The organism is Nonomuraea sp. NPDC050478 (assembly GCF_044458265.1).
In the GTDB taxonomy this organism is placed as follows: domain Bacteria; phylum Actinomycetota; class Actinomycetes; order Streptosporangiales; family Streptosporangiaceae; genus Nonomuraea; species Nonomuraea ferruginea.
The window spans coordinates 1-57671 of the sequence record NZ_JBITHT010000015.1 but is presented as its reverse complement, the minus strand read 5'-3'; the positions used below and the strand labels follow the sequence as shown (position 1 = coordinate 57671).

Annotated in this window: 50 protein-coding genes and 4 pseudogenes; 36 read left to right on the top strand and 18 right to left on the bottom strand. The window is 67.6% G+C overall.

Features of this window, described 5'->3' with window-relative positions:
• Positions 1-515: 515 nt before the first annotated feature.
• The 3 genes from ACIBF7_RS44015 (at position 516) to ACIBF7_RS44005 (ending at position 8894) form a co-directional block, all read left to right on the top strand.
• A complete protein-coding gene (locus tag ACIBF7_RS44015; RefSeq protein WP_271277478.1) occupies positions 516-1280 on the top strand; it encodes a hypothetical protein in 765 nt (254 codons plus the stop codon).
• A gap of 1036 nt (positions 1281-2316) precedes the next feature.
• A complete protein-coding gene (locus ACIBF7_RS44010; RefSeq protein ID WP_397199803.1) occupies positions 2317-7977 on the top strand; it encodes a LamG-like jellyroll fold domain-containing protein in 5661 nt (1886 codons plus the stop codon).
• Positions 7978-8048: 71 nt separating this feature from the next.
• The gene (locus tag ACIBF7_RS44005) at positions 8049-8894 is read left to right on the top strand and encodes a hypothetical protein (RefSeq protein ID WP_397199802.1); all 846 of its coding nucleotides are present in this window, start codon (positions 8049-8051) and stop codon (positions 8892-8894) included.
• Positions 8895-8942: 48 nt separating this feature from the next.
• On the opposite strand, the pseudogene ACIBF7_RS44000 reads toward ACIBF7_RS44005, so the two are convergent.
• Positions 8943-9754, bottom strand: a pseudogene (locus tag ACIBF7_RS44000) (transposase family protein).
• Positions 9755-10099: 345 nt separating this feature from the next.
• Here ACIBF7_RS44000 and ACIBF7_RS43995 point away from each other — a divergent pair.
• The 6 genes and pseudogenes from ACIBF7_RS43995 to ACIBF7_RS43970 all read left to right on the top strand — a co-directional run.
• Positions 10100-12919: a BTAD domain-containing putative transcriptional regulator gene (locus tag ACIBF7_RS43995; RefSeq protein WP_397199801.1), complete on the top strand. Its 2820-nt coding sequence runs from the start codon at positions 10100-10102 to the stop codon at positions 12917-12919.
• Positions 12920-13235: 316 nt separating this feature from the next.
• Positions 13236-13688, top strand: a complete 453-nt coding sequence (locus ACIBF7_RS43990) for a single-stranded DNA-binding protein (RefSeq protein ID WP_397199800.1) — start codon at positions 13236-13238, stop codon at positions 13686-13688.
• A gap of 158 nt (positions 13689-13846) precedes the next feature.
• Positions 13847-15589: a ParB/RepB/Spo0J family partition protein gene (locus ACIBF7_RS43985; RefSeq protein ID WP_397199799.1), complete on the top strand. Its 1743-nt coding sequence runs from the start codon at positions 13847-13849 to the stop codon at positions 15587-15589.
• A 114-nt stretch (positions 15590-15703) separates the two neighbouring features.
• Positions 15704-16246 (top strand): hypothetical protein, encoded by a 543-nt coding sequence (locus tag ACIBF7_RS43980; RefSeq protein ID WP_397199798.1) that lies wholly within the window; start codon positions 15704-15706, stop codon positions 16244-16246.
• A 97-nt stretch (positions 16247-16343) separates the two neighbouring features.
• Positions 16344-17477, top strand: coding sequence for a DUF932 domain-containing protein (locus ACIBF7_RS43975; protein ID WP_397199797.1), 1134 nt, complete (start codon positions 16344-16346; stop codon positions 17475-17477).
• A 149-nt stretch (positions 17478-17626) separates the two neighbouring features.
• Positions 17627-17806: pseudogene (locus tag ACIBF7_RS43970) on the top strand (ATP-binding protein); the annotation flags it as partial.
• 10 nt (positions 17807-17816) lie between these two features.
• On the opposite strand, the gene ACIBF7_RS43965 reads toward ACIBF7_RS43970, so the two are convergent.
• Positions 17817-18191: a recombinase family protein gene (locus tag ACIBF7_RS43965; protein ID WP_397199808.1), complete on the bottom strand. Its 375-nt coding sequence runs from the start codon at positions 18189-18191 to the stop codon at positions 17817-17819.
• 180 nt (positions 18192-18371) lie between these two features.
• On the opposite strand from ACIBF7_RS43965, the gene ACIBF7_RS43960 reads away from it, so the two are divergent.
• Entirely contained in the window at positions 18372-19601 is a 1230-nt protein-coding gene (locus tag ACIBF7_RS43960) for a PP2C family protein-serine/threonine phosphatase (RefSeq protein ID WP_271279912.1), read from the top strand.
• Between the two features lie 22 nt (positions 19602-19623).
• Here ACIBF7_RS43960 and ACIBF7_RS43955 read toward each other — a convergent pair whose 3' ends face one another.
• Positions 19624-20136: a hypothetical protein gene (locus ACIBF7_RS43955; RefSeq protein ID WP_397199796.1), complete on the bottom strand. Its 513-nt coding sequence runs from the start codon at positions 20134-20136 to the stop codon at positions 19624-19626.
• A complete protein-coding gene (locus ACIBF7_RS43950) occupies positions 20124-21005 on the bottom strand; it encodes a DUF4158 domain-containing protein (protein WP_397199795.1) in 882 nt (293 codons plus the stop codon). The genes ACIBF7_RS43955 and ACIBF7_RS43950 overlap by 13 nt, the downstream gene beginning before the upstream one ends.
• Positions 21006-21022: 17 nt before the next feature.
• On the opposite strand from ACIBF7_RS43950, the gene ACIBF7_RS43945 reads away from it, so the two are divergent.
• Positions 21023-21238, top strand: a complete 216-nt coding sequence (locus ACIBF7_RS43945) for a hypothetical protein (RefSeq protein WP_271279910.1) — start codon at positions 21023-21025, stop codon at positions 21236-21238.
• 151 nt (positions 21239-21389) lie between these two features.
• Here ACIBF7_RS43945 and ACIBF7_RS43940 read toward each other — a convergent pair whose 3' ends face one another.
• From ACIBF7_RS43940 to ACIBF7_RS43925, 4 genes are all read right to left on the bottom strand, one after another.
• Positions 21390-21911: a dihydrofolate reductase family protein gene (locus ACIBF7_RS43940; RefSeq protein ID WP_271279909.1), complete on the bottom strand. Its 522-nt coding sequence runs from the start codon at positions 21909-21911 to the stop codon at positions 21390-21392.
• 218 nt (positions 21912-22129) lie between these two features.
• Positions 22130-22315: a hypothetical protein gene (locus tag ACIBF7_RS43935; protein WP_378525276.1), complete on the bottom strand. Its 186-nt coding sequence runs from the start codon at positions 22313-22315 to the stop codon at positions 22130-22132.
• Between the two features lie 369 nt (positions 22316-22684).
• Positions 22685-23794 carry a hypothetical protein gene (locus ACIBF7_RS43930; protein ID WP_397199794.1) on the bottom strand — a complete coding sequence of 370 codons (1110 nt, stop codon included), beginning with the start codon at positions 23792-23794 and terminating at the stop codon, positions 22685-22687.
• Between the two features lie 238 nt (positions 23795-24032).
• On the bottom strand, positions 24033-24221 hold the full coding sequence (locus ACIBF7_RS43925; protein WP_271279907.1) for a hypothetical protein: 189 nt from the start codon (positions 24219-24221) through the stop codon (positions 24033-24035).
• A gap of 466 nt (positions 24222-24687) precedes the next feature.
• Here ACIBF7_RS43925 and ACIBF7_RS43920 point away from each other — a divergent pair, with 466 nt between their 5' ends.
• The 3 genes from ACIBF7_RS43920 (at position 24688) to ACIBF7_RS43910 (ending at position 26568) form a co-directional block, all read left to right on the top strand.
• Complete coding sequence (locus ACIBF7_RS43920; RefSeq protein ID WP_397199793.1) at positions 24688-25563, top strand: DUF2637 domain-containing protein; 876 nt, start codon at positions 24688-24690, stop codon at positions 25561-25563.
• Positions 25564-25699: 136 nt separating this feature from the next.
• A complete protein-coding gene (locus ACIBF7_RS43915; RefSeq protein ID WP_397199792.1) occupies positions 25700-26230 on the top strand; it encodes a hypothetical protein in 531 nt (176 codons plus the stop codon).
• Positions 26206-26568, top strand: coding sequence for a hypothetical protein (locus ACIBF7_RS43910; protein ID WP_397199791.1), 363 nt, complete (start codon positions 26206-26208; stop codon positions 26566-26568). Before ACIBF7_RS43915 ends, ACIBF7_RS43910 begins: the two co-directional genes overlap by 25 nt.
• Positions 26569-26890: 322 nt before the next feature.
• Here ACIBF7_RS43910 and ACIBF7_RS43905 read toward each other — a convergent pair whose 3' ends face one another.
• On the bottom strand, positions 26891-27532 hold the full coding sequence (locus ACIBF7_RS43905) for a hypothetical protein (RefSeq protein ID WP_397199790.1): 642 nt from the start codon (positions 27530-27532) through the stop codon (positions 26891-26893).
• Between the two features lie 366 nt (positions 27533-27898).
• On the opposite strand from ACIBF7_RS43905, the gene ACIBF7_RS43900 reads away from it, so the two are divergent.
• The 4 genes from ACIBF7_RS43900 (at position 27899) to ACIBF7_RS43885 (ending at position 31718) form a co-directional block, all read left to right on the top strand.
• Complete coding sequence (locus ACIBF7_RS43900; protein ID WP_397199789.1) at positions 27899-28987, top strand: TerC family protein; 1089 nt, start codon at positions 27899-27901, stop codon at positions 28985-28987.
• 831 nt (positions 28988-29818) lie between these two features.
• The gene (locus ACIBF7_RS43895; protein ID WP_397199788.1) at positions 29819-30658 is read left to right on the top strand and encodes a universal stress protein; all 840 of its coding nucleotides are present in this window, start codon (positions 29819-29821) and stop codon (positions 30656-30658) included.
• A 161-nt stretch (positions 30659-30819) separates the two neighbouring features.
• A complete protein-coding gene (locus ACIBF7_RS43890; protein ID WP_397199787.1) occupies positions 30820-31131 on the top strand; it encodes an alcohol dehydrogenase catalytic domain-containing protein in 312 nt (103 codons plus the stop codon).
• A 281-nt stretch (positions 31132-31412) separates the two neighbouring features.
• A complete protein-coding gene (locus ACIBF7_RS43885) occupies positions 31413-31718 on the top strand; it encodes a DJ-1/PfpI family protein (RefSeq protein ID WP_397199786.1) in 306 nt (101 codons plus the stop codon).
• 194 nt (positions 31719-31912) lie between these two features.
• On the opposite strand, the gene ACIBF7_RS43880 is transcribed toward ACIBF7_RS43885, so the two are convergent.
• Positions 31913-32059: a leucine zipper domain-containing protein gene (locus ACIBF7_RS43880; RefSeq protein WP_271279904.1), complete on the bottom strand. Its 147-nt coding sequence runs from the start codon at positions 32057-32059 to the stop codon at positions 31913-31915.
• Positions 32060-32348: 289 nt separating this feature from the next.
• Here ACIBF7_RS43880 and ACIBF7_RS43875 point away from each other — a divergent pair, with 289 nt between their 5' ends.
• Positions 32349-33242: an SRPBCC family protein gene (locus ACIBF7_RS43875; protein ID WP_397199785.1), complete on the top strand. Its 894-nt coding sequence runs from the start codon at positions 32349-32351 to the stop codon at positions 33240-33242.
• Entirely contained in the window at positions 33239-34408 is a 1170-nt protein-coding gene (locus ACIBF7_RS43870) for a zinc-dependent alcohol dehydrogenase (RefSeq protein ID WP_397199784.1), read from the top strand. Before ACIBF7_RS43875 ends, ACIBF7_RS43870 begins: the two co-directional genes overlap by 4 nt.
• Here the strand turns inward: ACIBF7_RS43870 and ACIBF7_RS43865 are convergent.
• The 4 genes and pseudogenes from ACIBF7_RS43865 to ACIBF7_RS43850 form a co-directional block, all read right to left on the bottom strand.
• Complete coding sequence (locus ACIBF7_RS43865) at positions 34398-34652, bottom strand: DDE-type integrase/transposase/recombinase (protein ID WP_397199807.1); 255 nt, start codon at positions 34650-34652, stop codon at positions 34398-34400. The genes ACIBF7_RS43870 and ACIBF7_RS43865 overlap by 11 nt on opposite strands.
• A complete protein-coding gene (locus tag ACIBF7_RS43860; protein ID WP_397199783.1) occupies positions 34595-34993 on the bottom strand; it encodes a hypothetical protein in 399 nt (132 codons plus the stop codon). The genes ACIBF7_RS43865 and ACIBF7_RS43860 overlap by 58 nt, the downstream gene beginning before the upstream one ends.
• A gap of 190 nt (positions 34994-35183) precedes the next feature.
• Positions 35184-35417: pseudogene (locus ACIBF7_RS43855) on the bottom strand (IS3 family transposase); the annotation flags it as partial.
• Complete coding sequence (locus tag ACIBF7_RS43850; RefSeq protein WP_397199782.1) at positions 35311-35763, bottom strand: transposase; 453 nt, start codon at positions 35761-35763, stop codon at positions 35311-35313. The pseudogene ACIBF7_RS43855 and the gene ACIBF7_RS43850, both read right to left, overlap by 107 nt.
• A gap of 293 nt (positions 35764-36056) precedes the next feature.
• Here ACIBF7_RS43850 and ACIBF7_RS43845 point away from each other — a divergent pair, with 293 nt between their 5' ends.
• Complete coding sequence (locus ACIBF7_RS43845; RefSeq protein WP_397199781.1) at positions 36057-36512, top strand: phosphate-starvation-inducible PsiE family protein; 456 nt, start codon at positions 36057-36059, stop codon at positions 36510-36512.
• 20 nt (positions 36513-36532) lie between these two features.
• Here ACIBF7_RS43845 and ligD read toward each other — a convergent pair whose 3' ends face one another.
• Positions 36533-37507, bottom strand: a complete 975-nt coding sequence (gene ligD / locus ACIBF7_RS43840; RefSeq protein WP_271277812.1) for a non-homologous end-joining DNA ligase — start codon at positions 37505-37507, stop codon at positions 36533-36535.
• Between the two features lie 698 nt (positions 37508-38205).
• Between ligD and ACIBF7_RS43835 the strand changes: the two genes are divergently transcribed.
• Entirely contained in the window at positions 38206-38760 is a 555-nt protein-coding gene (locus tag ACIBF7_RS43835; RefSeq protein WP_397199780.1) for a hypothetical protein, read from the top strand.
• Positions 38761-38763: 3 nt separating this feature from the next.
• On the opposite strand, the gene ACIBF7_RS43830 is transcribed toward ACIBF7_RS43835, so the two are convergent.
• Positions 38764-39192, bottom strand: coding sequence for a DUF2267 domain-containing protein (locus ACIBF7_RS43830; protein WP_148034681.1), 429 nt, complete (start codon positions 39190-39192; stop codon positions 38764-38766).
• 159 nt (positions 39193-39351) lie between these two features.
• Here ACIBF7_RS43830 and ACIBF7_RS43825 point away from each other — a divergent pair, with 159 nt between their 5' ends.
• The 14 genes and pseudogenes from ACIBF7_RS43825 to ACIBF7_RS43760 all read left to right on the top strand — a co-directional run bounded on the left by ACIBF7_RS43825 (position 39352) and on the right by ACIBF7_RS43760 (position 54980).
• The gene (locus tag ACIBF7_RS43825; protein ID WP_397199779.1) at positions 39352-41934 is read left to right on the top strand and encodes an AAA family ATPase; all 2583 of its coding nucleotides are present in this window, start codon (positions 39352-39354) and stop codon (positions 41932-41934) included.
• Between the two features lie 100 nt (positions 41935-42034).
• The gene (locus ACIBF7_RS43820) at positions 42035-42484 is read left to right on the top strand and encodes an Hsp20/alpha crystallin family protein (protein ID WP_271277809.1); all 450 of its coding nucleotides are present in this window, start codon (positions 42035-42037) and stop codon (positions 42482-42484) included.
• 19 nt (positions 42485-42503) lie between these two features.
• Positions 42504-42992: a general stress protein gene (locus ACIBF7_RS43815; protein ID WP_271277808.1), complete on the top strand. Its 489-nt coding sequence runs from the start codon at positions 42504-42506 to the stop codon at positions 42990-42992.
• Positions 42977-44875 (top strand): molecular chaperone DnaK, encoded by a 1899-nt coding sequence (dnaK, locus tag ACIBF7_RS43810; RefSeq protein ID WP_271277807.1) that lies wholly within the window; start codon positions 42977-42979, stop codon positions 44873-44875. The genes ACIBF7_RS43815 and dnaK overlap by 16 nt, the downstream gene beginning before the upstream one ends.
• A gap of 1 nt (position 44876) precedes the next feature.
• Positions 44877-45383: a nucleotide exchange factor GrpE gene (locus ACIBF7_RS43805; protein WP_271277806.1), complete on the top strand. Its 507-nt coding sequence runs from the start codon at positions 44877-44879 to the stop codon at positions 45381-45383.
• A complete protein-coding gene (locus ACIBF7_RS43800; RefSeq protein WP_397199778.1) occupies positions 45380-46306 on the top strand; it encodes a DnaJ C-terminal domain-containing protein in 927 nt (308 codons plus the stop codon). The genes ACIBF7_RS43805 and ACIBF7_RS43800 overlap by 4 nt, the downstream gene beginning before the upstream one ends.
• Entirely contained in the window at positions 46303-46596 is a 294-nt protein-coding gene (locus tag ACIBF7_RS43795; RefSeq protein ID WP_271277804.1) for a chaperone modulator CbpM, read from the top strand. The genes ACIBF7_RS43800 and ACIBF7_RS43795 overlap by 4 nt, the downstream gene beginning before the upstream one ends.
• Before the next feature lie 10 nt (positions 46597-46606).
• Positions 46607-49225 carry an ATP-dependent chaperone ClpB gene (gene clpB, locus ACIBF7_RS43790; protein ID WP_271277803.1) on the top strand — a complete coding sequence of 873 codons (2619 nt, stop codon included), beginning with the start codon at positions 46607-46609 and terminating at the stop codon, positions 49223-49225.
• 1 nt (position 49226) lies between these two features.
• The gene (gene trxA, locus ACIBF7_RS43785; protein WP_148032309.1) at positions 49227-49655 is read left to right on the top strand and encodes a thioredoxin; all 429 of its coding nucleotides are present in this window, start codon (positions 49227-49229) and stop codon (positions 49653-49655) included.
• Positions 49652-51304 (top strand): FAD-dependent oxidoreductase, encoded by a 1653-nt coding sequence (locus tag ACIBF7_RS43780; protein ID WP_271277802.1) that lies wholly within the window; start codon positions 49652-49654, stop codon positions 51302-51304. The genes trxA and ACIBF7_RS43780 overlap by 4 nt, the downstream gene beginning before the upstream one ends.
• Before the next feature lie 17 nt (positions 51305-51321).
• Positions 51322-51771 carry a DUF1931 family protein gene (locus tag ACIBF7_RS43775; RefSeq protein WP_271277801.1) on the top strand — a complete coding sequence of 150 codons (450 nt, stop codon included), beginning with the start codon at positions 51322-51324 and terminating at the stop codon, positions 51769-51771.
• 144 nt (positions 51772-51915) lie between these two features.
• Positions 51916-52767: pseudogene (gene htpX, locus ACIBF7_RS43770) on the top strand (zinc metalloprotease HtpX).
• Between the two features lie 191 nt (positions 52768-52958).
• Positions 52959-53558 (top strand): DUF1345 domain-containing protein, encoded by a 600-nt coding sequence (locus ACIBF7_RS43765; RefSeq protein WP_271277800.1) that lies wholly within the window; start codon positions 52959-52961, stop codon positions 53556-53558.
• 201 nt (positions 53559-53759) lie between these two features.
• Complete coding sequence (locus ACIBF7_RS43760) at positions 53760-54980, top strand: NAD(P)/FAD-dependent oxidoreductase (RefSeq protein WP_271277799.1); 1221 nt, start codon at positions 53760-53762, stop codon at positions 54978-54980.
• Positions 54981-55258: 278 nt separating this feature from the next.
• Here the strand turns inward: ACIBF7_RS43760 and ACIBF7_RS43755 are convergent, their stop codons facing one another.
• Both ACIBF7_RS43755 and ACIBF7_RS43750 read right to left on the bottom strand, forming a co-directional pair.
• Positions 55259-56122, bottom strand: coding sequence for an SMP-30/gluconolactonase/LRE family protein (locus tag ACIBF7_RS43755; RefSeq protein WP_271277798.1), 864 nt, complete (start codon positions 56120-56122; stop codon positions 55259-55261).
• A gap of 222 nt (positions 56123-56344) precedes the next feature.
• On the bottom strand, positions 56345-57424 hold the full coding sequence (locus ACIBF7_RS43750) for an IS110 family transposase (protein WP_271277797.1): 1080 nt from the start codon (positions 57422-57424) through the stop codon (positions 56345-56347).
• Positions 57425-57671 lie beyond the last annotated feature (247 nt).

Sequence of the window (57671 nt, the reverse complement as noted above, 5' to 3'; positions counted from 1 at the left end):
TGAGGGTCAGTGGTCCGCATTCCGCCGCGTGCCAGGCACGTTTGGGCGAGGGAAATGCGGAGCGCTGCCAGTTCGTGCTCGGTGGCCAGTGGTGAGGCACAAACCACTGGGCGTCGGTCGTCCCCGGGCCAGGTTGCTTTGAGGTACGCAAGGATCCCGAAGCGAGCTCGATGTCGTCGGCTCGGATCTGGCTGGGGACACCGCGGCCTTCGCCGGTGATGGTGTGGACGCCCGCTCAGTTGGGGGCGTTCCTGGACTATGCGGCCCAGGATCGGCTGTACGCGCTCTATCGCTTGATCTCCTTCCGCGAGGAGGCGGTCCACCTCCCAGAGAACAACCGCCTGCGGCAAGTCCAAGGACCACCGCGACGACCTGCCAGAGATCGTCATCGGCATGGCCGTCACCCGCGACGGCATCCCGGTCCGCATCTGGTCCTGGCCCGGCAACACCACCGACACCACACTGATCCGCCAGGTCAAGGCCGACATGCGAGACTGGACCCTGTCCAAGATCGTGTGGGTCGGGGACCGGGTTTCGCCTCCGCCGACAACCGCCGCTACCTGCGCCAGGGCGATCACTACTACATCATTGGCGAACGGCTGCGCTCGGGCTCGGCCGAGGCCGCCCTGTCGCGCCAGGGCCGCTACCAGGACGTGGCCGATAATCTGGAGGTCAACGAGGTCCGGATCGGCGAGGCCGACCAGTTCGTGATCTGCTTCAACACCCATGGCGCGATGCGCCACGCCGCCATCCGCGAACGCCTCCTTGCCCAACTACAGGAGCTGATCGCCGGCACTGACACGCCCACCGCCACCAAACGCGCCGAACTGCGCGGCGTCATCTCCACCAAACCCGGCCTGAATTGCTACCTGCGCACCACCCCCAAAGGACTGCTGCGCATCGACGCCGCCAAGGTCAAGGCGGAGACGAACCTGGACGGCAAGTACCTGCTGTGCTGCTCCGACCCCAAACTGCCGGCCGAGGACATCGCCCTCGGCTACAAGCAACTGCTCGAGGTCGAGCAGGGCTGGCCCGACATGAAGCAGGTCATCGACCTACGCCCGGTTTATCACCAGCACCACGTGGAGGCGCATCCGCACCGAGTTCGACCCGCTCACAGTCGCCACCTTCACCGGCCCGACCGGCACCTTCCGCCAGCGCGCCGAGCTGACCAAGCCCCAGCGCGACATCCTGGCCAAACTCGACATTCCGACACCGAAGAAGATCGTCGAGGCCATCCCCGCCGCAGACGCCTGACCAGACACACCACTCCCGCCTAGTGACACGCCGCATCAGCGTGCCCGAGCCGTTTCCCCAGTTCAGGCCGCAGATCTGTGTGCTTTCAGCGCTACACATCTGCAGAACGCGGGTGCGGGCGCGGTCGTAAATGCGCACTTCGTCGGTCAGACCGCCGTCCAGTGGGGTCAGGTCGACCTGCTGTCCATGACGAACAACCGCAGGTTGACCCGTCATAAGTGAGCGCCAGGTGGCTCCAGCTGTTCACTGGCAACGGTGTGGTTCCGTCGGCCGTCGAGGGGTCTCAGGATCGGTTTGCCCCAGCCGGACGGAACCGCACTGCCGTCGGTGGCGTACAGGGCGTAGGAGGCCCCCTCGGCGTTTCAGTCCCTTGGTCACCACACTCTCCAGGGGTTCCTGTCACTGTGGTTGGATTAACCCAGGCCGAGAGCGTCATCCCAGTCGTTAGGCGCAGCGACGCGGCGTTCTGGAAGGTGACCCAGCTGGAGGAGCCGTTGAACGACAGGGCCTTGCCGTACCTGCCGTTCTGCCACGAGTGGCGGTGGCCAGCCCGGCGTCATTGCTGCCGGAGGAGTCGGCCACACCGGTGCCGGATCCCTCGCTCATGCCGTAGGCCGCCACCAGCCCCGCCGCAGGCGTAGCGCCACCCGCCGTAGTGAAGTTGGCGGCATAGTCGGTCATCACGTTGCCAGCAGCGTACCTGGCTGCTCGGACTTCGATGCGGTAGCGCTCGGCAAGGCCGCTGGCGGACCCTTCAGCACATCGCCCTCAGCCCCAGCAGCATCGGCGACATCGCCGGCGCAGCACTCGTGCTCACCCATTTCGAGCACGACTACCTGCCGACAATTTGCTGAGATCGCGTCAATGCGCTCTGGATCGGGAAATCCGAATTACCACTAATCGGGAAGATCTTGCCCCTTTTGGGTTTCGCTCGAACCTCCGTGAGATTAACAAAATTTATGTGCAGATTATATGTGATCTATGTCATATTGATCACGGTGATCTTCCGGCTGATGATCAAGGTCGACAAGCCAAACTCACTCCCGATTGAGGTTGTTTGTGAACGAGTTAGGCAACAGACCCCGCATCATCAGCAAACCCAAACGAAGGCTCGCGGCCGCAACGGTGCTCACGGTGGCAGCATCGTTGCTGGTCGCAGGCCCGATCAGGCAGGCCATAGCCGACCCCGAGCCACAGAGCGCGAAGGCAACAGGCCCCGCGGTCACCACGTTCCCGCGTCCCGAGGACCCGGACGCGGCCCTGCGCGCCGCGGTGGAGCAGGCGCGCAAGGACAACAAGCCCGTCGCCGTCGAGGATGCCTTCACCGAGGCCTCCCGGACTTGGGCGTACCCGGACGGTCACCTGACCACCGAGTCCTACTCCGGCCCCACCCAGCTCAGGCAGGGCGACGGCTCGTGGGCGTGGATCGACCCGTCCCTGGTCGAGCAGAACGGCGTGCTCAGGCCCAAGCTGGCCAAGGCCAGAGTGCGCCTGTCCACGGGCGGGTCCGGCCCTTTCGCGACCATGATCCTCAGCAGGGACCGCTCGTTCGGTCTCTCCTGGCCCACGTCACTGCCCAAGCCGACGATCAAGGGCAACGTCGCGACCTATCCGGGCGTCGCAGGCCCGTCGGGGGACCTGGTCGTCACAGCGCTCGGAACCGGATTCCGGCACGACATCGTGCTGCGCGAGCGCCCCACCGATCCGGTGGAGTTCCGCATCCCGGTGCAGACCAAGGGACTCGAGCTCTCGGTGACCAAGGCCGGCGGGCTCAAGCTGAAGGGCGACAACGGCAAGAAGGTCGCCTCGGCCCCGGCGCCGTTGATGTGGGACGCCGCCGCTGACGAGCCCACCGCGGCCAAGCCGGGCCGCCAGAAGAAGATCAAGACCAGCGTGGAGTCCAAGGACGGAGCCACCACGCTGGTGCTGAAGCCGGACGCGGCTTGGCTGGCCGACCCCGCGACGCGGTACCCGGTCACCGTCGACCCCACCACCACCCTGGGGATCACCCAAGAGACCGGCATCGTCTCCCCGAACGGCCAGCGTGTGGCGGGCACGGTGGGCAGGATGCAGTACTCCACCACCGAGCAGGCCACCCGCACCCTGATGGCCTTCGACACCACCCCGATCACTGGGAAGCAGGTCACCAACGCCACCATGCAGCTGCAGCTGCGCGAGGACGTGTACAACTGCAGCGAGTTCCAGGGCATCGCGGCCCAGCGGATCACCGAGTCCTGGGTGGCCGACGACACCTACTGGAGCAACCAGCCCACCAGCACCGAAGAAGGCCGCGCCTCGATCGACCCCTGCGCGCTGCCCGGCACCAGCGGCGCGATCTGGAGCTGGAACCTCACCGCGATGACGCGGCTGTGGGCCACCGGCACACCCAACCACGGCCTGCTGCTCAAACTGACCCAGGAGACCTCGACCCCGCCCAACTACAGCGAGGACTTCCTGTTCTGGCCGCAGTTCTTCAACCAGGGCGTGCTGCCGAAGCTGAGCGTGGACTGGGTGCTGCCGCCGGCGATCCCCACCGTGACCGCCGAGTCCATCGACTCGATGGACGGCAACGACGCGATCGCCCGTAGCACCAACGTCAAGGTCACCTATAAGTCCAGCGTGCCCGAGGCGACGCCGCTGAACTACACGGTGACGGTCAACGACTCCACCATGGCCCCGCCGGCCGCCGAACTGCCCGCGGGTGAGGCCGCGTACTGGAAACTCGACGAGGCTTCCGGCACGGCCGTGACCGACTCCTCCGGCAACAACCGGAACGCGACCCTCAGCGGCGCGCACACGCGCACGCCGGGGCAACTCGGGCAGGCGGTGAAGTTCACCGGTGGCCATGCTGCGACCAGCGGCCCGGTCATCAACACCAACCAGAGCTTCACGGCGAGCGCCTGGGTGCGCCTGGACAACAGCACGCAAGAGCAGAACGTGCTGGCCCAGATGGGGGTGAACCTGCCTGGGTTCACGCTTTCCTATCAGACGTCCACGGCTCCGGAGTACGATCAGCGCTGGGTGCTGTCCATGATCAACCAGGACATCCCGGACAGCATCCACGAGACCGTCATCCAGTCGGAGCACCTTGCCAAGATCGGCGAGTGGACGCACGTGGCCGCCCAGTATGACAAGGACGCAGGCAAGATCCGCCTGTACGTGGACGGTGTGCTGGCCGGCGAGCGGGACCACACCGTCGGCTGGAACGCCCGGGGCGCCTTCGAGATCGGCCGCTCACGCCTTCTCGGCGGAAGCCTCAAGGGGTCGCTGGACGACATCCACGTCTACCAGCGGGCGCTCAGCGCGAACGAGCTCCGCGCCCTGGTCGGCGTGCCCGGCACCACCTCGCACAACAACATCCCGTCCGGGCAGGCGCTGGACAAGGTCTTCACGCTGGACAACCCGGCCAGCTTCAAGTTCGTGGTGAAGGCTTGCCGCGCCGGCATCAACCCGCCGTCGTGCAACGAGAGCCCGGCCTACCGCATCACCAGTGACGCTCCCATATTGCCGTCCGGTACCGAGACCGGCATGGCCGACCCGGAACAACCGATACTGTCCGGCGTAGTTAACCGCCCCTCCGGGGGAGAGGTCACCGCCAAGTATTACCTCTATGACAACGCTGGTCTGCCAGTCGGATCTGTCCCATTGGGAGGCCGTACTGTCAACGGTGGTCAACGTGCCTCTTTACAACTCCCTGCCGATACGGTTCAGCCGGGCAGCATCTACAAGTGGCAGATGACCGCCTGCGTCACCGCCCCCCAAGACGAGGACCCGTCACCCGATCCTGACCCGACACCCACCCCCGATCCAACGCCCGATCCCGATCCCACACCCACGCCCGATCCCACGCCGACTCCAACCCCAACGCCCACACCGTCAGGCCTGGTCGCCGCCTACGGAATGAATGAAGGCAGCGGCGCCACCGTCAACGACGTGACGGGCACCAACCACGGCACCGCCACCGACACCTCGTGGGTGACTGGTAAGTACGGCAAGGGCCTGTCCTTCGACGGTCTCTTCGGCCTCGTCACCGTCGACCACAACGCGTCGCTCCGGCTCGGCTCCAACATGACGCTCTCGGCCTGGGTTAAGCCGTCCAGCGTTGACGACTGGTTCGCGGTGATGGGCAAGGATTACGAGACACTCGACGACCTCTCCTACGCCCTGTACGCCTCCGACGGCTTCACTCCTCTTGGCTGGTTGACAACCCAGGGCCAGTCCAAGGAGGTGGCCGGCACCAGCCCGCTCCGGGTGAACACCTGGAGCCACCTCGCCGTCACCTACAACGGCAGCAGAGCCCGCCTTTACCTCAACGGCAATCAAATCGGTGACGAGCCCGTCTCCGGAACCATTCAGGACGACGGCGGCGACTTCCACATCGGCGGCAACACCATCTACGGCGAGTTCTTCGACGGCGTCATCGACGAAGTCCGCGTCTACAACCGCGCGCAGACAGCCGCCGAAATCACCGCTGATATGAACACGCCGATCGAAGGCACTGGTGTCGCGGCACAGGCGACCACGAGCAGAACCGCCAATACGGCCTCAAGCTCCGGCGGCGAGGTCTGCACCTCCAAGACGGAGCCCCTTGAATTCTCCACACCCGGCACACCGCCGGATGGCCCTCTGCATGAGCTGCGACATGTGACGCTCGGGAAGGATAATATCACTGTCAAGACGGCCAAAACTGATCCTGCTGCATGCGCTGGCTCGCCCTGCACCGTCACCGATGACACCATCATGCGAATCGGTGGTACCGGTACTGACAAAACCGCTGCGGTAATCGGATTGCGGCTTGCAGAACTGCCTGACGGTGCAGGTGTATCAGAAGCGATATTCAAACTCGGCACCCCCACCTGTCTGGCGGGATCCTGCCCGGCCGACGCAGTCATCACTGCTACTCCTTTGAAGAACCCGGTGACTAGCGAAAGCAGGGGTTCAGAACTAGCCGGCGACGCCGACCCGAGCACAACGCCGTATGTGCTTCCCCTGACCGCGCCGGAGGCAGATATCGCGGGCAGCGAGTATCAATGGCTGCTCCTTACTTCCAATAAGGATGAGCTCATCACTTTCAGTGATGACGCCGCAGCCGAGCAGCCATCGGTTGCCGTTACTTATATTCCGGCCGGCCTACCCAGCAAGGTGCTGAACCTCGCTGCGGTCGGCGGCGATGCCAGTGCAACGGCCAGTTGGGGGCTGCCGGAGTCCAACGGCAGCGTGGCACTACTCGACGGTTATGACGTTGAGGTGGTGGCTGACGATGGAAATGTCGCCAAGACACTGGAAGTGAAGGATCCATGGGCGGCCATCAGCGGCCTCGTCAACGACGTCACCTACACCGTCAAGGTACGGGCCAAGACAGTTCACGGCGCCGGTGAGTGGGCAACCGCGAGCGTCGCTACCAAGGCAGTTCCGCCACCCCCCAGCAGTGCCACGGACTGCGTGCTGGAGCCCAACCCTCAAGGGCAACGTGCGGCTACGAGCGAAGAGTCGGGCGCGCAAGCCTACATTGACCGCGTCAAGCACTACTACGAGGCGCAGGATGCGGTTTTGGAGGGTCAAGCGCCTACGATCTGGGACGCGCCCGGGGTTACTCCGAGCGCTGCTAACACCGCAAAACTCTCACTCCTCAATACTAGGCTTCTAATATACAAAGAGGGACTCGATGAAGGGGGGATAACACGTTCTAGCTCCACTGTCGCACTCGATAGTGCCGTGGTTCAGCCATCGGAAAACGGTACGGTTCGGGTCACGGCAGCTGTGCAGCGGGCATGGGCAGAGATCCCTGTCGAGGCGCAGACTGATGAGAATGGGAAGCTGATCAAGAACGCTATCGGCGCTCTCGGGCAAGTGGAGCCGAGCGAACCTTCAATCCTAGTTCATGTCTTCGACCGCTGTGGAGGAATGACAATCATCGAGGTTCCTCTAGAAGTGAGCGAGGATCCCTCCGACTATCTCGACTGTGCAGGGTTCGTTCCCGGAAGCATGGCTCCGGCTCAGGTACGAACCGCAGACGGCCCTGTCGTGGTCAAGTGTTCGGGAGACAAGGACGCCTTTCCAGCGGAATCTACAACTCCAGGTTCTGGTCTCAAGTCCTTTTCCTGCCACTGCGAGTCGGGTCCTGGTGGAGCTCGGACTGGCACCGAGTGCACCATGAGGGCGACTACGATGAGATGGTACGGAATCAAAGGTGTGGGGGTATACGCGACCGGATCACTCGGGTGGACAATCAAGAAGGGCGGCACCTTCAGCAACGAGTGGTTGCATGTCCACACCTTCAACGTCGAAGCCAGAGCTGTCACAGCATCAGCAGCCTCGCAAAACAAACTGCTCTTTACAGATCCTAAGTACAAGGCCGAGCACAAGTACGTACTCAAGAACCTGCAATTGCAGACTGAGTCAGCGGCAGCGACCAGAGCCTATGTCGGTGGCGTCTCATTCTCTTTGCCTCTTGGTGGTAGCATCGAACCCGGCGCAGAAGGCGGTATGATGACCAGCATTTCCCGCTGGGGGCCGAAGGGCCAACGCTCCTGGCGTGATCCAGGTGACGGGAACAACAGCTTCTACGTCGAGTGTACAGGCCTCATCTGCAAGTTCCGGGATGTCAAGCTGACTATCTCCGCGAACCTGTACGTGGACAAGTACGCAACGGGAGTATACAAGAGCACTGGTTGGACACCCTGGAGGCTGGCCGGCCTCACCGAGTTTAGGCACGGCTAGTCCAGCTCCGAGCGGCTCGCGGCCTGGCTGCGAGCCGCTCATTTCAGTTCCCCGACCAGGAAAGGCAGTAGATGTCAAAAAGAAGATTAGTTCCACTTGCTCTGGCCGTTCTGTTGGCGATACTGATGGTGGTCGTGAAGATGCCTCAGTTTGGCATCAAGAATGACTTTGGATTTGCTTGGGGGAATGCTCTTCAGGTCGCCTATCCTGAATATCAGATCCTTCATCGTGGCAACGCCGATGTGGAACGCGAGTTGTTCAGCAGCACGATGGCAGTGGAGGTGGATACGCATACGAACGCGGCGGCCAAACTCAAGCCGCGTCGGATTATGCGGATCTCGCAGAACATCTTCGGGGATGTAACCTTTCCTGGTATCAACGGGACAACGATGACGCCTTATTTATTGAAATTCAAGGGGGGGACGCCGGCTTCTCCGGGGGACAAAGAAGCTGCTGAGGCCCGGGCTCAAGCGGTACCTCGTGATGGGAGATTCATAGTGCTTGTGGAGTTGGCATCTCCGATGGCGGAGGGTGAGCTTCCTGTGCGCTTCGAATATGGCGAATGGAAGCGATACTTCTTGTCAAGTGTCCAGCCGAAGTCTGGAAAGCCGGTCTACTGGTGGCCCGGATGGGGCGGTTGCACCGCCATGGTAATCGAAAGCCCTATACAGAACTGCGGCGCACGACATGTCCTCGATGACTACCGCGAGTGGGTAAGACAATTCACAGATGAGGACCGTCAGGGTCTCGCAGAGATCGGCCTAGATCTACAGTGGTTGAGAATTGCAGCTGACGCAGGAAAAATCTACGGGTTCATCGATACGGTGTCGGGCAGGGATTCCCTGCTTGAGTTGCTTGCTATGCCAGCAGTCCGTACAGTCCACGTGGTCGCCAACGTGCCGGCCATCAACGACTGAGATGATCGGCCTGGCCCTGAGCAAGTCCCAGGCCTCCATGAGCCTTTTTCATCCAGGGTAACGGCCCTCTTCGACGAGCTGCAGCACGAGGATCGCCTGCACGAGCGTGGTCGCGCGATGCGGGCAGCAGCGCAGCTTGGTCAGTACCTTCCATGCCTTCAAGGTCGCGACGGCGCGCTCGCCGATGGCGCGGATACAGGCATGCGAGCGGTTGACCTCTCGCTGCCCGCGTGACAGCCATCGACGGTGGCGATGCCGCTTGAACGGCGTGCGTATGGTGCCGCCCGCGCCTTGATAGCCCTTGTCGGTGAAGGTCTTGACGCCGGCTCTGGTCAGGGCGTCGATCAGGCCGACCGTACGAGCGGCGGTCACGTCGTGAACGGCGCCCGGAAGCGCGGGCGAGGCCCACACTAGCCGGCCCACCGGATCGGCCAGCAGTTGCACGTTCACCCCATGCTGCTTGTGTTTCCCACTGTGGTACGGCCGCTCGTCGGCGAGGCGGTCGATCGGGATGAGAGTGCCGTCCAGGATGGCGTAGGTCAACCGGGCTGGTCGTGCCGTGGCGGCGTGCATGTCATCGGCCAGGACGGCCACAAGGTCGGGGGCTCGCCCCGACGGGCCCTGCCCGTCCACGGCTTCGCGAACGTAGCGCCAGGCGGTGGTGGTGTCGATGGCGAACCCGGCGGCCAGGCGTGTAGGTGTCGCCGTTACGCACGTGGGGCCAGGACCGGCAGCGCTTGCTGGGCCGGGTCTAACCGCCGCCATCGGCAGCCTTGTTCGGCCCGCTGTGTGCGGATGAGCTCGCCCAGGCGGATCAGGGTGTGGTTGGACAGCGGAATCGAGGCACGATAAGACAGCAACGAGGCTCCCGGTTGGGGCATCGGATCTTGGTCGTCTGCTGTCTTACTGAGAACCTCCCCTCATCCGCCACCGCTCTGCACATACCAGCCGTGCCCAACGGCGTCACGTTGGAAAGAGCTCACTCAATGGTGTGCTGACCGAAGTGGCGGCGGACCATCAGGCGTGCGGGGTAGGGGGATGTCAGGACCTGTCAGGCAGTGGTGTTGACCTGGTTGTGATGTGGTTGTCGCCTGGTCATGATCCCCTCTTGGATTTGCGCAGTAATATCCACAATGGTCTGATTTGATCAGGAATCACTGCTATCACATCGCCGATCGCCTTCACGTGGTGAATGGGGGGCTCCTGTGCGGTTCGCCATCTTGGGCCGGCTCCAGGTCGAGTGCGGGGACGAGTCGGTCGAGATCACGCGTACCAGGCGATCGCTGCTGGCGACACTGTTGCTGGCCGGCTCCGACGGGATCGTCGCTGAGACGCTGATGCAGGCGGTCTGGGGTGATACTCACGGCCGAGAGAACTCACTGAAAACTGCCTTGTCGCAGCTTCGTCAACTGCTCCCGGGACGCATTCCGTCCGCACGCAACCATGGGTACCGCATCGTGCTGCGCCCGGAAGACAGTTTCGACCTGACGGAATTCCGGCGGCTGGTCGAGGAGGGCCGAGTCCAGATATCAACTGGTGATCAACATGCCGCAGTCGCCTCATTACGAAGGGCATTGGATTTATGGGGCGATCCTCCCTTGGCCGACGTACCTGAGGACCCGCTCCGATTGGCGACCTGGCGGCAAGAACTGCTGTGGGAGCGCAAGGTCGCGCAGCAGGATCTCCTGAAGGCCCGATTGAACACGGGCGAGCACCATCAGCTCCTCGGCGACCTCCGCCGGGAGCTGGCTGAGGACCAGCTGTCGGAGATGCTCAACGCGTTGCTGATGACCGCCCTGTACCGGGCGGGATACCGGGTGGAGGCGCTACGGCACTACGACGGCCTCGTGACACTGCTGGCGCAGGAGACCGGCGCGGACCCAGGGGCCAGGCTGCGCCGGCTGCGTGACGAGATCGCCAACGACGCCCTCGATCTCCGGACTCTGGACGAAGACGAGCAAGTTACCCCCGTCACCACATGGGGAGCCGGAGGACTGCCTCCGGCGCAGCTGCCACCGGCGGTGAGCGACTTCACCGGTCGCGCGGCGGAAATGGAAGAACTGGCGCGATACCTGCGCACCGCCGGACAGACCGGTCGCGTGCCCATCGCCTCCATCAGCGGCCCTCCAGGGGTGGGCAAGTCCGCCCTGGCCCATCAGGTTGCGCACCTGCTGCGCCCGCACTTCCCGGACGGCCAGGTGTACGTGCATCTCGCCGGCATGTCCGACCAGCCGCGGGAGACCACCGATGTGCTGGGGGAGGTGCTGGCCGCGCTGGGGGTCGAACTCGGCCACGTGCCCGCCACCGTCCCCGGTCGCACCGCGCTCTACCGCTCGGTGCTGGCCGGCCGCCAGGTTTTGGTGGTGCTCGACGACGTGTCCGGCATGCACCAAGTGGATCCGCTGCTGCCCGGTACGCCGGGATGCGCGGTGATGGTGACCAGCCGCGCGCAGCTGGTCGGCGGAGCCGGGATGCGGATGGTGCGGCTGGAACCCTTCTCACCGGAGGAGTCGCTGAGCCTGTTGGGCGAGATCATCGGCGCCAAGCGCATTCAGTCCGACGCGGTCGCCGCCGCCGACATCGTCGACGCCTGCGGCGGGCTCCCGTTAGCCGTGCGGATCGCCGGCGCTCGCTTATCCGGACAGCCGAATTGGCCGCTGGCGACGTTCGTCACTCGGCTGCACAAGCGGCTGCTGAGCATGCTGCAGGCCGACGGCATGGCAGTCGAGGCCGGCATCGCCGACAGCTACGAGTCTTTGCCGGATCCCGAAGCGCGGGTCTTCCGCCTGGCGTCGCTGCTGAGGCCGGGCGGGTTCGCCGGCTGGGAGGCGGCCATGCTGGGAGGCGGGGACGTCGACGACGTCGAGGAAGTCCTGGAGCGCTTGAGCCGCCGCAGCCTGCTGTCCATGGTCGGGGTGGATTCGCTGGGCCAGCCGCGCTACCGACAGCATGACCTGCTGCGCGTCTTCGCCGCCGCGCGCCTGGCCGAGCAGCCCAACGAGCGCGACCGGGCCATCCACCGGCTGATGCTGGGCTGGCTGGAGCTCGCCAGCCTGGCCGACGAGCAGATCGCCCGGGAACCGCATGACCCACCCGTCATGGTGCTGGGGATGGTCATGTTCGCGCCGTCGGATGTCCGCCAGTCGATCGTGGACGACGCCGACGGCTGGCTGGCGACCGAGGTCGCCAACCTCTTGTACGTGGTCCGTATCGCTTGCGAGCACGGGCAGCAGCGCCTGGCGATGGGCCTGGCGTTGCGCGTGACGTCCTACCTGTATCGCGAGAGCCGCCATCGCGAAGCCGCGGACATGTGGCGACTCCTGCTGCAGAGTTTCTCGCCCACAGACGTGCGCTTGACCGCGGAGGTGCGCCATCGTCTGGCCGCGTTGATCATGCATGGCCCGGGCGGGGCACAGCGGGCCTCACCGCTGCTGGATGACTGTGTGCAAGCGCGGGAGAGCAGCGGAGACCTTTTCGGGTTGGCGCGGTCGCTGGCGTTGCGAGCAGTGTGCCGCCGCCAGCTCTCAAGTGGCCCGGATCACTCCGATCTGCTGAGCGAAGCCGAGGCGGACGCCGGCCGAGGGCTGCACATCGCCCGCGACATCGCCAACCCTCACGCGGAGCTGGTCTGCCTGAGAGCGATGGCCACCGTGCTCAGCACCCGCGGCGACCATGAACGCGCGCTCGCCCTGGGCCATGAGGCGGTGGCCGTGGCGGAGCAACTCGCCGAGCGCCCGCAGGATCGGTCCTACCTGCGGCTGGCACTGCAGACACTGGCCATGCTCATGCTCAACGCCGGTCGCGCGGAGCCCGCGTTGCGGTTGAGCGAGCAGACGCGCGAGCTGAGCGCGGAGCTACTACACCGAGCCGGGCAGGCGCGCGCGCAGGAACTGGCCGGTGACGCGCTCGCCGCGCTGGGCCGTCGTCAGGAGGCCGACGAGCGATACAAGGACGCGGTCGCGGTGTTCGAGGCGGACGGGGGAGCGGAGGACGCCAAGCGCTGCCGGGCCAAGCTGGCCGAATAGCGCCGCGACGCAGCATCCGTGATTAGCGCGGGTCAGGGACCGGATGGCGGGCTCGTCCCGGCAGGCTGACTGTGCGCCGCCTTGGCGCGGCGCCGCAAACCGGGTTCTCGCCAAGGCTCGTGCCCGCCACGGCAGAGATCTTTTGCTGGCGCAAAACATCTTGCCGCGGCAGGCAGCACCCGATTTGCGCGCCTCGCCTACGGCGGCGCTGGGTCTGCCTTGCCGGGACGGGCTCCACCACACGGCCAGCTCTAGCCCCGGCAGCCGATCAAGTCCGCCGCGCCCACGGGGCGCCGGCCGAGGAAGGGCCTCCCACATGGACATCCAGGTCAGCATCACCGGCAGGATTGCTTTCCCGCCCCGCTTCTTCCCCGCCAAAGGCGACTCGCCCGCCATGTGGTCGGCCAGGCTGGAGGTCAACGGGCCGCCGACGCCCGGCCGCGACGGCTCTCCCTACGTGCCGACCCGAGCGGTCGAGGTGATCACCTACGGACTGGCGGCCATCCGCGCCAGCGAGTCCTACCGCAAGGGCCACCTGCTGGTGGTCCAGGGCTGCGACATGGTCGCCCGGAGCTTCGAGTCCAAGGACCGCGCCGGGCACAAGACCGTCCGCAGCATCACCAAGATCACTGCCACGGCTATAGGGCTGTGCTCGCGCTACAGCATGGTCAGCGAAAGCACCAGCCCTTCGCAGATCAGCGCCGCCTCCCCGCGCATGGTCCAGGGTGCATCCGCCGCCGACGAGGCCCAGCCCGCCGCCGCGGCCTGACGCCACCCCGAGCCGAAGAGGCGCCGGCCTCCCTCCCGCCGGCGTCTCTTCGTTCCTCCCGCCGCCCGCCCTGCCGGGTCCTCCGCGCACTCGCCTGCGCGGAAGGGCGGGCGGCGGGAGCCCTCTCTTCACTTCATTCCGATGGGAGTCACTGCCCCATGTCCATCACCACCGAAGCCCTCGAGCCATCCGGCTCCGCTTCCGAGACCGTCGAGACCGCTCCGGAGGTGAACCTCGAACCTGATGCCGACCTGGAACTGCCCGAGGACTTCCGCCTGGCGCGGGTTCCGGTGGGTCAGCTCGGCCACTTCCCCGACAACGTGCGGGAGAACTACCACCTCACCCAGGAGTTCTGCGCCTCTCTCAAGGCCCAGCTGCAGGTCCCGGTGACGGTCATTCCCATCCCGGACGATCACCAGCGCGGCGAAGGAGAAGAGGAGCACCGCTGGTGGGTGGTGAAAGGCAACCGCCGTCTGGAAGGCGCCCTCACGGTCGGGCTGCCGAAGCTGCTGTGCCTGATCGACCTGACCAAGGCCGAGGACAAGGCGAGCCTGTTGGTCGACCAGGTCGTGGAGAACGACGACGACTTCCGCCTCGGCCTGACGCCGTTCGAGCAGTCCCGCGCCCTGTTCATGGCCCACCAGCTGGGCGCCACCCGGACCGAGATCCGCAAGCGCACCGGCCGCACCCGTGAGGAGGTCTCCCAGGCGATCGCCGCCGGGAAGCTGTCGGAGCGGACCCGCCGCACCGCTCAGGCCATGCAGTACGCCTGGACGCTGGACGAGCTCGCGCTGCTGGACGAGTTCGACGGCGACCAGGAGGCGCTGGCCCAGATCGATTCGTACATCTCCAGCTGGGGGTACACCGGCCGGCACGCCATCGAGCGGGTACGCACGGACCGGCAGGAGACGGCCGCGCACGCCCGAGCGCTGGCCGACCTGGCGGACGCGGGCGTCCCGGTGACCGAGGACGAACCCGCCGGCGCCGTCCAGCTCGCCCGGCTCGCTGGCCGGGTAGAAGGGTTCGACCCCGAGCAGCACGGCGATTGCCCGGGCCGCGGTGCGTTCTTCCACAGCTGGCGGCAGGGGCAGCCCGAGCTGTACTGCAGCACCCCCGAGCGGCACGGCTACACCCCGCCGCCGGCCATCACGCTCCCGCAGTCCGCTACGACCGAGCCGGACGGCCCTTCTCGCAAGGTCGTCGTGGAAGGCAACCGGGCGTGGATGGCGGCCGCCACGGTCCGCCAAGAGTGGCTGGCCACCCTTCTCGCCCGCAAGAGCGCGCCCAAGCCGGTCGCCCGCTTCATCACCCGGACCCTCAACGACATGCCGGCGCCGGTACGCGACAAGCTCGGGACGGCCTCGCTGGCGACTTTGTACGGCAAGCTCGGCGGGCCCGCTGACCTGGACGCCGCGCTGGCCACCGCGGCTCCCGGCCGGTTGACGATGCTGCAGCTGCTGCCGATCGCGGTGGCGTGGGAGCACCAGATGAGCGAGGCCTCCGCCGAGTGCAAGAACACCTGGCGGCCTGGTCGTCACAGCCCGTGCTCCACCGAAGACGCCGCGACCTGGCTGTGCTTCCTGGTGCACGAGCTGGGGCCGGAGCTGGGGGACAAGGCGTACGCGCCCGCGCCCATCGAGCAGGCCCTGATCGACGGCACCCCCTACCTTGGCAACACGCCCCCCGACACCGCTCCGGATCTCCCCAGCCAGGAAGACGACGACCCGCAAGAGGAAGAAGGCGTGTCCCCCGCTCCGGACGATGCGCCCTCACCCGAGCGCGACCGTGCCACCAGCGCCGACGTTCCCGAGCACCCTACCGCCGGCGCTGAGCTCAGCGCTTCCGAGGCAGCCGATGGCGAGGACGACGTCAACGCCGACGACAGTCTCCAAGCAGCCTGACAACGACCGGCGGCCGCTCTCGCTTGCCCGTTTCCGGCCGAGCTTCGCCCTTCCCGTCAACGACCCAGAAAGGTCCCTCACATGACCTGTACCGACACGAAGGTCCGGTAACCCATGGCCAGCCGTGGATTCGTCGGCTTCGTCACCGACCAGACCGAGAAGATCGCCTACAACCACTACGACTCCGCGCCGGACGGAGTCGGCCTGATCGTGCTGGGGTGGCTGCGCACCGCTTCGAAAGCTCCGGACGTGTTGCGCGAGCGCGTCGTCGCGCTGCAGGTGGTCACCTCCGGCCGGCCCACCAAGGATGACATCGAGCGGTACGGCCAGTACGCCGACCCGTACGTCTCGTCCCATGTGATCACCTGGGTGGAACTGCTCTGGAAGACCCAGGGCGACCCCGAGGCGATGCTGCGAGCAGGCGTCATCGACGACGCCTCGTCCTACCCCGTGGACTACTCCGAGTGCGAGTGGGGCTACATCGTCGACCTCGACACCGGAGTCTTCGAGGTGTACCGGGGCCGGCAGGCCGCCCCGCACAACCGCGGCCGCTTCGCCACCCGGCCGCACCCCGACGATCACTATCCGGCGGCCCTGGTCACGGGGTGGCGGTTCGACCAGTTGCCGAGCGATGAGGAGTTCCTCACCGGCCTGTAATCCCGCCCCCTCTTTCCACTTCATCTGGTCCCGGCCGCGCGTTCAGGCGGCCGGGACTTTTCCCTTTCCACCCACCTCCACGAATGGGGCGACCCCTGTGAGTTCCGCATCCGCACCTACGCTGACCACCCGCAACGCGAACCTGGAAGACCTTGTCGACCTGCTGCGCCATCAGCAGGCGCACAAGGTCGACGTCGTGGCCCACAGCCGGCAGATCCGCGCCGAAGGCACCCGCCTGCGCATCAGCACGGCGCCGTTGCTGTCGGAGCGCGGCGTCACCACCACCGCAGGGCTCTACATGCCGACCGGGGTGTGCGACCAGGGCCTCGCAAGCAAACTCGGCATCCCGCTGCCGTACCTGCGCCGCCTGCGTGAGCACAAGCCCGACCTGTACGACGCGAACATCAACGGCTGGCTGGCCGAGGCCGACCGGCGCTTCCTCGTACGCGGACTGCGCGGCAACGGCGGCCATGGCGTCGCGCGGGCGTTCCTGTCCGACAGCTACCGAATCATCGACAACTTCGACGTCCTCATGGCGGCCCTGGACGGGGTACGCCAGAGCGGAGTGCAGGTCCAGATCGACGGCTGTGACCTGACCGAACGGCGCATGTACGTCCGCGTGGTCTGCGAGCAGGTCCGAGCCCTCGCCCCGGACCTGCTGCGCGACTACCGCAGCCCGTTCACCGGCGAGCGCGGCACCGACAACCCGGTCGTGTTCGCCGGGTTCGTCATCACCAACAGCGAGGTCGGCGAGGGAGCGTTCACCATCGTGCCGCGCCTGCTGGTGCAGGTCTGCCGCAACGGCATGACCATCAACGCCGACGCGGCCCGGCACGTCCACCTCGGCGGCCGGATGGACGAGGGAGTGGTGCGCTGGAGCGCCGACACCCAGGACAAGAACCTGGCCCTGATCACCGCCCAGACCCGGGACGCGATCACCACCTTCCTCGACCTCGACTACGTACGCGCCAAGCTCGATCAGATGGCACGGCTGGCCGGTGCCCGCGTCACCGACCCCGCCGCGACGATCGAGCAGGTGGCCAAGAAGCTCTCCTACTCCGAGGAGCAGCAGCGGCAGATCCTGTCCCACTTCATCCAGGGCGGCGACACCAGCGCCGGCGGCGTCATGCACGCCGTCACCAGCGTCGCCCGGACCCTGCCGGACGCCGACGCGGCGCACGAGATGGAGGGGCACGCGGTGCGCGTGCTGCACCTGGCCGCCGGCGTCTGAACCCCTTGTCTCCGCGGCCTCCGGTCCGTCTTCCCTCTCCGGGACCGGGGGCCGCGGTTCTCCTTTCTTCCGTACTCCTCCTGATTGGAGGCCATCTGATGTGTCTGTCTGATCTGCCAGGCCCGCGCCCTTTGCCGGTGCCGCGCGCCTCCCGAAGACGGGACGCCGGCGGTACCGGGCTCGGCCTGCCGATCGCCCGGCAGATCGCCGAAACCCACGGCGGCACCCTCACCATCGAAGACAGCCCCCGAGGCGCCCGATTCGTCCTACGCCTGCCCGGCAACACCACGCCCCCCGTGGAGCACACCCGCTGGCTCGCCAGCCCCTGATAGCCAAGCCTCAGTGCGTTGTCGGCCGGGGACCGGACCGGGGGCGGAGGCCACGCCCGTGACAGTACGCCGGGACCCCAACGCCGGGACGGGGGTTACCACCATCGAGGTGACGGTAGATGGCGGCGCGGCTGACGCCGAGCCGGTTGGCGATCTGCTGGACGGCGTAGCGGCGCTTGCCGTCATCACCCTTCGTCTCATACAGCGCGCGGGCCATCTCCACGCCGTGGGAGTCCAGGGCCAGTGGGCGCCCGCCGACGCGGCCGCGTCGGCGGGCCGAGGCCAATCCTTCGAGGGTGCCCTCGACGATGAGTTCGCGGAGGCACTCGTCGAAGGCGCCGCACATGTGGAACTGCAGGCGTCCACCCGGCGTGGAGGTGTCGATGCCCTGCTTTGGTGCTACCGCCGTCGTTCTTCACAACCTGTGGGGACGACTACCCCCGCCGACGTGTGGGTATCCGAGGCCTAGCGGTTGCGGCGCCCTGGGCGCTGACCTTCCTGGAGCGCCGCTGATGCCCATCGTGAAAGAACAGGTGATTGACATGGCGTCACAGGCAGGTGACTCGTGACAGTATCCGAGATCGACTACGAGGCGGTATTCCAGGCGCTGCCGGGCGCGGTGGCCCTGTTCACCACGGACCTGGTGTACGCCGACGTCAATGAGGCGTTCTTGAGCATCATGGGGCGCACCCGTGACCAGGTGGTGGGCCGCCACCTGTCTGATGCCTTCCCCGACGACCCCGGCAACCCTGCTTCAACCGGGATGCGCAAGCTGCGGGATTCGCTGCGGTGGGTGGCCGCCACCGGGGAGCGCGACGCCATGACGCTGCACCGCTACGACGTGGAGTACCCGGATCGGCCCGGGGTCTGGGAGGAGCGGTACTGGAGCCCGATCAACGTCCCCGTCTTCGGCCCGGACGGGCGGGTGGCGTTGCTGCTGCACCGTGACGAAGACATCACCGAGCTGATCCGCACCCGCAGTGGCCGAGGCCGCGGAGGCCGGGTGACGGCATTGGAAGCCAAGCTGTACACCCAGGCGCGGGAATTGCAGGAGGTCAACGAACGGCTGCGCCAGGCCCACGCCTGCGAACGCGAAATCGCCCTCAGCCTGCAACAGGCGATGCTGCCGGCACACGAGCCGTTGAGACATCACCGTGCAGCAGCGCGCTACCAACCGGCGGCCGAAGGACTGAACGTGTGCGGGGACTGGTACGACCTGATCGACCTGCCCGGCGACCGCATTGCGGCGGCCGTCGGCGATGTCGTCGGCCACGGCTTGGCCGCCGCGGGCGTCATGGGCCAACTGCACAGTGCCCTCAGCGCCGCTTCCCGCGTTTCCCGCGGTCCCGCCCAGGCCCTGGACGTCCTCGGCGTGTTTGCTCGCTCCGTCGACGGTGCGGAGTCGAGCACGGCGGCCCTGGCTATCATCGACTGCACCAACCACACCATCGCCTACAGCAGCGCCGGCCACCTTCCGCCTGCCCTGCTGCGCCCCGACGGCGTCGTGGACTTCCTTGACCAGGCCACCGATCCCCCGCTTGGCGCCCGCCCCGAGCACGCCCCCCGCCCGCAGGCCGAGACCACGTTCAGCGAGGGAGCCACCCTCGTGCTGTATACCGACGGGCTGATCGAATGCCGCCGCGAAGACATCGATGCCGGCCTGGCCCGGCTTGCCGACTCCCTCACCCGACATCAGGGCGCCGACCCCGAAACACTCGCCGATGCCCTCCTGATCGACCTGATCCCACCTGCCGGTACCACCGACGACATTGCCCTGGTCATCCTCCGTCTGTAACTGAACCCTGACGAATCGACACCTACAACCGGCTCCTTCGCCCCGCGGTCACCGGGTGGGACCAGGACGTCTGCAGCCGACATCGTGACGACCAGGCCCGCCGGCGTGTGGTCGCCTCCTGCCGGCACGAGACCACGATGATGGCGCTGAGCTCGATCCCCGCCGTCGCCGAGAGCAGCGCGCGCAGCGCCGCCTCGGCCGCGCCGTCGTCGTCGGGCACGAGCTGGTCGACCTGTTCCAGCGCGGCCAGCACCTGCTCCTTGCTCGCCCCGGCTTCGGCGATGACGGCCGTCCACAGCGCCGCGGGGTCCAGGTCGGCGCCCGCCTCGGCGACCAGGTCGAGCTGCTCGATGAGCACCCGGCCCGCCCGCGACAGCAGCCGGGATGCCCTCTCCAGCTTCGGCAGCATCGTCAGCCGGTCGCCGGAGGACTTGCGGCGCGCCGGCGAAATCAGCCGCGAGGCCATCAGCAGCGCGAACAGGTCAAGCGCGTCGTCGATCGCCTCGGACTCCAGCGACCGGGTCACCGCCAGCATCGTCGCGGTCTTCCTCGGTCGTGCAGCCGCGCCAGCAGCGGCGCCTTGCTGCCCGCCCCGTATTTCGCGAGCGTCTTCATCCGCCGCACCGGTACCTTGTTCACGCGCACCCGCCCCAGCCGGAACCGGGCGATGTCGTCCACCCGCTGCAGCGCCCGCGCCATCTCCGTGCCCGACTGCCGCTTGGGCGCCTGCCGCAGCCGCTCCAGCTCCGACATCCGCGCCCCCGGAGGGACGACCAGCAGCCCCGACAGGTCCCGCCGCAACGCCGGATCAGCGCGCTCCACCTGACGCGCCACCGTCGCGTACAGGCGCTCGTCGGCCTGCTCCCGGACGCTGGCCACCAGGCGCTCCAGCACCGTTACCCCAGGCAGCAGCACCCGGTGCCTGCGCAGCCACGCCACCGACTGATCGAACAACGCCGTCGGCCCCTCGGCATGCGTCCACGCCCGGCCGTGCAGGAACGTCCGGAACCGCCTCGCCAGCACCCGCCCCTCCCACGACTCATGATCATCAATGTCGTGGTAGCCGTAGGCGTCCCGGATCATCCACGCGTGCTCATACGCCGTCTTCAGCCGCTCGCCGTACCTCTTGACCTGCGAGGGATCGCCGATCCCCAGCTGCTCGGCCAGGTAGTCCACCACTGGCCACGGCACCGCCAGAGGATCCTCCAGAAACAGCCCCTTGTCACGGACCGTCCCGATCTGGACGGCCACGCCCAGGCGATGGGAGTCCTGGCGCGACTTGGCGATCACATCGCGATCGAACGCGTCCAGGAAGAAGAACTTCTCCAGATCCGACAGCGACGGCAGCTCCTCGAACGCCGTGTACGCCCTGACCTGGTCATCAGACAAAAACCCCACAGGCATGGGTGACAACGGTAGAGATGTCACTGATCACCGTCAAAGCGACGATCACGCCAGATGCCCGAATCTCAAGCAGAGACGATCACACACCGAAACCAGGCGTCACGTTCCGTCCAGGATCAATCTCAGCGCCAACGGCTGTTCCTGGGTTCCTCAACCCCGTCTACGGCCCGGAGAAGGAGGCGCTCGGCGTGCTGGCCATCGAGATCGAACTCGTCCCACCCGCCACTGCGTGACGATCACCACGTCACCGAGCCGCACGCTCAGGACAAGACAGGGCCCGCGCGCCGCGCGGGCCCTGCGGCATCCGGGGGGTCTTGGCATACCGACGGGCGGGAAGTGCAGGTCCAAGTGGTTGTTGCTCTCGCAGCAACGCCCGTTTGGGGCTCATGACACGTTTCTTACCGGCACCCCAAGGTGCAGCGTCAGCGCGTCGACCAGCCCGGCGTCGAGCGCGGAGCCGATCGTGGCGCCGCCGCCCATGAGGATGACGTCGAGGTCCTTGCCACTGTCCGACGACGCCGCCTCGGCTCGCTTGCGCGCGGCGGTGACGGCGTCGGGCAGCCCGGTGGTGATGAACGTCCAGTCGAGGCCGGTGAGCCGCACGGACTCCGGCGGCGCGTTCGTCACGACGACGAACGCGGGCTTGCCGACCTCGCCGGCGCCGTAGCCGACGTTGTCGTCCCAGCCTTTCGGCCCGTCGACCACGTCGAAGAGGTGACGGCCGAGGATGACGGCGCCCGAGCGGGCTGCCGCCTCGCGCAGGACCTGGCGGTCGTCGGGGTCGTCGGAAAACGCCCACGTGTGCAGGGCCTCGCCGCCGGTGCCCAGACCGTTGTCCGGGCTGGGGTCGGGCCCAGTGACGAAGCCGTCGAGAGAGACCGAGATGTCAGCGATGATTCGAGTCATGCCAGGGCAGACCCGATCCGCCGCCCGAACTCATCGCTCACGCATGAAGCGTGTGGCGGATGCGAACTCGATAGCACGACGCGCGAGGGCGGCACGTCGGACGTACAGCGGACGATCGCCCCCGACTACCTCAGAGGCGCATATGCACGGGCCAAAGAGTATGGGTGCGGCTGCTTCTGACAGACCGAGCTGATCAGGCGGATCCGGTGCCATCGTCGCTAGGGCAGCAGAACGGCGATCAGCTTTGCGACGCGATCCTTGATCTCTTCCCGGATCGCCCGCACGGCCTCGATGCCCTGGCCTGCCGGATCATCGAGCGTCCAGTCCTCGTAGCGTTTACCAGGGAAGACGGGGCAGGCGTCGCCGCAGCCCATGGTGATTACGGCGCCGGAGGCCTCGACCACGTCGATGGTGAGCGGATGGCGTGCGGATCGGTGCCGTAGAGGTTCTTGAGGTTGGCCAGCAGCGGCACGCTGGCGGTGAGGTGTGGGTGCGCTGGTCACGCTGATCGACCACAACCCGGACCCGACCTTTCAACCCCTGCTCTACCTGATGGCTACGGCGGTGATAGGCATGTCCGACGTGCCATACCCAGCAGATGTGCAGAAAGTTTTACGAGGTCGGCGCCGTGTGTGGCTGCGGCTGCATTCGGGAAGACGAGCTACGACCAGGTCGCTGCTTACCTGGATTTAGAGGTGATCCTGCATCTCCGGCGGCGCTGGCCTGCAGTGCCCGCCCGGGTAATGCGGACAAGCCCTGGCCCGAGGCGGGAATCACGCGTCCCGCTCGTCCCGCCAGCCGCCGGGTTCGGGATGGTAGCCGTAAGCGGCGGCCCGCACCGTGTCCTCGTCCTCCAGCCCGGAGCCGATCGTGCCGCCGACGGTGGCCAGCGAGCTGATGATCCAGGCCAGGTTCAGATAGTCGGTGAGATCGACCGGCCGCTGCAGGTTCTGTTCCAGCACGGAGGTGTCGATCAGCAGCGCTGCGGCGAGTGTCGTTCCGGCGAACAGCACCAGATAGGACACCGCGGCGGCCAGGGTGAGGGTGAGGATTGTGCCCAGGTTGAACAGCCGGGCCAGCTCAGCCGGTGTCTCCCGGTCTGGTTTCTCCCACAGGTCGTGCGCGATGATCAGCCAGGTCACCAGCGCGGTCAGTCCGAGAAGCATGATCACAGTGAGGCGGAGTCCGTCGAGCGCGTCACCCATCTCCCAGATGGTGTTGGTGGTGAGCGCGAACGCGGCCGTGGCGAAGGCGCCGGCCAGGAGTTTGGACAGGCCCAGCAGGGCGCGTCCCGGGCGGTTAGCCCGGATCATTCCGGTCAGCAGCCGCACCCGGCCGGCCAGCCGCGAGGCGACGTAGCCCAGTTCCCCGGCATCGGCCTGGCCGACCACTCGGTGAATGGCGGCGACCTGGCCGGCCAGTTCGGCTGGTGCCCGGCCGGTCGGCGGTACCCGTTCCTCGGAAGTGTCGGTGAGCAGCCGGCTCACGAGACCCGGGACGACGGCGCGGAGCGCTCGCAGCTGGCGCAGCCCCAGCGCGGGCAAGGACACCGCCGCGACCCGGCGCCGGGCGGACGTATGCGCCACCAGCGGCACCCGCTTGGTGTGCAGCGGCAGGTCGGTCAGGCAGATCGCGACGTCCCACCGGGCGTCGGCGCGTCGGCGGGCGAGATCGTCGAGCAGCGCCTCGACGCCGCCGTCGCGGCGCGGCGCCACTTCACCCCAGCCAGCCCGGACGGTCCACCGCACCTGCTGGTCCACCTGCTCGGCGAGCCGGTCGGCCAACTCGGCGGCGAGCCGCGCGACCACCTGCGCCGGATAGTCCGGCGGGGTCGCCACGAGTCCGATGACGATCTCCGGCCGATGCTGCTCACTGATGGCCATGAGCGCTCCTCGCCGGTAGCCGGGTGGATTCCGGGACCGAATACCCACAGTCGCGCGGCGCATGCGTCGTGTATCGGGTGATGAAGATCTGGATGCGGCAGGTGAGGTAGGTGTCCACAGCGGGCACCGTGTCGCCGCTGAGGCGTTGATCCGGCGACGCTTGTCGAGGGAAGGGCGCCGCGAGATGGCGGCCCATGGCGCGCCCGCTTGGCCACCGCATCGTCGGGCTGTGGTTGTTTCATGCTGAGCGCTTGGTGGGGACCCGTTGGTCGGTGGGCAAGGTGTAGCGCCGGGTGGGGTCGAGCCGGGCGACGACGCTGTCGACGCCGGTGCGGAGCGAAGGGGTGGCCAGGGTGTGCCGGAGGATGTGGGCGGGCAGGGCGAGGCCGCCCGCTTGTGCAACAGCAGTCGCCGACGGCTTGGTCACGGGCGAGGGGGCCGTCGTTCGACGGCGCGAAGGTAGCGCTTCTGCTGGCGGGCATCCAGGATGCGGGGCGCGAAGCGCGGGGATGTCGTCGCGGCGCGCCACGGCGGGGCCGAGCCCGAGTTGGGTGACGACGTGTTCCGGAACGGTGAGGCAGGCGTTGACGGTGTCGGTAGCCGGACTTGAACCGATCGCCTATCTCCTGAGTAACTTCGACGCTCCGTGGCTGGACGTCTCGTGCCCGGAATAGGCGTGCAGAAGGCCGCGCCCGGACCCACCCCAACGAGATCGGGTTCTACTGCGCGGCGCACGCCTATGCACAGAGAAGTCCAGCACCCGTCCATCCGGGATCTTCAGCAGCTGATCGCGCTGCGTCCGGACAGCGGCAGGACGGCGGCCAAGGCTCGGTGACTGTAACACCGAACCCCGGCCTGTGACCCAGCACCCTGACCAATCCAGGAGCCAGACCATGCGCCACCCTTCCACACAATCAATTGACGGCGGAACGATGTCCGCGGAAGCGGCCCCGCCCGAGCGCACCCGGCGCTTCTTCAGCAAGCTGTTCCAAGCCGATCGCGGAAAGACCGCGCCGATCAGCGCACCCCCTTGCGACCCCGGCACAGGTCGGCTCGGAGATCGAGTGATTCTCGCCTTCGCGGTTGCCGTCTTGCTGGCCGTCGCCGGCGCGGCCGCCTACGTGTCGTACCAGCACTTCTACGCTCTGGCCATCGCTCTGGGGGAGCGGCACGACATGGCCATCCTCTACCCGGCGATGTCCGACGGCGTGATCGTCATGGCCTCCCTGGTGATGGTCTACTGCTCCCGCCGCCGACTCCGTGTGCCAGTCCTGGCATGGGTCGCGCTCGCCTTGGGAGGGGCGGTGACCCTGGCGGCGAACGTGGCGCACGGCTGGTCCGGCGGACTCGGATCGCGCCTGATCAGCGCCTTGGCGCCCGTGGCGTTCGCGGGAGCGTACGAGCTGCTCATGTGGATCGTCCGCAACACCCGGCGTCCGTCGGACGAGCCACCGACCAATGAGCACGTGTGCCAGCCCGCCGAACCCGTCGTCGAGGTGGAACGTACGGTACCGGTCCTGCCCACCGACCGGTACGAGGCGGCCCGGCTCGCCTACCTCGACAGCCTCAGCGAGGGTAAGCAGCGCCTTGGCCGACGCCCGCTCATGAACCGGTGGGGGCTGGAGCAGCGCGAAGCCGAAGAGATCATTGCCGAGGTGGAGCAGGAGCGGACTCAGGTAACTGAGACGAAAGGGGCCAAGACGTCAGAGGCAGAGGCCGCCGTACCACCGGCGGAGGGTGTGCCCTCGGGCGAGGCCGCCGCGGCGTGAAGAACATCATCCACGTCATTCACGTGTGCCTGGTCCTTCTCCGCGGTATGCGCGAGGCCACGCCGCATGTCCGGTGCCCCGACCCGCAATGGGCGGGCAACTGCGGATCGCGGGCCACTCGGACGGAGGCGGAGGCGTGACGGTTACCCATGAGACCCGCGACATTGCCTGCCCGGAGGAGATCGCGCCGGTCGACCGTGCGAACACCTCCGCGCCGGCCTCGAACGAGCCGGCACGGGAGGTTGAGAACCAGAACGATCTCCTTGAGGGCCGGGTGATCCAGGTAGATCAGCCACACGAGTCCGGCCCGGTGGATGTGCTCGCTGGGCTGGCTGCGCGCCGTCAGGAGCGCTCGCCGCTGGTCCCGGTATGGCTGAGGTCGCGGACGGATGCGTTGCAGGTACTCGCGTGGCAGGCCGAGCACACCGGCTACGTGCTGGCCTACCACACGCTCCGCCTCCCGAAGTACGTGGCCAAGCTCCTGGCCCGAACCCCGGTCGGCACCTGGCGGGTGCTCGTGGAATTGATCTCCTGGCTGTTCGACCTGGAAGGCCGCCCGGTCCGCCGAGCAGCCGTGTCGAAGGAGGAATCCGCGGAGTACCTGGCGCTGTCCCGGCAGCGCGACAACCGGGTAAGGTCGGCATGCTCGTCGCCGCGGCGGGCTTGATCGGGACGCCAGCTGACCAGCCGCTGCTGGACCGGGCGGTCGTTCCGAGCCGGGTGTGGAAGCTCACCAGTGACCAGGTGCTGGACGCGCTCGGCTCACTCGGCATCTCCGCCATCAATCAGGTGCTCGGCAAGAAGGGACGCGGCATCACCTTCCCCGCTCCGATCGTGCGGGACAGACCCGGTTGGCGAGCTGAGGTGGACCTCCCGCTCGGCGTGACCGTGGCGGAGGTGCTTGACAAGCGCGACAAACTCGCCTCCGGCCTGCGGCGCGCCCTGGGCTGCGTGTGGCCCGAACCCGTGTCGGAGGACTGTACGGCAACAGTTGCAGTCCCTTGAATGCCCAACTCAGACCCCGGACGGAAGAACGTCCCACAGCAGAACTGCTAACTGTCGCCAAATCGCATCCGATGCAATAGGCGGAAGTTATAGCAATGACGAAACTTCCAACGAAGTATCGTCTGACCTGCGGTAACGGAGGGCGTTGACCTCCTGCGGCGGGTTGGTGATCACTGCCGCTATGTTCGTTCCTGTTTTGTCCGGTACGGCACGTAGAGTGGGTGCGTTGTCAGAGAAGATGTTCTCCGAGGAGCAGTTGGGGCAGCTGCGTTCGTTCCCGGAGATCAGTGCGGACGAGTTGATCCGGTATTTCACGCCGACGTCAGCCGACGTGGCGTTCGTTGATCCAGGTCGTGGGCGCGGACGATCGCGCGGCGCCCGGTCCGTCGACCGGCTGGGAGCTGCAGCTTGCCGCTGAGGGCGGCCGAGTCCGGCTGGACAGGCGGCGCTGGTCGAGGTGGACGGCATCTCGGCGGCATTCGACGGACGCGGCGCCCATCTGACCTGGTTCCCGCCCGAAGTACCGCGGCGCGTTCGTCGTGGACGTGCCGCTGTCGGTCGAGGAGACGCCGTACGTGCGGCTGGGTGTCTGCCCTGGCGGGCGGGATCGCGTGGCTCGTCGAGGGGTTGTGACAGCCGCCCGGCGAATCACCGGCATTGACTTATCGAAGCCTTTGAGACCACCTCGACGAAGCGTTGCGGCGGGATGCTCCAGCTTCGCGTCCCGCTGCTGGTGGGTGCCTGGCGGGCGCTTCGGCGGAGTGGCAGGACTCGGCGTTCTTGGTAAGTGGCCTTTTCCCGGCCAATCCGGGCGGTCTTCGACAGACTGCGTGCGAGAGGCGGCGCGGCGACGGATGGCGGCGTGGGACCGCCGCGGTGGAACCCACAGCGCAGCGGCGCTGATGAGTGCGCAGAAGATCAGCAGGATGCCCGCCAGGATCTCCAGCAGCACGGTGATCGACATGAGGACTCCCCTCGACCTCGCCTGGAGATACGGCCATGAGGACGAAGGTCTTCCCGCACCCTCCGCCTTGGCAGCCGCGTCGGCCAGGCCCGGCCGGAGGGCCATCCCGCCGGGCCTCACCCAGGCGTGGAGACCGTGATGACGGCCGGGATGTCTGACGGCGGGTACTCCCCTTACGTGCTCCTTCCACTATCGGCCCAGCTGGCGGCGCCGGTCAAACGCCCTGCGATCACTCCCAAAGAGGCCGCCGAAGTGGAGCAGACCAGACGGGTTCGCCTAGCCTGGAAGGGCGAGGGGAGTACTTCCCAAGAGCCGGCCCGGTCAGCACGGGCGTGACCTCGTCCCCGGGCGGCCGCCCGCAGGGTGGTGGGTGAAGGAGACCTCGAACGGCCCGCCGGGTCCGAGGAGTTCATGCCCGCCCTTACAGGCCTGATGATGGCTGCCCCGTTGGAGACGGTCGGCTCGCCGCAGCTGTGGGCGATCACCGTTGGCTGTCTGGCGTTGCTGCTGGGCGCCGACTTCGTCCTGACGCGCCGCCCGCATGAGGTGCAGATGCGTGAGGCGGTGGGCTGGTCGGTCTTTTACCTGGCGCTTCCTCTGCTGTTCGGCGTCTACGTGTGGCGTGCGTTCGGGTCGCAGGCGTCGGTGGAGTTCTACACCGGGTACGTGGTGGAGAAGTCGTTGTCGGTGGACAACCTCTTCGTGTTCATGCTGCTGCTCTCGGCGTTCGCGGTGCCGCGCGAGCTGGCCCGGCGGGTGCTGCTGTACGGCATCATCGGGGCACTGATGCTCCGCGCGGTCTTCATCGCCTTGGGCGCGGCCGTGCTGGCCAGTGGCACTTGGGCGTTCCTGTTGTTCGGCGCCATCCTGATCGTCACCTCGGGAAAGATTCTCAAGGACGCGCTGAGCGGCAAAGTGCAGGAGGTGGACATCTCCTCCATGCGCTCGGTCCGCCTGCTGCGGCGCTTCATGCCGGTCACCGGCGACTATCGCGGCTCCCGCCTGGTGGTCCGCGAGCAGGGCCGGCGGGCCCTGACCCCGTTGGCGCTGGCCGTCGTGGCCGTGTTCGCCACCGACATCGTCTTCGCGGTCGATTCGGTGCCCGCGGTGTACGGCGTCACCGACGACCCCTTCCTCGTCTTCGCCACCAACGCTTTCGCCCTGCTGGGGCTGCGGGCGCTGTACTTCGTGCTGCTGGGCGTGCTGGAGAAGCTGCGACACCTCAACCACGGGCTCGGCGTCATCTTGGGCTTCATCGGGCTCAAACTCATCCTGCACTGGGCGCACGGCATCTGGCCCGCCGTCCCGCAGATCCCCACCCTGGTCTCGCTCGCCGTCATCATCGTGGTACTGACGACCGTCACGATCACGAGTGTGCACGCCAACCGCCGTGATGCCCACCGCGACGCCCACCGTGATGCCCGCCGTGTCACCGGCTCACGCTCGGATGGTTGACTCGCGCGGTGCCCGGTTTTCGGAGCCGAGTCATTTCACGATCGGTTCATGGCCCGGGGGAAGGGGGCGGGCGCGCGAGGGTCTGCACCCCGTCCGCTCAGACGTCGCACCTGGGTTTGCGTGGTGCCACGGCCCCCGACGCGGTCCGCCTCTTTGCGACGTACACAGCGACCGACCGCACAACTCAGGCATACCGGCAGCAAGCCGATCACGGCCGTGAACCTGGAAGTCCGCGCTCCCCATCGGCGACCGGTACAGCCACCAGACTCGGCACATGTCCCGCAGCTCGGCGCTGGTGACCGCGTCGGCATAAGCGTCAACCAGCGCCGCCAGCGCGACCTCCAGCCCTTCCCCCGCCGGCGTGCCCGGCACAGCAGCCATGCTCATGCAGACCTCATCCTTCGTTTCACCGGCCAGCGGGGGGCGACGCCCCCAGTGCTCTACCCGCTGCCGGGCCTCTGCCATCCCTGAGGCAGATCGTCATGATCATGTCGTTTCGGCGGGCGCTAAAGGACTGCGGTTGCTGATGGCCTTCAGCCCACATAAGCCCAGAACCCACATTGGGTAGATCTTGGGGCGAGGTTTTCCCTGGTCAGTACGCGGCCGGAAGGTGGCATGGGCGAGCGTGCCCCCAATCGACTGGAACGGCCAGTGGCGTTAGAACGCCGTGGCAGGCGGAGTTGCTACCGTCTGACGCCGACAGCGACGAACCCGCTCAACCCGAATCACTCAGAGCTATTTCGCGCTTGGTCGCACGGACCCGAGCACCGGGCCTGCAGCTACCGCCCGCGTGCCCGGGGGAGGTCCAATGGGAGATGAAGGGGGGTCACCATGTCTGGACTGATCGTTGTAGGTGCCGACGGCTCGGCGACCGCCACCGCTGCAGTGGCGTGGGCCGCCGATGACGCCCTCAGGATGCGTGTGCCGCTGCGCGTCGTTACGGTGGTCCATCCCCAGCCGTATGACGCTTTGAGGTTCGCTGCCCCCGTCTTGCCCGATGCCTTGGCCGAGGCGGAAATCTTGGCGGAGGCTGAGGCTACCGTGCGTTCCCGGCAACCGGACGTCGAGGTCACCATCCAGCTCATCGAAGGCAACCCCGTGGCGGTGTTGCGCGACCAGGCCAAGGGCGCCACCGAGATCGTCCTCGGCAGCAGAGGGCTCGGCGGTCACGCCGGCACGGGGCTCGGTTCGGTAAGCATCCAGGTGGCCGGGCGCGGGCACTGCCCGGTCGTGGTGATGCGCCCCGAACAGAATGTCCCGCACCGGGAGATCGTGGTGGGCATCGATGACTCGGAAGCCAGCGACGCCGCACTCGGCTACGGGTTCGAGCAGGCCAGGCTGCGTGGTAGCCGACTGCGTGTGATCCATGCCTGGCAACTGCCGGTTCATGCCTCCGGAATCTCCTACGACATGAACGAGGTCCACGCCGCCCGGACCCAGGTCGTGGTAGACCGGCTCGCCCCGTGGCGCAAACGGTATCCGGAGGTGGCCAACGTGGAGGATGTGCGCTGCGCCGACCCAGTCGAGGCCCTCGCCGACGCCTCCGCCCATTGCGACCTGATCGTGGTCGGCTCGCACGGGCGTGGCGCCATCCGTTCGAGGCTGCTCGGCTCGGTCAGCCGCGGCGTTCTGCACGACGCTCGCTGCGCTGTGGCGGTAGTTCGTGCTTAGCTTGTCATTGCACTCCGTGATGATCACGCCGATACGGTGACCGGCTGTGGGCACTGTGAGCACCGTTCACCAGATCAAGGTCACCCTGCGCGAGGTGTATCCGCCGGTGTGGCAGTGGGGTCCAGCTGCCGTCGACGGCGACCCTGGACCAGCTGCACGAGGTGATTCAGGCAGTGGTGGACGAGGGGCCGCGGCAGGTCAGGGTCAAGGAGGTGTGGGACGCGCGGATCGAGCGGCCGACCGACGTTTTGGTGCGGATCACGTCGGCGAATATCTGCGGCTCGGACCTGCACATGTACGAGGGCCGGGATGACTTCGAGCCCGGCCGCTGGTTCGGGCACGAGAACCTGGGTCAGGTGGCCGAGGTCGGCGCCGGGGTGGACAAGGTCCAGGTGGGCGACTGGGTCGTCCCGCCGTTCGACATCTCGTGCGGGCCCTGCAAGAACTGCGAGCGGCAGCTGAAGAACTACTGACTGACCGCTCAGTCTGAGCCGACTATGGCCGGTGCCGCCTACGGCTTCGCCGACATGGGCCCCTACGGGCGGCGGGCAGGCCGAGCTGTTGCGCGTGCCCTGGGGCGACTTCAACTGCCTGCGGCTGGGCGGGGACGCCGAGTAGCGCCAGACCGACTAGGCGCGCGACCATGACCTCGAAGACGCCGGCACCTTCACGATGGGCCGGCTGGTCGGCGAGGTGTCGATCGACGAGGCGCTGCTCCTGCCGGGTATGTCGGTGAACCCCGGAAGAGCGGCGGATGGAACCCGCTGCGGTGCGGTTCGTCCGGGACTTCGTCCAGTCGGGCAAGCCGGTCGCGTCGATCTGCCACGGCCAGTGGAACTTCGTCGAGGCCGACGCCGCGCGGGGCCGCCGGCTGACCTCGTGGCCGAGCGTGCGCACCGACCTGCACAACGCCGGGGCCGAGGTGGTCGACGAGCCGGTCGACACCGACGGCGACATCACCACGAGCCGGTCGCCCGACGACCTGCCGGCCTTTTGCGAGCGCATCGTGCAGGAGTTCGCCAGGGGCCCGCAGGCCACCGCCGCTGAACGTCGGGCGTGACCTCGTCGCTCACGAACGTGCGTCCGTCGCTGTCCGCGCTGGCACTGCTTTCGGAATGGGACCTGGTTGGGGGCGGGTGCCCGCGTGCCCGCTGCGAGGCCGGCCCAGGTCCAGGCGCTTGAGGATACGCCACACGCCCGACTTGCCGACGGTGGCGTCGTGGCACCGCTTCAGGTACAGCGCGACCACGATCTTCACTCGGCGATCTCGACGTCGGTGGCGTTCAGGCTCGTCCTGGGCCGCTTGGAGCGCGTCCGTAGGCCGTCGATGCCCTCGGCTCGGCAGCGCCGGTACCAGATGGAGTAGACCTGCCGGTTGATGCCGACGTACCGGCACGACATGGCGACGTTGCCGGTGACCTCCCTGCATGCCGGGTGACTGCCAGGCGCTGCTTGGCCTCATGATCGAGCGGCGGGCTGGGCTCACGGGACCTGGGCCGGAGACCCAGGACAGCCCGGTGTCGTCCAGCCCGTCGTGGACGGCCATCCAGACGACCTGCACCTTTCATGCCTGAATCCGCTGGTGTCACCCGTTTTGTCAGGGGCAAGAAACGGAGGACGCGGGGGGCTTCAGCAGACCGGGGGCCGCCCGCAGCATACGCACATACCACCAAAACCTGCGTTAGGACGCATGATGACCGACAAACTCGCCCGTGCGCTCGGGTGGACCAGCCTCGCGCTGGGCGCGGCGCAACTGGCGGCACCACGGGCCGTGACCCGCCTGTGCGGCGTCGACGACGCGCCAGGGGCCACGACCGTCGCCAGGCTCGTCGGCGGGCGCGAGCTCCTGCACGCCGCGCTGCTGCTCGGCGCCAAGAACCCTGCCCAGTGGGCGTGGACCAGGGTCGCCGGCGACACGATGGACCTCGGCGTCCTGGGCAGGGCCGCCGCCGGCCGCACCGGCGCCCGCCGCACCCGCGCCCTGGCCGCGCTCGGCGCCGTCGCCGGGCTCACCGCCCTGGACGCCGCCTGCGCCCGGGGCGGCACTGCCAAGACCAAGGGTCCGCTGCAGGTGCGCGCCTCCATCACCATCAACAAGCCGCGCGAGGACGTCTACCGCTTCTGGCGCGACCTGCAGAACCTGCCCTCGTTCATGGTCCACCTGGACTCGGTGCGCACCATCAACCAGCGCCGCTCCCGCTGGAAGGCCAAGGGCCCGATCGTCGACCTGGAATGGGAGGCCGAGATCATCGATGAGCGGGCCGGCGACCTCATCGCCTGGCGCTCGGTGCCCGGCGCCGGCATTGCCACCGCCGGCCTGGTCAGCTTCACCGACGGGCCCGCGGGCCGCGGCACGGTCGTGGACGTCTCCCTGGAGTACGGCGCGCCCGGCCGCAAGCTCGCCGCCGCCGTCGCCCGCATGGTCGGCGAGCACCCCGAGCAGCAGGTCCGCGACGACCTGCGCCGCTTCAAGCAGGTCATGGAGACCGGCGAGGTGGTCCGCTCCGAGGGCAGCCCCGAGGGCCACCGCGCCCGGCGCCAGCTCCATCAGCGTCCCGCACAGCCGATCGGAGGACGGGCATGAAGGCCAACGTGTGGGCGGGCCGCAACCGCCTGGAGATCCAAGACGTTCCGGACCCGCAGATCCTCAACGCGCGCGACGCGATCGTCCGCGTCTCATCGACCGCGATCTGCGGCTCCGACCTGCACCTCGTGGACGGCTACATCCCGACCGTCAAGAAGGGCGACGTGCTCGGCCACGAGTTCATGGGCGAGGTCGTCGAGGTCGGCCCCGGCGTGCACAACCTGCACACCGGGGACCGCGTGGTGGTGCCGTTCCCGATCGCCTGCGGCGCCTGCTTCGCCTGCGAGGCCGAGCTGTACTCGCTGTGCGAGAACTCCAACCCCAACGCGGGCATGGCCGAGAAGCTGATGGGCCACGCGCCCGCCGGTATCTTCGGCTACTCCCACATGCTGGGCGGCTTCGCCGGCGGGCAGGCCGAGTACGTGCGCGTGCCGTTCGCCGACGTCGGCCCCATCAAGGTCGAGGACGACCTGCCGGACGAGAAGGTGCTGTTCCTGTCGGACATCTTTCCGACGGGCTTCATGGGTGCGGAGATGTGCGACATCAAGCCGGGCCAGACCATCGCGATCTGGGGCGCGGGCCCGGTCGGGCAGTTCGCCGCGGCCAGCGCGTTCCTGCTCGGCGCGGACCGGGTCATCGTCATCGACCGCTTCCCGTACCGGCTGCGGCGGGTCCAGCGCACCGGCGCCGAAGTCCTCAACTACGAGGAGGTGAACGTGCTGGAGGCGCTGCGCGACATGACCGGCGGGCGCGGCCCCGACGCCTGCATCGACGCCGTCGGCATGGAGGCCCACCACCCGACTCCGGCCATGTACGCCTACGACCGCACCAAGCAGGCCGCCCGGATGGAGACCGAGCGCCCCTACGTGCTGCGCGAGGCCATCATGGCCTGCCGCAACGGCGGCGTGGTCTCCGTCATCGGCGTCTACGGCGGGTTCGTCGACAAGTTCCCGATGGGCACTGTCATGAACCGTTCGCTGACCATCCGCACCGGCCAGTGCCACGTGCAGCGCTACACCGAGCCGCTACTGCAGCGGATCCGCGCGGGCGAGATCGACCCGAGCTTCGTCATCTCGCACCGCATGCCGCTCAGCGAGGCGCCGCGCGGGTTCGAGCTGTTCAAGAACAAGCAGGACGAGTGCAACAAGGTGGTCCTCACTCCGTAAGCCTGCCTTCGTGGCCAGAGCCGCCGTCGGCGGGGTTGTGGCGGCGGTGCCACAGAGCCATCTCCAGGATGTCCAGTGCCAGGTCGGTGCGTAGATGAGTAGCCAACTGCCAGCCGACCACCCTAGGCGAGTACACATCGATGACGAAGGCTGCGTACACCCAGCCGCTCCAGGTGCGGATGTAGGTCAGGTCCGCCACCCATAACCGGTTCGGCGCCGGCGCGTGGAAGTCACGTGCGACCAGATCATCGGGCCGGGGTGTGTCCGGGCCGGGCTAGGTGGTGCAGGTGGTCTTGCCGCGCACAAGGCCCTGTAAGCCCAGTTCGCGCACGAGCCGACGAAGCGGTGCAGCCATTCGTTCTGATCGCGGCGAAGAACGACTCGGCCATCGCGTTGTCGTAGCAGATCCCCGGTTCGGCCGGCCGAGCGGCGGATCTGCAGGTTCTTCAGGAAGCGGCCGAACTCATCCGAGGTGTAGTTCGAGCCGCGGTCGGCGTGGAAGATGGCGTCCGGCTGGAGCAGGCCTGTGGCAGCCGCCATCCGGATCGCGTCCTTGATCAGATCGGTGCGGTAGTGGTCGGCCACGGCCCAGCCGAGGACCGCTTTGCTGTGACAGTCGATGACGGTAGAGGAAGCCCTCCCAGGTGGGGATGTAGGTGATGTCGCCGACCAGTTTGAGTCCCGGACGCTGCGCGGTGAAGTCGCGGCCGACCAGGTCGGGGATGCCACGGAAGTCGCCTTGCACGGTGGTGACCGGCCGGAACGCCCGCACCTGCGCCGGGACCAGGCTCAGCTCGCGCATCAGCGCACGGACCAGTTCGGCCGAGCAGCGCTCGCCACGGCGTAGCAGCGCCGCGTGCACCCGCCGATATCCGTAGGTCTCGTGCGAGTCGGCGAAGATCTCAGCGACCAGCGCGGTGAGCAGCGTGCGGCGTTGCGCGGTGGCCGAGGCCGGCCGTCCGCGCCACTCGTAGAAGCCCGACCGCGACACCTCCAGCCAGCCGCACATGCGGGTGATCGCGTGATGGGCCTTCTCCGCATCGATCAGCTCGTACTTGGCGAGCGTCATCGATTCTCGACCGCGAAGAAGGCCGCTGCTTTTTCAAGAACGCGAGCTTCTCGCGCAGGTCGGCGTTCTCCCGCTCCAGCTCCCGGAGCCGCGCCTGGTCCGGCCCGGAGACCGGCTGCTCTTCCTCGCCCTGCACGATGGGGTGCCGGTTCACCCAGCTGCCCAGGGTGCTGGCGTTGATCCCGAACTCCCGCGCCACCGACGCGACCGTCCGCTCGCCCTCCAGCACCATGCGGACGGCTTCTTCCTTGAACTCCGGCGAGAACTGCCTGCGACGCCTCGTCACGTACCTAGGCCATGTAGTCCTCACCTTTGAAGGTCTCGAGCCGCGATCAGCTATGAGTGCGGGTACCTGAGCTGGGCAGATGATGGACGGCACCGCACCGGACCGGGAGATTCACGCGTGCCAATCCGAGGGTATGGGCCACCCTGACCACGGTCGCAACACACCCAGCACGATCCCAGGTACAGCTCATGAACAATCCAACGGACAGATCAGGTGCGCCCGGACCTCCATCTCCGGCCGAGGCCGTGGCACACGAGGTCGCCCACAAGCCAGGCAACAGCAGGCTGCTGGCCATGCTGGTCGCTGCCGAGCACGGGATCCTCTATCTGGTGTCGTTCGCGCTGCTGGCTCTGGGCGTCGGCATTCTCGCCCTGATGACCTTCACGGTCGTTCAAGGAGGGGCGTCTGGGGCTGAGAGAATCATCGTCATCCTGGAAGAGCTGCTCCTCGTGCTGATCGTGCTGGAGATCTTCGTGACGGTGCAGACCCACCTCGCGGGCGGCCGCCTGCATCTGGAACCGTTCATCATCGTCGGCACCATCGCGATCATCCGGCACATCCTGTCAGTGGTCGTCCGGCTGACTATCCCTGTGAACCCGGCAGAGAGCCGCCAGCAGCTCACAGAGCTTGTCATCTACACGGCGAGCGCCTTCATGCTGGTCGCGGCGCTGGCGCTGGCACGATGGTCGCAGCGGCGGCCCACCCGTCCGCCGTCGGGCGCGCGCCGCGACTCCAGCGCTTCCGGATGAGGACTGACCGATCCTCGCCGTCAGTCCTCCTCCTTCCGTACCTGGTCCGGCCGCTTGTCCGGGCGCAGGCCGCGCCAGCTCGGATGCCGCAGACGGCCGTCTGCAGTCCACTCCGTGTACTGCACCTCGCCCACCAGGACGGGAGCGACCCATCGCGCGTCGCGCTCGTGCGGGCGCGGCAGCTCCTCGTCGAACGGGCTGTCCGGCCGCTCGTACGGCGCCAGTCGGGCCGCGAGATCCCGCAGCATAGCGTCCGTGAAGCCCGTGCCTACATTCCCCACGTAGATCAGCCGTCCCGAGTCGTCGTACACGCCCAGGAGCAGCGATCCGATCATGTCGGCGCGTCTGCCCTCGCCTGGTCTCCACCCTCCCACGATCACCTCCTGGGTGCGGAAGTTCTTCACCTTCACCCAGTGGCGGCTGCGCCGTCCCGGCTCGTAAGTCGATGCCAGCCGCTTGGCGACCACGCCTTCCAGCAGGCGTTCGCGGCTCCGCCGGAACGCCGCGGCCCCGTCGCCGACGCTGTGGGGCGGGACGCTCCAGCGTTCTCCTGCCGCCACGGTCGTTGAAAGCAGTTCTCTGCGTTCCGCGTACGGCAGGTCGATGGTGGAGAAGTCGTCCACGTGCAGGACATCGAAGATCAGATAGGAGACCGGCGTCGACCGAGCCAATGCCGCGACTCTACTCGGATCCCGCTGGTGGATACGCGGTTGTAGCGCGGTGAAGCTCGGCACGCCCCGGTGGTCGAGTGCGACGATCTCCCCGTCGAGCACCGCGCGGCCGCGGACGGCGGTCGGGAGCGGTCCGAGCTCCGGATAGGCGGCTGTGACGTCGAGGCCGTTGCGTGAGAACAGCCGGAGTGCGGCGCCGTCCACGTAGCCGACCGTCCGTGCACCGTCCCACTTCATCTCGTAGCCGAACAGCCGGTCCTCTGCTGACGGCGGCAGCCGCCCAAGCCGCGCCAACATCGGCGAGTACTCCGGAAGGTCCCCCATGAGGAGGTCATACCCAAGTGCGGAACGCGCTCCTGTGACATCGTGGTTCAGACGAGGGCTCACTGGGAGCGCCCCGAACGACGGCTCCTCTCCTAGCGGCGGTTGTCGACCTCGGTCGTGTCGGGGGTTGTGGTGGACATGGCTGTCGGGATCGCGGGTGCCGCCGAGTTGTCCGTACCGGTCTCTTGGATCGTCGCCTAGAGCCTCGTCCTGGCCTGGATATGGCGCATCGGCTTGCGGCAGGATCAGTGCATCGCTGAGGAGGAGGGTCGTACGCACTTCACGGCCACGGGGTCCTGACCGTCGTGCATCGACTGTGGGAGCAGGTGCCCGGCCATGGGAGCAGGCAGGAGGCACGCGAACAGGCGGCACTGTTCAACCTCCCCACCGTTCACAGTGGTCATGGGCATGTTCACCTTCTACGCGGCCCAGTTCGCGATCGTGTTCCTCGCCTCCCTCGCCCTCACCACCGGGAGCTGGACCATGCCGTCGGCCTGGCCGACTACTGCAGCTGTTGTGGATGGCGGCTTCGATGGCTGTAACGGCAGGCGCGCTTGGAGCGGTCTTGGAGAACGACACGGTTGCGCGAAGCCGGGTGGCGCAGGGCGGTGCGGAAGCGGCCCGGTCCCCACGTGCGGCCGTGGACGCGTTTGGCGAGGGTGTCGCGATCCGCAGGGCCGTGCGTGATGCTCCAGCGCGTGAGCCACCTCGTCGATCTCCCGATCGAGGGTTTCCCCGGCGATGGCGGCGTACTGGCTGGCCGTCCCACTGATGCCGATCGCGCCTGGCGAGTACAGCCTGGTCCCGGGACCTGGGCGAAAGCGTGGGGCTCCTGCGCTCTCCAACGTCCTTCGGCGTTCGCTGCGCAGGCGGGCCCGCTCCCTGCGCTCCGCCGCCTCGCGCCTGCCCTCCATGCTCAGGCCATACTCGTGCTCGGCCCGGAGCAGGGACTCGCGTTCGGCGGGCTCCATCTCTTCTTTCTCTGCCGTCAGCGGGCGGGCGATGTTCTCCAGCGACTGCTGCTCTGCCTGGACGCCGAACAGCAACTCGGCAATGCCGCCGGTGGCCATGGCCGCCGCTCCGATGAAGAACCCGATCGCAGCGCCAAATGGTACGCCTCCGCCGAGGATGGCCGCCGCTACGCCGAGGCCTTCGATAAAGAGGACCGAGACGATCTCGGCAGGCGGACTCCTCTGGTGGGACTCCTCCCGCTCCGGCTCATCCGCGCCCTGCGCCGACGGCGAAAGACCTGACCGCTAGGGCAGCACCGAAGCCAGGTCCTTCGGCATGCTGGATTTCACGTCCTCCCATTCGCCGTCGGAAATGTGCTTCCTGAGCGCCTGCAACACCGTCTTGACGAGATCTTCCGTACTCTCCTGGACTTCGAAGTCCACCCCGCTCGACACACGGTCGAGGAACTTCTCGCGGTTGAGCTTCACCGGAACCGCGCCCGGGCGCCAGCCGTCGTAATAGAGACCGCGGATCAGCAGCGGCAACTGGGCGGCGAGGTGCGCGCTCTCCTCGACGGACAGCCGGTCGCGCAGCGCGTGAAGCACCGCCCGGAGGGCGGCGTAGGATCGGTTCCGGTGCTCAGCAGACCAACCGTGCGCCTCTTCGATCTCCCGCAGGACCCGGTTCGTCTTGTCCACCGTCCGGTTGAACGGCGCATAACCGGTCTCCGCCATCTCGTCCACCCCTTCGCGTTCTCTTACGGCACTACAACCCTGGCTCCAGCCGCCCTCGAACCACATCCCCAGGACATGTAGTGCACCGAGCACAAAAGATCTCGGCAGGCATGGGATTCGCTGCTCCGGCGCCGGAAAGTGCTCGATTGGGGGGACGAGATGCGGGGACGCGAACGGGAATGGAGCCAGGTCGAGGGGCTATTTCGTACGCTGGAACAAGGCGGGACCGGCACGCTACTCGTAGACGGTGAACCCGGGGTGGGCAAGAGCAGGCTGCTGAACGAAGCCGCCGATGCCGCTCCCCACCACGGCATCGGCGTGATCCGCGGCAGCGTGGAGGAGCTCGGCGAACTCGTTTCGTGCGGCTTCCTGCTGGAAGCCCTCGACCTCCCGTTCGAGGCAGAGTCCGTCGGCTCACCGGCGCACCTGCTGGACCGCCTGACGAAGGGCTTCCTAGAGCGGGCCGGAGCGCCGGTGCTGGCCGTGTTCGACGACCTGCACCGGGCCGAACCTGCGACGCTGCGGACTGTCCGTCTCCTACACGACCGGCTGACGACCCAGCCCGTCGGCTGGCTGCTGAGCGGCTCGACCGCCGGGAACGACGCCCGGGCCGCCTGCCTGTTCGGCCTCCTGGAGCGGAACGGCGCCGCGCGGGTGACGCTCGCGCCGCTCTCGCCGGAAGCCGTCGCGGAGCTGGCAACGGACATGCTCGGGAGGCCGCCCGATCCGACGACGCGTGCGCTGGTGGCCGGTGCCGGGGGCAATCCTCTGCTGATCACCGAGTTGCTTGCCGGCCTGCGCGTCGAAGGCCGCCTCGACGCGTCCTGTGGTGCCATGTCACGTGCCCATTTGCCCGCCCGGCTGCGAACGGTGGTGCGACGCTGGACCGATGCCCTGGGCGGGGAGGCCAGAAGCCTGATGGAGACGGTCGCCGTGCTCGGTGGGCCGCTACCGATCGAGCAGGCCGCGTCGCTGCTCGGCACCACACCGGCCGGCTTGCTCTCCGCCATCGAGGAAGCCACGGCGGCGGGCATTCTCGACGTCACGGGGCGTGGGCTCGCCTTCCGCTACGAGCTGATCGGGACCGCCACCGCCACATGGGTTCCTCCGCCAATACGGGATGCACTGCTGAGCCAGTCCGGCGCTCTCACAGACCTCGAACCGGCGGGCGCCCCTTTCACCGCTTCGGCCGCTGCCGTCCACGCGGCGGTCGCCGATGGGCGGCTGGAGGAGGCCGAGAACATGGTCCAGGAACGTCTCGCCGGCAATCGCTCCGCACAGAACGTGGCGGAACTACGATGCCTGCTCTCGGACATCATGTACCGGACCGGCAGAGGCGACGAGGCGATCCACGAGGCCGACAGCGTGCTGGCCCTCCCGGCCCGCTGGCATCACGTGCGTGACCGCGCGGTCGTCGTGAGGCTGTACGCCATGACACGCCTGCAAGACGAGTACGTACGGGCGTACGCGGAGGAGATCATCGACGGCGAATCCGGGCACGGTCCAACCGTCATGGTGGCCGCGCTGACCGCCCTCGCCACGATCGAGCGGGACGAGGGCAGGCTCTCCAACGCCGTTGCACTGGCCGAGGACGCCTGGCGGCTGGCCAGCGAGGACCGGCCGGACGAACGCCGCTACGAGGCCTGTCTCACCATCGCGGCGATGCTCATCGATGTGCGCCGCCTCGACGAGGCGCGGGCAATGCTCCAGCAGGCACGCACGGACATGCTCGCTCATGACCATCTGGCCTGGGTAGCGGACGTCGCGGCATTGGAGGCTCGCGCCGAGTTCGCCGCGGGCCGGTTCGACGGTGCGATCACCGAAGGGAGGAGAGCCCTGAGCCTCGCCGCCGTTCACAACATCCCGCTGGCAGCCGAGGTGGCCAGCGGCATGCTCGCCGCCGTCGCTCTCCGACGGGGCGACCTGCGAGAAGCGACGCGACGTGTCGCGGCCCCCGCAGAGGGATCGAGCGAAGCGCGTGCGCGGCACGCGCTGCTGGCAGCCCAAGTCACCGAGGCGCGCGACGGCCCTCGGAGCGCGATGACCTTGCTCACGAGTCTCTGCGGCCCGCTGCAGCAGCCGTCTTCGCTGCTCGCCATGGATCCGACGGTGAGCGCGTGGATGGTCCGGGTCGCCATGGGCGCGGGAGACCGTGCAACGGCCGAGTCCATCGTCACCATGGCGGAGTCCCTCAGCCAAGCCAGCTTGGGATTTCCGATGTTGGCCGCGTCCGCCGCGCACGCCCGGGGCCTGCTCGACGGCGATCGCGAGGCCCTCACCCGCGCTGCCGAGCAGATCGAGGACATATGGGCGCGGGCCTCGGCCGAGGAGGATCTTGGCGTGCTGCTGAAGGCCGTCGGGGAGCAGCAGGAGGCGATCACCAGTTTGGATCGAGCCTTGGCGATCTACCATGACATCGGGTCCACCAGGGATGCGGCACGCATCCGCCGGAAGCTGCGCGGCATGGGAGTGCGCCGCCGCCACTGGCACAACACTCCGCGGCCCGCTTCCGGCTGGGACAGCCTCACGGAAACCGAGGATGCCGTCGCCCTGCTCGCCGTCGACGGACATACCAACCGGCAGATCGCCGAGCAGATGTTCCTCAGCGTCCATACAGTCGCGTTCCATCTGCGGCACGTCTACCGCAAGCTGAACATCGGCTCCCGCGTCGAGCTCACACGCCTCGCGGTGGCGCAGGAACGGGTCGGCCCCGACCGGTCGCACGATGAGAGCGAAAACTGAGCCGCCGAAACTACACGAGTTGGGGATGCGACCGCCCAGCGCGCCGACAAGAGTCAGAACTGTAAATACCGAACCCGAACCTCCATCCCAGGAGGGACCGATGGCACTGCTGGCAATGCGCCGCAGGGGCGGCGAGACATACCCGATACGCGAGTTCGAGGACGTCTACGACCGGCTGGGGCAGCTGATGAATGCAGCCCTGGGAGAGTTCGCCGAAGAGAGGTCCACAGGCGTGTGGACTCCCACGGCTGACATCTCGGAGACCGAGGACTCGTATGTCGTGGAGGTCGACGTCCCCGGCGTGAAGAAGGACGAGATAGACGTTCAGCTCTCCGAGCGCGAACTGATCGTCACCGGGCAGATCGAGGAGCACGAGAGTCAGCGGCGGCACCGCAAGACGCGCAGGACCGGCAGGTTTGAGCTGCGCACGCTGCTCCCGGGGGAGGTCGACGCAGAACGGGTCGAGGCGCGCCTGTCCGACGGCGTGCTCACCATCACCGTTCCGAAGGCGGCGGCTGCCAAGCCCCGGCACATCGAGGTGACCGCCTGAGGCGGGGAAAGGAGCAGCCGTGACCGTCGCGCCGACCGGTTCCATCACGGCCCACAGGGAACGGCTCGCCACTTACCACACGTACCAGGAGGCGCAGAAGACCGTCGACTACCTGTCGGATCACGGCTTCCCCGTGCATGGGACATTGATCGTGGGCGTGGGGCTGCGCTCAGTGGAGCACGTCGTCGCACGGATGACGTACCTCCGCGCGGCCGGCTGGGGCGCGCTGAGCGGAGCCTGGTTCGGCCTCCTCATCGGCCTGTTCTTTGGGATCTTCGCGACGACGGCCGCGTCCATGGTCGCCCTGGTCCTGTGGGGACTGCTGGGCGGCGCGGTCGCCGGGGCGATCTTCGGCCTGATCGCGCACGCGGCACACGGCGGCCGAAGGGACTTCATCTCCGAGACCGGCCTAGTGGCCGACAAGTACGAGGTCCTCGTCGACTCCGAGCACGCGGCCAGGGCCCAAGAGCTTCTCCGGAAGGCGAACGAGCAATGGCGAAAGCAGTAGGCATCGATCTCGGTACCACGAACTCGGTGATCGCCGCCACGGTGGACGGTCACCCCACGGTGATACCCAACGCTGAAGGCTCCCGGACGACGCCGTCCGTGGTGGCGTTCACCGATCAGGGCGAACGGCTGGTCGGCCAGCTGGCCCGCCGCCAGGCCATCCTCAACCCGAAAGGAACGATCTATTCCGCCAAACGCTTCATCGGCCGACGCTACGACGAGATCCAGAGCGAGCAGCACGCCGTCTCCTTCGACGTCGTGGAGGGGCCCCAGGGAGCCGTGCGCTTCCAGGTCGGCGACAAGCAGTATGCGCCGGAGGAGGTCTCTGCGCTGGTCCTGCGTAAGCTGGCCGCCGACGCGGCGAAGTACCTCGGCGAGAAGGTGACCGAGGCGGTCGTCACCGTTCCGGCGTACTTCAACGACGCCCAGCGCCAGGCGACCAAGGACGCGGGGCGCATCGCGGGGCTCGAGGTGCTGCGGATCATCAACGAGCCGACCGCCGCCGCCCTGGCGTACGGGCTGGACAAGAAGTCCAACGAGACCGTGCTGGTCTTCGACCTGGGCGGTGGCACCTTCGACGTCAGCATCCTGGACATCGGCGAAGGCGTGGTCGAGGTCCGCGCCACCTCCGGCGACGGGCATCTCGGCGGCGACGACTTCGACCGCAGGATCGTCGACCACCTGGCCGACGAGTTCCAGCGGGACCAGGGCATCGACCTGCGCAACGACTCGCAGGCGCTGCAGCGCCTCTTCGAGGCGGCCGAGAAGGCCAAGGTCGAGCTCTCCGAGGTCACTCAGACCACGGTCAGCCTGCCGTTCATCACGGCGGACGCCTCCGGACCCAAGCATCTCAACACCACGCTCATGCGGTCCACCTTTGAGAAGATCACCACCGACCTTGTCGAACGCTGTATCCATCCCGTCGAGCAGGCGATGGAGGACGCCAAGCTCAGGCCCGCGGACATCGACGAGGTCATCCTCGTCGGCGGATCCACCCGGATCCCTGCCGTCCAGACCCTCGTCCGCAGGCTCACCGACGGCAAGGACCCCAACATGACGGTGAACCCGGACGAGGTGGTCGCCATCGGAGCGGCGGTCCAGGCGAGCATCATCAAGGGCGAGGTGCAGGACGTCGTGCTGCTCGACGTCACACCGCTCTCACTCGGTGTCGAGACGATGGGCGGGCTCATGACCAAGGTCATCGAGCGCAACACCACTATCCCGGCCCGCCGGACCGAGACGTTCTCTACGGCGGAGGACAACCAGAGCGCCGTGGACATCGTGGTCCTGCAGGGTGAGCGGGAGCGCGCCGCCGACAACCGAGTGCTCGGGCGTTTCCGTTTGGAGAACATCCGGCCCGCGCCACGAGGGGTGCCGCAGATCGAGGTCACCTTCGACGTCGACGCCAACGGCATACTCAACGTTTCCGCCCGGGACAAGGACACCGGGGCCGAGCAGCGGATCACCATCAGCGAGAGCTCCAACCTGGACAAGTCGGAGATCGAGCGGATGGTGGCGGACGCCGAGCAGCACCGTGACGAGGACACCAGGCTCCGAGAGACCATCGACGCTCGCAACGAGCTGGACTCGGTCGCCTACCAGGTGGAGCGCCGGCTACAGGAGCTCGGGGACACCGTACCCGTGCACGAGAAGGCACGTGCGGAGCAGCTCATCGAGGAGGCCCGCCAAGCGATCAAGGAAGAGGTGCCGATCGACCGGCTGCGGTCACTCAGTGGCGAACTGCAGCAGGTGTACCACGGACTCGGCGCCGCCGGTGGCCGGCCAGAGACGCCTGGGGTGCCTCCCCAGGCTCGGGAGGAAAGCGCCCCGGGCGCCGGCGACGACGTAATCGACGCGGAGTTCTCCACCTCGGAGCCCGATTGACATGAACGAGAACGTACCCGATGTCCGGAAGGAACCCCGTGAGGAGAGTGCCGCCGCATCTGCGGAGACAGACGCCAAACTCGCGGAGCTGGAGGACCGGTGGCTGCGCGCCGTCGCAGACTTGGATAACCTCCGCAAGCGGATCGCCCGCGACAACGAGCGGCTGCGGGCCGAGGAACGCGCCAGGGTCGCCGCCGCGTGGCTGCCTGTCCTGGACAATCTCGAGCTCGCGCTGAGCCATGCGTGCCGCGACGACGACGCGAAGGCGGTGCTCGACGGGGTGCGAGCGGTGCGCGACCAAGCCGTCGCCGTCCTGTCCAACCTGGGCTACCCACGACAGGACGAGACGGGCGTCGTCTTCGACCCGGCGCGCCACGAGGCGGTGGCCGCCGTCGAACGGGCCGGTGTCGAGCCTGGCAACGTCGTGGAAGTGCTGCGGCCCGGCTACGGCGAGGGTGAGCGGCAACTGCGGCCCGCAAGAGTCGCCGTCGCGAAGAAGGCGGGATGATGGCCACACGGCGGGACTTCTATGAGGTGCTCGGCGTGGACAGGAACGCCGACGCGGACGAGATCCAGCGCGCTTACCGCAAGCTTGTGCGCGCCTACCACCCGGACGTCAACAAAGATCCGGGGGCAGAGGACAGGTTCAAAGAGATCTCGGAGGCCTACGCTGTGCTTTCTGATCCCGAGCAGCGTCGCCGCTACGACGCCTTCGGCCACGATTTCCGCCAGGTGCCGCCCCACGTAGACCCCGCGGACTACGCCCGCGCAGGCACGCGCGCTTCGGGCGGCACCTGGCGGTCGTCACCGGCCGAAGGCTTTGGGTTCGGCACAGACGTTGACCTGGATGACCTGCTCAGCGGCATGTTCGGCGGCCGTGGCAGGCAGCGCTGGGGCCCTGTGCCCGGTGCAGACCAGGAGGCGCAGCTCACGCTGACCGTCGAGGAGGCCTACCGCGGCGGCCGTCGCGGAATCACACTGCCCGGTGGCAGGCGCGTGGACGTCACGATCCCGCCGGGGGTCACGAACGGGCAGCGCATCAGGCTCGCCGGGCAGGGCGGGCGAGGAAGCGACGGGGCGCCGGCAGGCGATCTGCACCTGATCGTGCAGATCGCCGACCATCCTCGGTATCGCGTGGAGGGCCGCGACATCCACACCGCCCTGCCACTCGCTCCTTGGGAGGCGGCACTGGGCGCTACGGTGCCCATCGACACACCAGGCGGCGAGGCGAAGCTGAAAGTGCCGCCGGGCACGTCCAGCGGCCGTCGCCTGCGCTTGAGAGGGCGCGGCATGCGCAACCCGAGCGGCCCCGCGGGTGACTTCTTCGCGGAAGTCCGGATCATGGTGCCGGCCACGCTCACCGACGAGGAGCGACGCCTGTTCGAGCAGCTCGCTGCCGCATCGCGGTTCGACCCGAGGAGGCGCTCGTGATCTACGCATTGGTACGCCCGGCCCGGCTGGACCTCGATTCCTACGCGCGGGTCACGGGGCTGCACCCGGAGATCGTCCGCCGGCTGGTAACGCTCGGACTGCTGGAGCCGGACAGGGATGCCAGGGGGGAGCTGTGCTTCACCCCCTCCCAGGTCATGGCGGCCGCCCGCATTCAGCGGCTGCACGAGGGCCTGTCCATCAACTACGCCGCGATCGGCGTGGTGATCGACCTCCTCGACCGGATCGCGGAGCTCGAGACCGCCCTGCGCGGCCCTTCGCCACGACGCTAGGGGGATGGGAATGGACCCGAACAAGATGACGCAGAAGTCGCAGGAGGCCCTGCACGACGCCCAGACCAAGGCGCTGCGGCACGGTCACACCGAGGTCGATGGGGAGCATCTCCTGCTGGCCCTGCTCGACCAGCCCGATGGGCTGACACCTCGGCTGCTGCAACAAGCAGGTGCCGACACGCAACGTCTTGGCGCCGATCTAGAGGCGGAGCTGACGCGCCGTCCCAAGGTCAGCGGCCCAGGCACCGCCCCTGGCCAGGTGTTCCTCACTCAACGCCTGGCCCGGCTGCTCGACGCCGCGGACCGGGAGGCGAGCCGGCTCAAGGATGAATACGTTTCGGTCGAACACCTGCTGTTGGCCCTGATCGAGGAGGGCTCCACGACTGCGGCAGGACAGCTGCTGCACGGCCAGGGTGTGACCAGGGACCGGTTCCTGGAGGCGCTCACCGCCGTCCGGGGCAACCAGCGGGTCACCTCGGCCATGCCCGAGGTCGCCTACGAGGCGCTGGAGAAGTACGGGCGAGACCTGGTCGCCGACGCCCGGGCGGACAAGCTCGATCCGGTGATCGGCCGTGACGAGGAGATCCGGCGGGTGATCCAGATCCTGTCCCGCAAGACCAAGAACAACCCGGTCCTGATCGGCGATCCCGGCGTCGGTAAAACGGCCGTCGTCGAGGGGCTGGCCCAGCGCATCGTCCGCGGCGACGTGCCCGAGGGATTGCGTGACAAGACCATCTTCAGCCTGGACATGGGCTCGCTCGTGGCGGGAGCCAAGTACCGCGGGGAGTTCGAGGAACGCCTCAAAGCCGTGCTGAACGAGGTGAAGGCGGCGGAGGGGCGGATCCTGCTGTTCGTGGACGAGTTGCACACTGTGGTCGGTGCCGGGGCGACCGAGGGTGCCATGGACGCGGGCAACATGCTCAAGCCGATGCTGGCCCGGGGCGAGTTGCACATGATCGGCGCGACCACGGTGCAGGAGTATCGCCAGCACATCGAGAAGGACGCCGCCCTGGAGCGGCGGTTCCAGCCGGTACTGATCGACGAGCCCTCGGTCGAGGACGCTGTGTCGATCCTGCGCGGCCTGCGCGAGCGGCTGGAGGTCTTCCACGGCGTGAAGATCCAGGACAGCGCGCTCGTCGCCGCGGTCACGCTGAGCCACCGCTACATCGCCGACCGGTTCCTGCCGGACAAGGCCATCGACCTGGTCGATGAGGCGTGCGCGATGATCCGTACCGAGATCGACTCCATGCCGGCCGAGCTCGACGCGCTCACCAGGAAGGTAATGCGGCTGGAGATCGAGGAGGCCGCGCTGGCCAAGGAGGACGACCCCGCGAGCCGGTCCCGTCTGGAAGAGCTCCGCAAGGAGCTGATCGCCTCGCGTGCCGAGGCCGAGGCGATGCGGGCACAGTGGGAGGCCGAGCGGTCGGCCCTGCGCAAGGTGCAGAGCCTGCGGCAGGAGCTGGAGAGCGTGCGGCGGGAGGCCGAACAGGCCGAACGTGCCTACGACCTCAACCGCGCCGCCGAACTGCGCCACGGCCGGCTCCCCGAACTGGAACGCCGGCTGCACGCCGAGGAGGAGCGGCTCGGTACCCGGCAGAACGGCCACCGGCTGCTGCGCGAGGTCGTCACGGAGGACGAGATCGCGTCCATCGTCTCCCGCTGGACCGGCATCCCCGTGACCCGGCTGCAGGAGGCGGAGCGGGACAAACTGCTCAAGATCGATCAAATCCTGCACGAACGTGTCATCGGGCAGGAGGAGGCCGTGCGGCTCGTGGCCGACGCCGTCATCCGCGCTCGCTCCGGCATCAAGGATCCTCGGCGCCCCATCGGATCGTTCCTGTTCCTCGGACCCACCGGGGTCGGCAAGACCGAGCTCGCGAAGTCCCTCGCGGCGGCCCTGTTCGACACCGAGGACAACATGGTGCGCATCGACATGAGCGAGTACCAGGAGCGTCACACCGTCAGCCGGCTCGTCGGTGCTCCGCCGGGCTACGTCGGTTATGAGGAGGGCGGTCAGCTCACGGAGGCGGTGCGGCGCAAGCCGTACTCGGTGGTGCTGTTCGACGAGATCGAGAAGGCCCACACGGATGTGTTCAACACGCTGCTGCAAATCATGGACGACGGGCGGCTGACCGACGCGCAGGGCCGCACGGTCGATTTCCGCAACACCGTGGTCATCATGACCTCGAACATCGGCTCCCAGCACCTGCTGGACGGGGTCACCGCCGACGGGGAGATCAAGCCTCAGGCACGCGAGAGCGTGATGGGGGAGCTGCGCCGGCACTTCCGGCCCGAGTTCCTCAACCGGGTCGATGACATCGTGCTGTTCAAGCCGCTGACCGAGGCCGAGATTGAGCGCATCGTCGACCTGATGTTCACCGACATCAGAAACCGCCTGGCCAGCCGCCGGCTCACCCTGGAGGTCACCGAGGACGCACGCCGGCTCATCGCCAACCAGGGCTACGACCCCGTCTACGGTGCCCGGCCACTGCGCCGGTTCATCGCCCGCGAGGTGGAGACCAGGATCGGACGCGCCCTGCTCGCTGGCGACGTGCCTGACGGGTCAACCATCACGGTCGGTGCTGACAAGGGTGAGCTGAACGTCACCTTCTATCCGCCTAGGACCTGACATGCACACCGTGAACTGCGCCAACTGCGGCAGACCCAACAGGGTCCCGGACGCCTACCGAGGCAGGCCCCAGTGCGGGATCTGCCACCAGCCGCTGCCGTGGATCGCCGACGCTGACGACAGCACCTTCGCCGAGGTCGCCGAACAAGCCGACCTTCCCGTCCTGGTCGACTTCTGGGCACAGTGGTGCGCCCCGTGCCGGACAGTCACCCCGGCACTCGAACAGCTCGCTCGCGAGATGGCGGGACGGCTCAAACTCGTCAAAGTCGACGTGGACGGCTCTCCGGCCCTCGCCCGCCGATACACGATCACGGCCGTCCCGACGCTCATGGTGCTGCACGAGGGCCGCGTCGTGGCGCAACGCGCAGGCGCGCCGCCCGCGCCGCAGTTGCGCGAGTGGGTCGAAGACACAGTAGGGGCACCGTCATGACGGCCTCGCCGGCCGACGTGGTCCAGACGCCTGACCTGTGCGGGGCCTATCCCCGGCTGGACGAGCATCAGATCGCCGAGCTGTCGCGGCACGGCGAGCGGCGATCCGTGTCCCCGGGCGACATTTTGCACCGGGAGGGCGAGCAGCTCCGTGAGTTCATCGTGATCCTGCAGGGCAAGGTGGCCGTGGTCGAGGGGTACGGCGCGAAGGAGCGGACGATCGCCGTCCACGGCACCGGACGATTCCTCGGCGAGCTCGGCCTCCTCACCGGCCAGGCGGGATTCGTGACCGCGGTCGTGCGGGAGCCCGGCGAGGTGCTGGCCGTGCCGGCCGACGAGATACGGACGATCGTGGCGGGCGATCCAGCGCTCGGCGACCTCATCCTGCGGTCCTACCTGACCCGCCGCACCCTGCTGATCGGTCTGGACGCCGGGTTCCGCATCATCGGCTCCCGATACTCACCCGATGCCCGGCGGTTGTGCGAGTTCGCCGCACGCAACAGGATCCCTCACCGGTGGATCGACCTGGAGGAGGACGAAGCCGCGGACGCGCTCCTGCGCGAGCTGCGCTTCTCCCCGCACGACACCCCGGTGGTGATCTGGCGCGGCGACCAGGTGCTGCGTAACCCGACCACCGCCGAACTGGCGAAGACCATCGGCCTGCTCGCCCCTGCGTCGAGCGCCACCGTATGCGATGTGGTCGTCGTAGGCGCGGGACCCGCAGGCCTGGCCGCCGGCGTGTACGCGGCCTCTGACGGCCTGACAACCGTCGTGCTCGATGCCGTAGCCGCGGGCGGCCAGGCGGGCACCTCGTCCCGCATTGAGAACTATCTCGGTTTTCCTACGGGGATCTCGGGCGCCGAGCTCGCCGAGCGTGCCGTCATCCAGGCGGGCAAGTTCGGCGCCCGCCTGACGGTCCCCGCCGAGGCGAGTGAGCTGGAACCGCGTGAGGGCCACTACGGCATCATCGTGGAGGGCGAGTGCGCCGTGAAGGCCCACGCCGTGATCATCGCGACCGGCGCCCGCTATCGGAAGCTTGATGTTCCCCATCTCGAAAAATTCGAAGGATCCGGCGTCTACTATGCGGCGACACCGTTCGAGTTGCGCATGTGCCGGCGATCGCCCGTGGTCGTCGTCGGCGGCGGGAACTCCGCGGGCCAGGCGGCGCTTTACCTGAACGGAAACGCGTCGTCGGTGCGCATGCTCGTGCGCGGCGGCGACGTACACGGGAGTATGTCCCGTTACCTCGCCGACGAGATCGACCGAACTCCCGGCATCGAAATCATGTACTGCACCGAGGTACGCGAACTGCTCGGAGACCGCACGCTACAGGCTGTTCGCGCGCAGAACACGCGAACAGGAGAACTCCTGGAGATCCAGACCAGCGCGCTGTTCGTTTTCATCGGAGCCGAGCCGCACACTGAATGGCTCAAGGGGACCGTCCCGCTGGACGACCGCGGCTTCATTGTCACGGGTCAGGGCACGTCGCCCTGGGGTACCCCCCTTTCCCTGGAAACCGGGCATATGGGCGTATTCGCCGTCGGCGACGTTCGCAGCGGCTCGGTCAAGCGGGTCGCGTCCGCAGTCGGAGAAGGTGCCATGGCGGTACGCCTGGTGCACGAGAGATTCACCACCACAGGCACTCAATAGGAAGGACGGTGATCCACATGCCCGTGATCGCAGTTTCCAGATTCGAGCACTTCTTTCGCGCCGCCGCGGGACTCGACGTGGACAAGGCCGATCTCAAGCGCTACAGCGACTTCGTCAACCGCAAACTGTACGACATGCTCATTGTCGCCGAGGCCGCCGCGAAGTCGAACCGGCGCGACATCATCCAGTTCTGGGACCTGCCCATCACCAAAGGACTGCAGGAGAACATGCACGACTTCCGGGACCTGGACGAGGAACTGGACCTGACATCGATCCTGGCGGAACTCGCGGCGCTGCCTCCGCTGGATCTGTCGCTCAGCGAAGAAACCGAGGCTCGGCTGCCGGCCGTGGCGGGTGGGCTCTCCGTGGCGCTCGCCAGGGCGATCAGGGTCATGGGGCCTGATCGTAAGAATCCGGGAAGCGAGGAGTGGACACGCACAATCCGTGTCTTCGACCTGCTGCTATGACGAGATTCGGCGCTTTGCCGCTGCCTCCGCTCGCCACGCGATCGGATGGCGGCTGCTCGGATACAGGCAGGCCTGGCCCCACACCACAGGGAGGATGGGCTCGAGCGCGATAGGTAGGAGATGTGTTCGAGAAAGGAGGACGCCATGCGTCACAACGGTCTGCGTACCGCGGCGCTGCTCGGCGCCCTGTCTACTCTGATCATCCTGGCGGGGTGGTGGCTCAGCGGCAGCACCGGAATACAGATCGCCGTCCTGGTCGCGCTCGTCAGCAACGGTGTCGCCTACTTCTTCTCCGACAAGATCGCACTGTCGGCGATCATGCGCAGCCTGTCGGCCCCGGTGACTGGCCCGCGCTGCACCAGATGGTCCGCGAACTGTCGGAGGAGGCGCGCCAGCCCATGCCCCGGCTGTACATTTCGCCGAATTCTGCAGCCGAACGCGTTCGCCACCGGGCGCAATCCGCGTCATGCCGCAGTCTGTGTGACCAGCGGGATCATCCAGATGCTGAACGAACGCGAGTTGCGCGCTGTCCTCGGGCACGAACTGTCGCACGTCTACAACCGCGACATCCTGATCTCCTCCGTGGCAGGGGCCCTGGCCACGATGGTCACCTACCTGGCCTACATAGCCGGGTTCTTCGGCGGGGGAGACGATGACGAGGGTCCCGGCCTCCTGGGGGCCCTCCTGATGATGGTCCTCGGGCCGGTGGCGGCCGGGATGATCCAGATGGCCATCTCCCGGGCACGGGAGTATCAGGCCGACGAGTCCGGCGCCCGGCTGGCCCGTGACCCGATCGGGCTGGCCAGCGCGCTACGGAAGATCCATGCGGGCACCCGGCAACTGCCGCTGCCGGAGACCGGCCGGCTCTCCTCGACCTCGCATCTCATGATCGCCAACCCGTTCCGTGGCGGGGGCATCGGGAGGCTCTTCTCCACCCACCCACCGATCGCCGACCGGATCGCACGGTTGGAGGCCATGGCCGGTTACCGCCGCTGATCTGGCTGTGCTCGGGGCCGACGGGTAATTTCCCGGTGTCGGAAGGGCGAGAGCGAGGTCAGCGACGGCGAGCGTGCGCTGGACTCGCACGTCAAAAGGGGTGGCGTCGGCCCGTCCTATGACACTCTGGTGCAGTGAGGGCAGCGTGGGAGCGTCGCGGACGGCGGATACTTTCCTTGCGGCTAGTTTTGATGTGCGTCCTGCTCGGTGCCGTGGCCGGCGGGGGCGTCGCGCTCATCGGCGCCCCTGAACTGTTCTTCTTCGTCACTTGGGATGTGGCTGTTTCCCTCGTCCTGGCGTGGGCGTGGCTGATCAGCTGGTCGCAGGACCACGAGGGGACCAAGCGCATCGCCGAACAGGAAGGTGGGACACACACCACCGACACGGGCATCCTGATCGCTGCGGTGGCCAGTCTCGCGGCTGTCGTGGCGGCCCTCCTCCGCCCGGGCAGCGATCAGGACCCTGTTGCCGCAATCGCGGTGATCTTGAGTTTGGTGACCGTGGTCCTGTCCTGGACTTTGACGAACACCGTTTTCGCCCTCAAGTACGCACGCTTGTACTATGTCGAAATTGAGGGAGGCATCGACTTCCGGCAGGAGCAGCCGCCGAGCTATAGCGACTTCGCCTACACGGCGTTCACCGTGGGGATGGCTTACGGAGTATCGGACAATGTGCTGGCCAGCACCCGCATCCGGAAAGTCGCCTTTGGGCACGCCCTGCTTTCCTATCTTTTCGGCACCGTCGTTATCGCGGTGTCGGTCGGTCTCCTCGCCGATCTGGGGCAGCGATGAGCCCGTGTCGATGCCTGACGATCTCGAACAGGTCACCCTGAAGCGCCGAGACAGTACTGGACGAGGCTGGTCGACAGCACCAGCGAACGGTCCCGCATACGCCCAGGTAGTACGAGGCGCGGTTCCTGCGTCCCTCGGGTTCAACGGACACTGGGCATGCTTTGGGCCTCCGAGGGGGCGGCACGGGGCAGGGAGATGGTCATGAGACGAAGAACCCGCGTCGTGATCGTGGGAGCCGGTTTCGCCGGGCTGGCCGCGGCGCGAACGCTGGCCAAGGCAGGTGCGCTGGTCACGCTGATCGACCACAACCCGTACTCGACCTTCCAACCCCTGCTCTACCAGGTGGCTACGGCCGGGATGAGCATGTCCGACGTGTCATACCCCATCAGGACCTACGCCGCCAAGTGGCCGAACGTGCGCGCCCGCCGCGGTGCACTAAGCAAGGTGCTGCCCGAGAAGCGGCGCGTGGAGTTGGATGACGGAAGCACGCTGGACTACGACTTTCTCGTGCTGGCCACCGGTGTGACCACCAACTGGTACGACGTGCCGGGCGCGCCGGAGAACGCACAGCCGCTCTATTCGCTCAACGACGCGGCAGCGTTGCGGCGGCGGCTCCAGCACTGTCTGGAGGACGCGGTGGCGGGCCGGCGCGACAGCGTCCATGTCGTGGTGGTGGGCGGGGGCTCGACCGGGGTCGAGATTGCCGGGACGCTGGCCGAACTGCGGCGGCGCACGCTGCCGCTGACGCATCCCGAGATTCGTCCCGACCAGACGAGCGTGACGCTGGTGGAGCGCTTCGACTTCGTGCTGGCGCCGTACAGGCCGCTGCTGCGAAATGCGGCGGCAGGCGCGCTGCGCAAGCGAGGGGTGCGACTGCGGCTGGGCACCACCGTGGCATCCGTGGAACCGGATGCGGTGGGGATCGTCGACGGGACGCACGTGCCGAGCGACGTGACCGTGTGGGCGCTCGGCGTGACTGCGCCCGCCTACGTGGCGGAATGGGGGCTGCCGCAGACCAAGGGCGGCAGGATCAGGGTCACCGAGGCTTTGAGTGTGCCGAAGCATCCCGAGATCTTCGTGGCCGGCGACCTGGCCGGACCGCCCGAGCAACTGCCGCAGCTCGCTCAGCCGGCGATCCAGATGGGAAAGCACGTGGGCAAGCAGGTCCTGGCTGCGGCTCAGGGACTACCGTTGCGGCCGTTCTCGTACCGGGATCCGGGGATCATGGCGACCGTGGGCCGGGCCGAGGCCGTGTTGCAGTTGTCCAACGGATTGACCATGCGTGGGTGGCCCGCGTGGCTGGTGTGGATCTTCATTCATGTGGCGTACCTGCTGGGCGGACGCAACCGGATCACCGTGCTGGTCAACTTCTTCTGGCGGTACGCCGGTCCGCGCCACGCCGCCACCAGCGTCAGTGAGTGAGCGCCGCCGGCAGGGCGGCCAGGTCACCAGCTTGGAGACCGTCGCGGCGCAGCCGAAGCCGGGCCGGGCGGGCTCGCCAGGGCCACGGCCCTGGCCGTCCCCTCGCCCTCTGCCCCCTGTTGTTCTTCCGCCGTAGGATCAGCGCCGGCCGAGTTCAGGCAGACTTCCGCTGTGACCACCCGCGCGACATCGGGTGGCATGCAGGTCGGCGTACTCCGCACGGGCGGCTTCGGGATAGCCGCCGTTCGTCGTTTAGGCCAGGGCGATAGAGCACCCGGTCAGAGTGTCGTCGGCAAGACCGGGCGACCTGGCACGCCGGGGTCGGCGGCGAAGAGGGAACCCGCCTCCGGCTGCTCAGCGCGGTCCACGTCCCGCGCCGAGGTGGTGATGAACAGGCGGTCCAGATTCTCGCCTCCGAAGGCGACCGAGGTGACCTTGCGCACCGGCAGGCCGACGATCGCGTCGAGGCGGCCGCCGACGTCGTAGCGGTGGACGGCTGCTCCCTGCCACAGCGCCACCCACACTCCGCCCTCGTCATCGACTGTCAGGCCGTCCGGAGCCCCAACCTCCCGGTCGATGAATACGAACGGGCGGCGCCCGCTGAGCCCGCCCTCCGGATCATAGTCGAACACGTCCACGCGCCCGGTCGCGGTGTCGGTGTAGTAGGCGAGGGAGCCGTCCGGGCTGAAGTCGAAGCCGTTGGAGATCGTCACCTCGGGCAGGACCATCCGCAGCGTCCCATCGGGTTCGGCCACGTAGAACGAGCCGCGTCCGGGACTCTCGTCGTAGGCCATGGTGCCAATATAGAAGCGGCCGTCGGGGTCGCAACCGCCCTCGTTCATCCTGATCGCAGGGTCAGTCCACGCCTCGCCGAGCGAGCGCAGCGGGGCGTCCAGGTCATCGGAGTCGGCCAGCAGCAACTCGCGTTCTGCCGCGACCACGTAGCCTCCCGACACGCGCGGCCGTACGACAGCGGCGACCTTTGCCACATGGCGGCGGCGCACGTTGCCGTCGAGGTCGAGCATCAGCACGTCGCCGGCCAGCATGTCGACCCACCGCAGTCCGCCCCACCGGCCAGACCAGACGGGCCCTTCCCCGTGCTCGGCGACGGGGTCGGTCACGGGGTACGAGGCGATGGTCATGCCGATCTCCTTGACAAGTCTCACGGGACATGTGCCGCGCATGCTGCCAGAACTGTCGTAGCCGACCACGTACCTCACCAAGCGGTGTCGCGGCGGCTCAGCCTCGTTCACCGACGCCACCGCGAAGTCCACCATGGAGATCGGAGACCTGCCCTGTGCATCGGCCAAGTGGGCAAGGGCGCGGGCGGATACGGGATGGCGGCACGATGCTTCTATGGCGTGTCAAGCGAGGGCGGACGATTCGGTTACTGGCGCCTGAGGGCGGATGATGATCTTGTAGAGCTGGCGGGCGACGTATCGCTTCAGACAGCGGATGATTTCTCTCTTGGACAGCCCGTCGGTGGTTCTGCGCTCAACGTAGGCACGGGTCGATGGATCGCAGGACATACGAGACAGCACGATGACGTACAGGGCGCGGTTAGCCTGCCGGTCGCCGCCACGGTTGAGCCGATGGCGTCGGGTTTTGCCGCTGGATGCGGGGACGGGCGATACCCCGCATAGGGCCGCGAACGATCCCTCGGAGCGCAGTCGATCGGGGTTGTCGCCGCAGGTGGTCAGCAGCTGTGCGGCGGTCTCCACACCCACGCCTAGGGTGGTGAGCAATTCGGGCCGGGCCTGCTCGATCAGCGCCTTCCACTGGTTGTAGGTGGCGTCGATCTCGGCGCTGAGGGCGCGGTAGCGAGCAGCGAGGTACCGCAGCGCCGCCTTGACGCTCTGAGCGGGGTCCGCCAGATCGGCGGACGGCCTTAACCGGAGGCAGGCATCGACGAGCCGGGCCTTCTTCAGACCGGCCAGCTGCTCGCGGAGCTCTGCCGGGGCGGTGACGATCAGCGCCTGCAGCTCATTGATGCAGGCGGTGCGCGCCTTCACCGCGCCGGCGCGGACCACATGCAGCACACGGATCGACTCGGCCACCCCGTTCCCGCTCTTCGGGACGGCGCCGGCCCTCTCCGCCAGGACAGCTTCGGCAGCGGAATAGGCGTCCAGTGGATCAGACTTACCCTTGGCCCTGCGCTGCTGCCGGTCAGGACGATTGACCTCGATCACCTTGACCTTCGCGCTGCTCAGGTGGCGAGCCAGAGCGGCACCGTAGGAGCCGGTACCTTCGACTCCCACCGCATGCAGCCGGCCGAAGGAACGCATCCACTGCAGCAGGTTCGCGTATCCCGCTCTGGTCGCCTGGAACTCGCGATCGGCCACCCGGCGTCCGTTCATCAACACCACCGCGGCGTGATGAGTGTCAGCATGCGTGTCGACCCCGCCCACGATTCGACGCGCCTTGGGCTTCTTGAACTCCGTCATGTGCATCCTCACCGGCTCAGGGATATCCGAAGGCGGTGCGCGCCGGGGTGGCCGAGCAGGCAGACCAGTGACGGGACGGATTCTCTCGCCGAGGCTTCCATCAAGCCACACACGGCCAGCCCGACACACACCTTTGGGAGCGCTTCCCCGTAAGAGTGCGTTCTGCGAGTTGATGTCCCTTTCATCGGTGGGGTTGGGTTAGGTCGGCTGGTCGGAGACCCGCCGGTCGGACTACGGGCGTGGCTGG

What these genes read in the sequence shown, in the direction of transcription:
- ACIBF7_RS43820 (WP_271277809.1), top strand. Translation starts at nt 42,035, where the DNA reads ATGGCACTGCTGGCAATGCGCCGCAGGGGCGGCGAGACATACCCGATA.
- ACIBF7_RS43870 (WP_397199784.1), top strand. Translation starts at nt 33,239, where the DNA reads ATGAAGGCCAACGTGTGGGCGGGCCGCAACCGCCTGGAGATCCAAGAC.
- ACIBF7_RS43755 (WP_271277798.1), bottom strand. Translation starts at nt 56,122, where the DNA reads ATGACCATCGCCTCGTACCCCGTGACCGACCCCGTCGCCGAGCACGGG.
- ACIBF7_RS43955 (WP_397199796.1), bottom strand. Translation starts at nt 20,136, where the DNA reads ATGCTGGCGGTGACCCGGTCGCTGGAGTCCGAGGCGATCGACGACGCG.
- ACIBF7_RS43910 (WP_397199791.1), top strand. Translation starts at nt 26,206, where the DNA reads ATGCTCGTCGCCGCGGCGGGCTTGATCGGGACGCCAGCTGACCAGCCG.
- ACIBF7_RS43800 (WP_397199778.1), top strand. Translation starts at nt 45,380, where the DNA reads ATGATGGCCACACGGCGGGACTTCTATGAGGTGCTCGGCGTGGACAGG.
- ACIBF7_RS43750 (WP_271277797.1), bottom strand. Translation starts at nt 57,424, where the DNA reads ATGACGGAGTTCAAGAAGCCCAAGGCGCGTCGAATCGTGGGCGGGGTC.
- ACIBF7_RS43920 (WP_397199793.1), top strand. Translation starts at nt 24,688, where the DNA reads ATGCGCCACCCTTCCACACAATCAATTGACGGCGGAACGATGTCCGCG.
- ACIBF7_RS43780 (WP_271277802.1), top strand. Translation starts at nt 49,652, where the DNA reads ATGACGGCCTCGCCGGCCGACGTGGTCCAGACGCCTGACCTGTGCGGG.
- ACIBF7_RS43885 (WP_397199786.1), top strand. Translation starts at nt 31,413, where the DNA reads ATGGAACCCGCTGCGGTGCGGTTCGTCCGGGACTTCGTCCAGTCGGGC.
- clpB (WP_271277803.1), top strand. Translation starts at nt 46,607, where the DNA reads ATGGACCCGAACAAGATGACGCAGAAGTCGCAGGAGGCCCTGCACGAC.
- trxA (WP_148032309.1), top strand. Translation starts at nt 49,227, where the DNA reads ATGCACACCGTGAACTGCGCCAACTGCGGCAGACCCAACAGGGTCCCG.
- ACIBF7_RS43985 (WP_397199799.1), top strand. Translation starts at nt 13,847, where the DNA reads ATGTCCATCACCACCGAAGCCCTCGAGCCATCCGGCTCCGCTTCCGAG.
- ACIBF7_RS43880 (WP_271279904.1), bottom strand. Translation starts at nt 32,059, where the DNA reads ATGTCGTGCCGGTACGTCGGCATCAACCGGCAGGTCTACTCCATCTGG.
- ACIBF7_RS43765 (WP_271277800.1), top strand. Translation starts at nt 52,959, where the DNA reads ATGTGCGTCCTGCTCGGTGCCGTGGCCGGCGGGGGCGTCGCGCTCATC.
- ACIBF7_RS43805 (WP_271277806.1), top strand. Translation starts at nt 44,877, where the DNA reads ATGAACGAGAACGTACCCGATGTCCGGAAGGAACCCCGTGAGGAGAGT.
- ACIBF7_RS44005 (WP_397199802.1), top strand. Translation starts at nt 8,049, where the DNA reads ATGTCAAAAAGAAGATTAGTTCCACTTGCTCTGGCCGTTCTGTTGGCG.
- ACIBF7_RS43930 (WP_397199794.1), bottom strand. Translation starts at nt 23,794, where the DNA reads ATGGCCATCAGTGAGCAGCATCGGCCGGAGATCGTCATCGGACTCGTG.
- ACIBF7_RS43905 (WP_397199790.1), bottom strand. Translation starts at nt 27,532, where the DNA reads ATGTCGATCACCGTGCTGCTGGAGATCCTGGCGGGCATCCTGCTGATC.
- ligD (WP_271277812.1), bottom strand. Translation starts at nt 37,507, where the DNA reads ATGGGGGACCTTCCGGAGTACTCGCCGATGTTGGCGCGGCTTGGGCGG.
- ACIBF7_RS43775 (WP_271277801.1), top strand. Translation starts at nt 51,322, where the DNA reads ATGCCCGTGATCGCAGTTTCCAGATTCGAGCACTTCTTTCGCGCCGCC.
- ACIBF7_RS43760 (WP_271277799.1), top strand. Translation starts at nt 53,760, where the DNA reads ATGAGACGAAGAACCCGCGTCGTGATCGTGGGAGCCGGTTTCGCCGGG.
- ACIBF7_RS43845 (WP_397199781.1), top strand. Translation starts at nt 36,057, where the DNA reads ATGCTGGTCGCTGCCGAGCACGGGATCCTCTATCTGGTGTCGTTCGCG.
- ACIBF7_RS43940 (WP_271279909.1), bottom strand. Translation starts at nt 21,911, where the DNA reads ATGACTCGAATCATCGCTGACATCTCGGTCTCTCTCGACGGCTTCGTC.
- ACIBF7_RS43830 (WP_148034681.1), bottom strand. Translation starts at nt 39,192, where the DNA reads ATGGCGGAGACCGGTTATGCGCCGTTCAACCGGACGGTGGACAAGACG.
- ACIBF7_RS43825 (WP_397199779.1), top strand. Translation starts at nt 39,352, where the DNA reads ATGCGGGGACGCGAACGGGAATGGAGCCAGGTCGAGGGGCTATTTCGT.
- ACIBF7_RS43990 (WP_397199800.1), top strand. Translation starts at nt 13,236, where the DNA reads ATGGACATCCAGGTCAGCATCACCGGCAGGATTGCTTTCCCGCCCCGC.
- ACIBF7_RS43980 (WP_397199798.1), top strand. Translation starts at nt 15,704, where the DNA reads ATGGCCAGCCGTGGATTCGTCGGCTTCGTCACCGACCAGACCGAGAAG.
- ACIBF7_RS43895 (WP_397199788.1), top strand. Translation starts at nt 29,819, where the DNA reads ATGTCTGGACTGATCGTTGTAGGTGCCGACGGCTCGGCGACCGCCACC.
- ACIBF7_RS43875 (WP_397199785.1), top strand. Translation starts at nt 32,349, where the DNA reads ATGATGACCGACAAACTCGCCCGTGCGCTCGGGTGGACCAGCCTCGCG.
- ACIBF7_RS43950 (WP_397199795.1), bottom strand. Translation starts at nt 21,005, where the DNA reads ATGCCTGTGGGGTTTTTGTCTGATGACCAGGTCAGGGCGTACACGGCG.
- dnaK (WP_271277807.1), top strand. Translation starts at nt 42,977, where the DNA reads ATGGCGAAAGCAGTAGGCATCGATCTCGGTACCACGAACTCGGTGATC.
- ACIBF7_RS43945 (WP_271279910.1), top strand. Translation starts at nt 21,023, where the DNA reads ATGTCACTGATCACCGTCAAAGCGACGATCACGCCAGATGCCCGAATC.